Origin of the sequence: Lonsdalea quercina (assembly GCF_900107885.1) — a bacterium.
GTDB classification, from domain to species: domain Bacteria; phylum Pseudomonadota; class Gammaproteobacteria; order Enterobacterales; family Enterobacteriaceae; genus Lonsdalea; species Lonsdalea quercina.
This window is the reverse complement of the sequence record NZ_FNQS01000009.1, coordinates 1-57273: the sequence shown is the minus strand read 5'-3', so window position 1 is coordinate 57273 and position 57273 is coordinate 1. Positions and strand designations below refer to the sequence as shown.

Annotated in this window: 57 protein-coding genes, 5 tRNA genes and 1 pseudogene (1 of these 63 only partly in view); 43 read left to right on the top strand and 20 right to left on the bottom strand. The window is 55.1% G+C overall.

Annotated features, from left to right (window positions below):
- Positions 1 to 632, top strand: the 3' portion of a protein-coding gene (locus BLU64_RS12790; protein WP_026741904.1) for a sulfate/molybdate ABC transporter ATP-binding protein. Its footprint begins 361 nt before the window's first position; the window shows 632 of its 993 coding nt (coding positions 362-993); its start codon lies beyond the left edge, outside the window; its stop codon occupies positions 630 to 632.
- 1628 nt (positions 633 to 2260) lie between these two features.
- Here the strand turns inward: BLU64_RS12790 and BLU64_RS12785 are convergent.
- The 7 genes and pseudogenes from BLU64_RS12785 to BLU64_RS12755 all read right to left on the bottom strand — a co-directional run bounded on the left by BLU64_RS12785 (position 2261) and on the right by BLU64_RS12755 (position 7394).
- Positions 2261 to 2650: a Mor transcription activator family protein gene (locus BLU64_RS12785; protein ID WP_026741905.1), complete on the bottom strand. Its 390-nt coding sequence runs from the start codon at positions 2648 to 2650 to the stop codon at positions 2261 to 2263.
- Positions 2651 to 2746: 96 nt separating this feature from the next.
- Positions 2747 to 3040: a hypothetical protein gene (locus tag BLU64_RS12780; RefSeq protein WP_074728929.1), complete on the bottom strand. Its 294-nt coding sequence runs from the start codon at positions 3038 to 3040 to the stop codon at positions 2747 to 2749.
- A gap of 2 nt (positions 3041 to 3042) precedes the next feature.
- A pseudogene (locus tag BLU64_RS12775) lies at positions 3043 to 3945 on the bottom strand (ExeA family protein); the annotation flags it as partial.
- A 198-nt stretch (positions 3946 to 4143) separates the two neighbouring features.
- Positions 4144 to 5904, bottom strand: a complete 1761-nt coding sequence (locus BLU64_RS12770; protein WP_074728927.1) for a DDE-type integrase/transposase/recombinase — start codon at positions 5902 to 5904, stop codon at positions 4144 to 4146.
- Positions 5905 to 5913: 9 nt separating this feature from the next.
- Entirely contained in the window at positions 5914 to 6828 is a 915-nt protein-coding gene (locus tag BLU64_RS12765; RefSeq protein WP_074728925.1) for a DUF3102 domain-containing protein, read from the bottom strand.
- Between the two features lie 17 nt (positions 6829 to 6845).
- On the bottom strand, positions 6846 to 7151 hold the full coding sequence (locus BLU64_RS12760) for a helix-turn-helix domain-containing protein (RefSeq protein ID WP_074728924.1): 306 nt from the start codon (positions 7149 to 7151) through the stop codon (positions 6846 to 6848).
- Between the two features lie 54 nt (positions 7152 to 7205).
- Positions 7206 to 7394, bottom strand: coding sequence for a DNA-binding protein (locus BLU64_RS12755; protein WP_026741174.1), 189 nt, complete (start codon positions 7392 to 7394; stop codon positions 7206 to 7208).
- A gap of 86 nt (positions 7395 to 7480) precedes the next feature.
- Here BLU64_RS12755 and BLU64_RS17035 point away from each other — a divergent pair, with 86 nt between their 5' ends.
- From BLU64_RS17035 to BLU64_RS12640, 23 genes are all read left to right on the top strand, one after another.
- Positions 7481 to 7903 carry a helix-turn-helix domain-containing protein gene (locus tag BLU64_RS17035; RefSeq protein ID WP_164477202.1) on the top strand — a complete coding sequence of 141 codons (423 nt, stop codon included), beginning with the start codon at positions 7481 to 7483 and terminating at the stop codon, positions 7901 to 7903.
- Positions 7904 to 7921: 18 nt separating this feature from the next.
- The gene (locus BLU64_RS17265) at positions 7922 to 8452 is read left to right on the top strand and encodes a hypothetical protein (protein ID WP_139171509.1); all 531 of its coding nucleotides are present in this window, start codon (positions 7922 to 7924) and stop codon (positions 8450 to 8452) included.
- 1099 nt (positions 8453 to 9551) lie between these two features.
- Entirely contained in the window at positions 9552 to 9896 is a 345-nt protein-coding gene (locus tag BLU64_RS12740; protein ID WP_026741912.1) for a putative holin, read from the top strand.
- 2 nt (positions 9897 to 9898) lie between these two features.
- Positions 9899 to 10534 (top strand): transglycosylase SLT domain-containing protein, encoded by a 636-nt coding sequence (locus BLU64_RS12735; RefSeq protein WP_036152483.1) that lies wholly within the window; start codon positions 9899 to 9901, stop codon positions 10532 to 10534.
- Positions 10524 to 11159, top strand: coding sequence for a hypothetical protein (locus tag BLU64_RS12730; RefSeq protein ID WP_026741914.1), 636 nt, complete (start codon positions 10524 to 10526; stop codon positions 11157 to 11159). The genes BLU64_RS12735 and BLU64_RS12730 overlap by 11 nt, the downstream gene beginning before the upstream one ends.
- The gene (locus tag BLU64_RS12725) at positions 11156 to 11473 is read left to right on the top strand and encodes a hypothetical protein (RefSeq protein WP_026741915.1); all 318 of its coding nucleotides are present in this window, start codon (positions 11156 to 11158) and stop codon (positions 11471 to 11473) included. Before BLU64_RS12730 ends, BLU64_RS12725 begins: the two co-directional genes overlap by 4 nt.
- Before the next feature lie 2 nt (positions 11474 to 11475).
- Positions 11476 to 11784, top strand: a complete 309-nt coding sequence (locus tag BLU64_RS12720) for a hypothetical protein (RefSeq protein WP_026741916.1) — start codon at positions 11476 to 11478, stop codon at positions 11782 to 11784.
- 620 nt (positions 11785 to 12404) lie between these two features.
- On the top strand, positions 12405 to 12878 hold the full coding sequence (locus tag BLU64_RS12715; RefSeq protein WP_026741917.1) for a Gp37 family protein: 474 nt from the start codon (positions 12405 to 12407) through the stop codon (positions 12876 to 12878).
- Complete coding sequence (locus BLU64_RS12710; protein WP_036152488.1) at positions 12875 to 13072, top strand: hypothetical protein; 198 nt, start codon at positions 12875 to 12877, stop codon at positions 13070 to 13072. Before BLU64_RS12715 ends, BLU64_RS12710 begins: the two co-directional genes overlap by 4 nt.
- Positions 13062 to 14486 (top strand): phage tail sheath subtilisin-like domain-containing protein, encoded by a 1425-nt coding sequence (locus BLU64_RS12705; RefSeq protein ID WP_026741918.1) that lies wholly within the window; start codon positions 13062 to 13064, stop codon positions 14484 to 14486. The genes BLU64_RS12710 and BLU64_RS12705 overlap by 11 nt, the downstream gene beginning before the upstream one ends.
- A complete protein-coding gene (locus tag BLU64_RS12700; protein ID WP_026741162.1) occupies positions 14486 to 15007 on the top strand; it encodes a phage major tail tube protein in 522 nt (173 codons plus the stop codon). The genes BLU64_RS12705 and BLU64_RS12700 overlap by 1 nt, the downstream gene beginning before the upstream one ends.
- A gap of 290 nt (positions 15008 to 15297) precedes the next feature.
- A complete protein-coding gene (locus BLU64_RS12695; protein WP_342341536.1) occupies positions 15298 to 15696 on the top strand; it encodes a phage tail assembly protein in 399 nt (132 codons plus the stop codon).
- Complete coding sequence (locus BLU64_RS12690; protein ID WP_071999740.1) at positions 15647 to 15778, top strand: GpE family phage tail protein; 132 nt, start codon at positions 15647 to 15649, stop codon at positions 15776 to 15778. The genes BLU64_RS12695 and BLU64_RS12690 overlap by 50 nt, the downstream gene beginning before the upstream one ends.
- A gap of 220 nt (positions 15779 to 15998) precedes the next feature.
- Positions 15999 to 18647: a phage tail tape measure protein gene (locus BLU64_RS12685; RefSeq protein WP_074728922.1), complete on the top strand. Its 2649-nt coding sequence runs from the start codon at positions 15999 to 16001 to the stop codon at positions 18645 to 18647.
- Positions 18647 to 19540 (top strand): phage tail protein, encoded by an 894-nt coding sequence (locus BLU64_RS12680; RefSeq protein WP_026741921.1) that lies wholly within the window; start codon positions 18647 to 18649, stop codon positions 19538 to 19540. Before BLU64_RS12685 ends, BLU64_RS12680 begins: the two co-directional genes overlap by 1 nt.
- Positions 19540 to 19752, top strand: a complete 213-nt coding sequence (locus BLU64_RS12675; RefSeq protein WP_026741158.1) for a tail protein X — start codon at positions 19540 to 19542, stop codon at positions 19750 to 19752. Before BLU64_RS12680 ends, BLU64_RS12675 begins: the two co-directional genes overlap by 1 nt.
- Positions 19740 to 20882 (top strand): phage late control D family protein, encoded by a 1143-nt coding sequence (locus BLU64_RS12670; protein ID WP_074728920.1) that lies wholly within the window; start codon positions 19740 to 19742, stop codon positions 20880 to 20882. Before BLU64_RS12675 ends, BLU64_RS12670 begins: the two co-directional genes overlap by 13 nt.
- Positions 20883 to 21068: 186 nt before the next feature.
- Positions 21069 to 21644: a phage baseplate assembly protein V gene (locus tag BLU64_RS12665; protein ID WP_026741924.1), complete on the top strand. Its 576-nt coding sequence runs from the start codon at positions 21069 to 21071 to the stop codon at positions 21642 to 21644.
- 383 nt (positions 21645 to 22027) lie between these two features.
- Complete coding sequence (locus BLU64_RS12660) at positions 22028 to 22375, top strand: GPW/gp25 family protein (protein WP_026741155.1); 348 nt, start codon at positions 22028 to 22030, stop codon at positions 22373 to 22375.
- Positions 22366 to 23478 (top strand): baseplate assembly protein, encoded by a 1113-nt coding sequence (locus tag BLU64_RS12655; RefSeq protein WP_074728919.1) that lies wholly within the window; start codon positions 22366 to 22368, stop codon positions 23476 to 23478. Before BLU64_RS12660 ends, BLU64_RS12655 begins: the two co-directional genes overlap by 10 nt.
- The gene (locus tag BLU64_RS12650; RefSeq protein ID WP_026741926.1) at positions 23471 to 24046 is read left to right on the top strand and encodes a phage tail protein; all 576 of its coding nucleotides are present in this window, start codon (positions 23471 to 23473) and stop codon (positions 24044 to 24046) included. The genes BLU64_RS12655 and BLU64_RS12650 overlap by 8 nt, the downstream gene beginning before the upstream one ends.
- The gene (locus tag BLU64_RS17905; RefSeq protein ID WP_051625452.1) at positions 24046 to 25110 is read left to right on the top strand and encodes a gp53-like domain-containing protein; all 1065 of its coding nucleotides are present in this window, start codon (positions 24046 to 24048) and stop codon (positions 25108 to 25110) included. Before BLU64_RS12650 ends, BLU64_RS17905 begins: the two co-directional genes overlap by 1 nt.
- A complete protein-coding gene (locus BLU64_RS12640; RefSeq protein WP_026741927.1) occupies positions 25111 to 25524 on the top strand; it encodes a tail fiber assembly protein in 414 nt (137 codons plus the stop codon).
- A gap of 256 nt (positions 25525 to 25780) precedes the next feature.
- On the opposite strand, the gene BLU64_RS12635 is transcribed toward BLU64_RS12640, so the two are convergent.
- Positions 25781 to 26380, bottom strand: coding sequence for a tail fiber assembly protein (locus tag BLU64_RS12635; RefSeq protein ID WP_074728917.1), 600 nt, complete (start codon positions 26378 to 26380; stop codon positions 25781 to 25783).
- Positions 26380 to 26865, bottom strand: coding sequence for a phage tail protein (locus tag BLU64_RS12630; protein ID WP_026741929.1), 486 nt, complete (start codon positions 26863 to 26865; stop codon positions 26380 to 26382). The genes BLU64_RS12635 and BLU64_RS12630 overlap by 1 nt, the downstream gene beginning before the upstream one ends.
- A gap of 37 nt (positions 26866 to 26902) precedes the next feature.
- Here BLU64_RS12630 and BLU64_RS12625 point away from each other — a divergent pair, with 37 nt between their 5' ends.
- Positions 26903 to 27472, top strand: coding sequence for a recombinase family protein (locus tag BLU64_RS12625; RefSeq protein WP_026741930.1), 570 nt, complete (start codon positions 26903 to 26905; stop codon positions 27470 to 27472).
- 781 nt (positions 27473 to 28253) lie between these two features.
- Here the strand turns inward: BLU64_RS12625 and BLU64_RS12620 are convergent.
- The 3 genes from BLU64_RS12620 to BLU64_RS12610 all read right to left on the bottom strand — a co-directional run bounded on the left by BLU64_RS12620 (position 28254) and on the right by BLU64_RS12610 (position 28538).
- Positions 28254 to 28329: transfer RNA gene (locus BLU64_RS12620), tRNA-Lys, on the bottom strand.
- Positions 28330 to 28336: 7 nt separating this feature from the next.
- Positions 28337 to 28412: transfer RNA gene (locus tag BLU64_RS12615), tRNA-Val, on the bottom strand.
- 50 nt (positions 28413 to 28462) lie between these two features.
- Positions 28463 to 28538 (bottom strand) — tRNA-Val (locus BLU64_RS12610).
- Positions 28539 to 28805: 267 nt separating this feature from the next.
- Here BLU64_RS12610 and gltX point away from each other — a divergent pair.
- The 3 genes from gltX (at position 28806) to BLU64_RS12595 (ending at position 30729) form a co-directional block, all read left to right on the top strand.
- Complete coding sequence (gltX, locus tag BLU64_RS12605; RefSeq protein ID WP_074728915.1) at positions 28806 to 30221, top strand: glutamate--tRNA ligase; 1416 nt, start codon at positions 28806 to 28808, stop codon at positions 30219 to 30221.
- A gap of 316 nt (positions 30222 to 30537) precedes the next feature.
- Positions 30538 to 30613: transfer RNA gene (locus BLU64_RS12600), tRNA-Ala, on the top strand.
- 40 nt (positions 30614 to 30653) lie between these two features.
- Positions 30654 to 30729, top strand: a tRNA-Ala gene (locus BLU64_RS12595).
- 114 nt (positions 30730 to 30843) lie between these two features.
- Here BLU64_RS12595 and ung read toward each other — a convergent pair.
- Positions 30844 to 31530, bottom strand: a complete 687-nt coding sequence (gene ung, locus BLU64_RS12590) for a uracil-DNA glycosylase (protein ID WP_026741932.1) — start codon at positions 31528 to 31530, stop codon at positions 30844 to 30846.
- Between the two features lie 355 nt (positions 31531 to 31885).
- On the opposite strand from ung, the gene grcA reads away from it, so the two are divergent.
- Positions 31886 to 32269 carry an autonomous glycyl radical cofactor GrcA gene (gene grcA / locus BLU64_RS12585; protein ID WP_026741933.1) on the top strand — a complete coding sequence of 128 codons (384 nt, stop codon included), beginning with the start codon at positions 31886 to 31888 and terminating at the stop codon, positions 32267 to 32269.
- A 164-nt stretch (positions 32270 to 32433) separates the two neighbouring features.
- Here grcA and srmB read toward each other — a convergent pair whose 3' ends face one another.
- Entirely contained in the window at positions 32434 to 33765 is a 1332-nt protein-coding gene (srmB, locus tag BLU64_RS12580; RefSeq protein ID WP_026741934.1) for an ATP-dependent RNA helicase SrmB, read from the bottom strand.
- A gap of 132 nt (positions 33766 to 33897) precedes the next feature.
- Here srmB and trmN point away from each other — a divergent pair, with 132 nt between their 5' ends.
- From trmN to acpS, 11 genes are all read left to right on the top strand, one after another.
- Positions 33898 to 34641 (top strand): tRNA(1)(Val) (adenine(37)-N(6))-methyltransferase TrmN, encoded by a 744-nt coding sequence (trmN, locus tag BLU64_RS12575; protein WP_026741935.1) that lies wholly within the window; start codon positions 33898 to 33900, stop codon positions 34639 to 34641.
- Positions 34642 to 34913: 272 nt separating this feature from the next.
- The gene (gene rpoE / locus BLU64_RS12570; protein ID WP_074728913.1) at positions 34914 to 35489 is read left to right on the top strand and encodes an RNA polymerase sigma factor RpoE; all 576 of its coding nucleotides are present in this window, start codon (positions 34914 to 34916) and stop codon (positions 35487 to 35489) included.
- A 51-nt stretch (positions 35490 to 35540) separates the two neighbouring features.
- Entirely contained in the window at positions 35541 to 36197 is a 657-nt protein-coding gene (gene rseA / locus BLU64_RS12565) for an anti-sigma-E factor RseA (RefSeq protein WP_026741937.1), read from the top strand.
- Positions 36197 to 37147 carry a sigma-E factor regulatory protein RseB gene (gene rseB / locus BLU64_RS12560; RefSeq protein WP_074728912.1) on the top strand — a complete coding sequence of 317 codons (951 nt, stop codon included), beginning with the start codon at positions 36197 to 36199 and terminating at the stop codon, positions 37145 to 37147. The genes rseA and rseB overlap by 1 nt, the downstream gene beginning before the upstream one ends.
- Positions 37148 to 37537: 390 nt before the next feature.
- Complete coding sequence (lepA, locus tag BLU64_RS12555; RefSeq protein ID WP_074728910.1) at positions 37538 to 39337, top strand: translation elongation factor 4; 1800 nt, start codon at positions 37538 to 37540, stop codon at positions 39335 to 39337.
- A 16-nt stretch (positions 39338 to 39353) separates the two neighbouring features.
- Positions 39354 to 40322, top strand: coding sequence for a signal peptidase I (gene lepB, locus BLU64_RS12550; RefSeq protein ID WP_026741940.1), 969 nt, complete (start codon positions 39354 to 39356; stop codon positions 40320 to 40322).
- A 178-nt stretch (positions 40323 to 40500) separates the two neighbouring features.
- Complete coding sequence (rnc, locus tag BLU64_RS12545; protein ID WP_026741941.1) at positions 40501 to 41181, top strand: ribonuclease III; 681 nt, start codon at positions 40501 to 40503, stop codon at positions 41179 to 41181.
- On the top strand, positions 41178 to 42083 hold the full coding sequence (gene era / locus BLU64_RS12540) for a GTPase Era (RefSeq protein ID WP_026741942.1): 906 nt from the start codon (positions 41178 to 41180) through the stop codon (positions 42081 to 42083). Before rnc ends, era begins: the two co-directional genes overlap by 4 nt.
- A gap of 11 nt (positions 42084 to 42094) precedes the next feature.
- On the top strand, positions 42095 to 42826 hold the full coding sequence (gene recO, locus BLU64_RS12535; RefSeq protein ID WP_026741943.1) for a DNA repair protein RecO: 732 nt from the start codon (positions 42095 to 42097) through the stop codon (positions 42824 to 42826).
- Between the two features lie 74 nt (positions 42827 to 42900).
- Complete coding sequence (gene pdxJ / locus BLU64_RS12530) at positions 42901 to 43632, top strand: pyridoxine 5'-phosphate synthase (RefSeq protein WP_026741944.1); 732 nt, start codon at positions 42901 to 42903, stop codon at positions 43630 to 43632.
- On the top strand, positions 43632 to 44012 hold the full coding sequence (gene acpS, locus BLU64_RS12525; RefSeq protein WP_026741945.1) for a holo-ACP synthase: 381 nt from the start codon (positions 43632 to 43634) through the stop codon (positions 44010 to 44012). The genes pdxJ and acpS overlap by 1 nt, the downstream gene beginning before the upstream one ends.
- Positions 44013 to 44019: 7 nt before the next feature.
- Here the strand turns inward: acpS and BLU64_RS12520 are convergent, their stop codons facing one another.
- The 3 genes from BLU64_RS12520 to BLU64_RS12510 all read right to left on the bottom strand — a co-directional run bounded on the left by BLU64_RS12520 (position 44020) and on the right by BLU64_RS12510 (position 46147).
- Positions 44020 to 44280 (bottom strand): YfhL family 4Fe-4S dicluster ferredoxin, encoded by a 261-nt coding sequence (locus BLU64_RS12520; RefSeq protein WP_026741946.1) that lies wholly within the window; start codon positions 44278 to 44280, stop codon positions 44020 to 44022.
- Positions 44281 to 44814: 534 nt separating this feature from the next.
- Positions 44815 to 45885, bottom strand: a complete 1071-nt coding sequence (locus tag BLU64_RS17900; protein WP_071999741.1) for an acyltransferase family protein — start codon at positions 45883 to 45885, stop codon at positions 44815 to 44817.
- Positions 45875 to 46147, bottom strand: a complete 273-nt coding sequence (locus tag BLU64_RS12510) for a transcriptional regulator (protein ID WP_071999742.1) — start codon at positions 46145 to 46147, stop codon at positions 45875 to 45877. The genes BLU64_RS17900 and BLU64_RS12510 overlap by 11 nt, the downstream gene beginning before the upstream one ends.
- 963 nt (positions 46148 to 47110) lie before the next feature.
- Here BLU64_RS12510 and pdeH point away from each other — a divergent pair.
- Positions 47111 to 47887 (top strand): cyclic-guanylate-specific phosphodiesterase, encoded by a 777-nt coding sequence (pdeH, locus tag BLU64_RS12505; protein ID WP_026741947.1) that lies wholly within the window; start codon positions 47111 to 47113, stop codon positions 47885 to 47887.
- A gap of 770 nt (positions 47888 to 48657) precedes the next feature.
- Complete coding sequence (locus tag BLU64_RS12500; protein ID WP_026741948.1) at positions 48658 to 50172, top strand: sensor domain-containing protein; 1515 nt, start codon at positions 48658 to 48660, stop codon at positions 50170 to 50172.
- A 314-nt stretch (positions 50173 to 50486) separates the two neighbouring features.
- Here the strand turns inward: BLU64_RS12500 and BLU64_RS12495 are convergent, their stop codons facing one another.
- The 3 genes from BLU64_RS12495 to BLU64_RS12485 all read right to left on the bottom strand — a co-directional run bounded on the left by BLU64_RS12495 (position 50487) and on the right by BLU64_RS12485 (position 55445).
- Positions 50487 to 51776 carry an HlyD family type I secretion periplasmic adaptor subunit gene (locus BLU64_RS12495; RefSeq protein WP_394296473.1) on the bottom strand — a complete coding sequence of 430 codons (1290 nt, stop codon included), beginning with the start codon at positions 51774 to 51776 and terminating at the stop codon, positions 50487 to 50489.
- 61 nt (positions 51777 to 51837) lie between these two features.
- A complete protein-coding gene (locus BLU64_RS12490) occupies positions 51838 to 54024 on the bottom strand; it encodes a type I secretion system permease/ATPase (RefSeq protein WP_026741950.1) in 2187 nt (728 codons plus the stop codon).
- 68 nt (positions 54025 to 54092) lie between these two features.
- Positions 54093 to 55445, bottom strand: coding sequence for a TolC family outer membrane protein (locus BLU64_RS12485; protein ID WP_026741951.1), 1353 nt, complete (start codon positions 55443 to 55445; stop codon positions 54093 to 54095).
- Positions 55446 to 55816: 371 nt separating this feature from the next.
- On the opposite strand from BLU64_RS12485, the gene BLU64_RS12480 reads away from it, so the two are divergent.
- Positions 55817 to 57273: retention module-containing protein (locus tag BLU64_RS12480; RefSeq protein WP_139171508.1), on the top strand; the 1457-nt coding region annotated here is incomplete at its 3' end.

Below are 57273 nucleotides of genomic sequence, written 5' to 3'. Positions count from 1 at the left end.
TGAACATGGTGCAATTGGACTGGCTGGCGGATCGTTATCCAGAGCAGCTTTCCGGCGGCCAGCGCCAGCGTATTGCTCTTGCCCGAGCGCTGATTGTCGAGCCGCGCATCCTCCTGCTGGATGAACCTTTCGGGGCGCTGGATGCGAAAGTGCGTAAAGAGCTGCGTCGCTGGTTGTCTCGCCTGCACGAGAATATTAACTTGACGTCGGTGTTCGTGACTCACGATCAGGAAGAGGCGATGGAAGTGGCCGATCGAATTGTGTTGATGAACAAAGGGGTGATTGAACAGATTGGGACGCCGCATGAGGTCTACAACCATCCCGCCAGCGAATTTGTGTACCATTTCCTCGGCGACAGCAACCGCCTGACGTTGTCTGAATCCGACCAATCTATCTTGTTCCGTCCGCACGAAGTAGTGTTGTCGAAAGATCCGCAGCCGGACTACCAGCCTGTTGCCGTCAAAGATATCCGACCTTTGGGGGCGTTAACGCGTTTAACATTGCAGATTGAGGGGAATCCCGAGCTGATTGAAGCAGAAGTTGCGCACGACGACACTACGCTGGCCGGACTACATCGGGGCGACATTATTCAATTTAAACCCAAAACCTACAACCACGACTGGGAAATTTAAACTCCTTCGAATGACCCGGCGTCGATAAGCAAAGCCGGGTCATGACATTCCACAGACGCAGTCCAGTAGTAACCCAATAAATTATTACCTCCCTATTCAATTAACCTATTTATCAATCGCATTGAACCTCGCTGTTATTCTTTATCGCTGGCTTTTTGCTCTGGAGATATTTTTTATCTTTAACGAGCCTCGAAAAAATAATGTCTCAGCAATGTCCATTTTCTGTTCTTACACTATTTATTTTCTGCATGATATTTAGAGATATATCCTATTGATCCCCCCCAATATAATCCCCGTCCAAAGAGAGAGATAATGAGAGTTGAGAATGCGGGGGCAAGAATGGGAAACTCGGATGAGTGAAAAATATTTTGCTATGTGGAAAAAGAAATAAATTTGAATAATTATCCGCCCGAAAATGGAAAGATGAATTTTTTATTATTATTGATCGCTGGTCGATAATACGGACAGGCGAAAAATAACTCGGCTTTATTTTCTCTTTTTTTGACTAACTATTTCGTTAGCATTTTGTCGTTTTTTTGATAAAAGCGCGTTGCCAGTCTATTTTTGGGGTTCTTTATTTTTTTGTTGATTGGTTATTCAGCGTCGCCGAGGGAACTGGTCCTATCAGTATTTTTATTTTTTGTTCGCTGAGCGCCGGAGCAGGCTTAGTGCAAATAGAGAATAGCCATAAAGGGTGTGCGATCGAAGTGGGCGACCTTTATTCAGCGAATAGCCGTGAAGCAAAGCGCCGGATTATCCGGGAAATAAAGACTCGCGATGAATTGCAACAGGTCAGAGGACCGCGGAGTAGACTATCCGGCGGCAAGACTCCCGTGACGAACGGCCGGTGAGAGATCGGCAACCGCCGTCGTTTTTTGAGCGCGGTTTTGAGCGCCTCTGTCTGGGCGCCTCTGCTTTTTCAACCTTGTATTCTCCCTCTATTGCCGGGCCGCGGCGGCCTTTTGGGAATCCACCGCCGGTAAGCCTGTCAATCCGTGGCGTCTCCGCCTCATCTCCTCACGTTTTATCGTCCTGCGTTCTTCATGCAAATGTTCCTCCGGCCAGCGCCTCGGCGGGCCTTCGGCGCGGGAGTGTTGCCCTGGATCGCCTGCGATTTACCGTGATCAGCCGAGCCAGCGCAGTCGGGCCGGTTTAGACCTATCGCCAGCGTAGAGAAACGTGAGGGAAGTGGTTGGAAGCGGCCGCCATCCCCACGGGAACGCGCGCTTTCCGCTGACGCTGTGCGGCGGTTCCGCGTCCAATACCGACGCTTGGCCTTCAGTGCCGCTATGCGCTCAGTACACCCGCTTTGATGATCCCCATAGGCAGACTCCGGGGGGAGCGCTTGCCCCGTCAACGGGAGTTTCGTCTGCGATCAGACCAGACGCAGTGGCTGGCGGCGTTATCGTCTCACCTTTGCCTCAGACCTGGGGGATTTAGTGCGCCCCAACGGTGGTGAGATCGGTGGGCGTATTGACGTCACGCCGTTGCGGTGTGAAAGGGGGCGCGGAGTTGTGCAGCGGAGGCGGCGAGTGATACGTGAGGATATTTTGACGCGATTCAGGCGAGGCGTCTTGAGGGGACAAACCCCGCCCGGACGGCGGAGGCGTGCGGTCCGGGCGGGGAAATCAGTCGTCTTCGGTGCTGTCTCTGGCGGCGCCGCCTTCAAACAGCGAGCCTTGTATGCGCGCCTGTTCCTCTTTGCGGACGCGTTTGACGACGCTGTAGATCCACTGCAACGAAACGCCGTATTTACGGGCCAACTCGTGGTGGTTTTTGCCGTTGAAGTCGTTGAAGATCTCCTGGTCGCGCTGGCTGACTCTCCAGGCCATCCCCATCGGGAAGTAGACGTTTTGTCCGCCCCAGACCTGCATCATCCGGCTGGCGACGGCTTCGCCTATCTGGTCGGCGGTGCGGATGTCGATGTCCACGGCCTCGTGCAGAATGTTGGACGTGTGCTGAGCCAGCTCGACCAGCAGCTCTGGGCCTTTACTGCGAAAACTGTTGTTATTTGTCATGATGCATTCCTCTTCTTAATGTGAACGTTATTGATATCACTACGATTTTCCCCGTTAGCGGAGCGATGGCGACCGGCGCGGACGCCGGTCAATGTCTTATGGGCGGGCGCCTCCCGCGTCGTTCGACGCCGCGGCGGTATCGTCGTCCAGCGGCGTGACGGTCGCCTCCGCCACCCGCACCCCCTGGTCTTCCAGCAGCATGACCAACTGGTCGTTGGCGGACTCGATCAGGTCCGGCAGCCCGGCGCCCAGCAGTTGAGTCATCAGCAGCGTCACCTGCTCTTCGTGGTCCTCCAGCTCCGCCGTGACGGCGCAAGACAGGTCCACCGCGCTCAGTCCGCGCGCCGCTGTTTCTTTTTTATGCGTGATGTTGATGATGATTTTGGCCATGATTAGAGTCCTTTAATGACGTCTGAATTGATGAGGGGGATGCCGATGCTGGCTGCCAGATTCATGGCGGCGATCATCAGGTTGCCGATAGCAAGGGGGTAAAGCAGGCTGACCGTCTGACGGCCGCCCGTGTGAAAGCTGAGTCGGGCGCGGAGCGCGTCCAGCGCGCCGTCATCAAGCACCTCGTCGAGCGTTTTGCCGACGCGGCCCAGCTTGAAGCTGAGAAAGTCCGCCAGCGTTCCGTCCAGCGGCTCAAGTTCGACCACTTCGCAGCGCTGCACCACTTCGCGCACCTCGGGGTTGCGTTCGCTGAGCTTCGACGCCAGCTCCGGCTGGCCGATCAGCACGATGGAGAGCAGTTTTTTGAAGCCGCTCTCCAGTTCGAAAAAGCGCTTGAGATGCTTGAGCGTGGGGATCGGCAGGCTGTGCGCTTCTTCGATGATCAGCACATGGCTGTAGCCGCTGCGGCGGCTATCGCGCAGCAACCGGTGCATCTGGCGGAAGCGAGCATCTTGCGTACGTTTGATGCGTTCGAGCGGCGCCAGCGTGCTGATCACCGCCTCGGCGATGCCCGCGGCCTTCAGCGTTTTGCCTTTGACGTCGTTGTCTTCCATCGCCAGCGTGTACGGCTCGATGACGACGACCGGGGCGCGCTCGCGCTCCAGACGGTCAATCAGGTCGCGGCGCAGCGTGGACTTGCCCGCGCCGGACTCGCCGATCACCGCCAGAAAGCCGCCGTAGCATGCGGTCTGATGCAGCGCTTCGCGCACATATCGGATGTCGGGCGTGATGAACACGTCCTCGGGGCCTTGCAGTGCGTCTTCCGCAAACGGATCGCGGAACAGTCCGAACGCTTTGCGGGTCTCAGGGTGCAGCACCTGTTTTTTCAATAACATCCTTGCCTCCATAACGTGTGGCGATCGTGTCCTGACGGCGTGCCGTCGGGGCGACTTGCCGTCTCGCGTTGTCTCTGCGACGTGCCGTCACGCCGAAAAAAAGTTGAGCGTCCCCTGGGCGGCGCGATGTCGCGTCGCTCTGGGTCGGCGGGGAAGGCCGCTTAGGGAGTCGGCCCGGTCAGGTTGCGGCGCGGTTGCGCCGAGGGATCAAGGCCCGTTGACGAGGCGTGCGGGCGGCGTAAGCAGCTCGCCGGCCAGCGGCTCCAAGGCCTCGATGGGCACGCCGTCGGGAAAGCGGTTGGCAAGTTGGCGATAGTGCGCCGAGGTCCAGCTCTGCCCGTGGGCCAGGAAGCGCTCGCGCAGCATACGGGCGGCCTCGACGTGGCTCAGCGGTCGCTGCTCCACGCGCGGGGCGCGAACGGGAGACGGCTGGCCGCGCCGGGGCAGGTAGCTCGGCAATACGGCGTCGTCGATCTGCTTGTAAGGGTCGAGCCGTCCGCCGAACGGCAAGGCGTGGCGTCGGCGGGCATCGGCGGCGTCCGTCGCGTTGTCCGTCCCGGTGATGCGCCGCTCCAGCTCGGCTTTGGCCGTCTGCGCGGGCGTGGCGGCCTGCGCGCGGAAACGCTCGCCGATGACGGGCGCGGAGGCGGCGAAGCCGTAGGCGTCTTTCTCGACCTCTTCGACCTGCCAGTAGTGCTCGTAGCCGTCCTCGCCCATCATCACCACCTGCGCGCAGCGGCTGCGCCACGGGTTGCGGGTGATGCGCAGCGTCTGGCCGACCATGACGTCCGGCACCGACGACACGTCGTACTCCACGCCGCGGAACGAGACGCGCAGTTTCGGCGTCACTTTGCGGGTCTCCGGCGAGGAGACCGCCAGCTCGCGGCATACCTCGCGCGACGGCGCTTTCACCAGCTCGCTGTCGCTGATGTTCAGCCACGCGGCGGTGCGGGTCATTCCGGTGCGGCTGTGGACGGCGGTGGCGTTGAAGTGGCTGCGCCATTTGGCGGCCAGCGCGTTTAACTCCTCCAGGCTGTGGACCGGCTGGAACTTGAGGCCCGGCTCCAGCTTGCGTTCGATGATGTCGCGCGCTTTCTCGACCTGACCGGTGGCGCGGGCCGAGTGCGCTTTGTGGGCGATCAGCTCGATGCCGAGCGACTGGCATAGGTTGCGGGTCATGCTGGCGGTGTTGGCGGAGCCGGGGTCGAGGTAGAGGATTTTCGGCACGCCGTGCAGAACGTCGGCGCCGCCGCGCGCCTGCATTGCGTTGATCAGCACCGAGCACAGATTCTCGCCGGACTCCGCGCCCATCACGTATTCCACGTAGATCCAGCCGGTGGCGTGGTCGGTGATTTCGTAGCTCCATACCCGGTCGCTGGCGATGCGCGCCAGGTTGGCGGGCTTGTTTTTATAGAAGCGCGCGCTGTCCATCACCTGTAACCCTTTGCGGCCGTTGCTGAGGTAGTAGAGCGTGCACAGCGACGCGTCGATTTCCCAGACGTGGTTGGGGTGACGGCTCGCCAGTTCGGTGACCGGCGCGGGGGCGCTGAGCTGGTCAGGATGCAGGCCGTAGTTGCGCAGCGCGCGGCTCAGCGTGGAGGGGGACAGCGGGATGCACTCGCCGGTGGCCGGGTCCATGCGGCTGGCGTCGATCAGGCCGTTGGCGCGCAGGGTGTCCGCGGCGTCCGCAATCGCGTACAGGCGTTTGCCGTTTTTCCGCGTGGCTTCCATCAGCGTGGCGGCCAGCATGGCGGCTTCTTCGCGGGTCAGGGCGCTGTGGCCGGCGTCGCTGCGCTGCTTGCGAGGGCGGCGGGGCATCGCCACGGTCTTCAGCTTGCGCAGCAATGTTCCGCGGGACATCCCCAGTTCGGCGCACGCGGCGTCGTAGATCGGACCGCGGCGGCCATGTCCGGCTTCGCGCGCGGCGCGGGCGACGGCGACCAGTTTTTCCGTCAGGGCGGCGTTCATCATCACTCCTCAGACCGTCTCGGTGTGGGGCAGTCGAGGTTCGGGAGCGTCGAGCCAGGCCGGTTTCAGGCTGGCGTTCGGCGCCTCGTCCAGGAAGAAGCGCTCGCGCAGCTGGTGGATGGCGCGCTCCAGCTGGCACAGCAGGCCGTTCATGAATTCGGTCGGCGGCGACTCCAGGGCGTCGTTGCTGTTGAGCAGCTCGCTGAAACCGGCCTGTAGTTTGCCGAGCAGATGCGCTTCGGCGTCGAAGGCGATGGCGCTGACTTCGGCCCGTAGTTGGGCGCTCTGCGGGTCCGGTTCGGGAGTGGCGATGCGAGACTTTTTCTCCAGCTGAGTGGCCAGCTCGTCGATTTTGCTGTTTTTGTCCGCCAGCACCCGCTGCTGAGCGGCGCTGTTCTCGCGGGATTCGCGCAGGGCGGCCTTCAGTTCGCGGCTGGTCATGCGGTCGATCTCGTCGAGCGTCGCGCCCGCCACCGTGCCGCCTTCCGCCAGCTGGTCCAGTTCGTCGTCATCCAGCACCATCAGTTCATACAATTTGGTTTTGCCCAGAACGCGCAGCGATGAGCGCTTTGGCTGCGAGCCGTCGCCGTAGCCCAGAAACTTGACGCTGGCCTGCATCATGCGGCGCGCCACCTGCGGCGCCAGTCCCAGTTCGTTTTCGACGATGGTCGTAAAGGTGCCGTGCGGCTCGTTTTCTTTGAGGATCACCAATCGTTTACCGGCTTCCAGCATCGCTTCCGCGCTCTGCGCCATGTAAAAGCGGGCTTCGTGAATGATGCGGTCGCGCTCGTAGGGCAGGCCTTCGCCGTATTGCTGCATGATGCGCGTCTGGTGCTGCGACAGCGCGTTCAGGTTTTCATCCAGATCGCGGGCCAACGCGGCATCCGCAACTAATTCAAGCGGGGGAGTTTTTATTCTTGCCATGTGTGTGTGTCCTTCTACTACCGGCTGCCGGCCAGCAAGCGCTGGTTCATTTCGTTGATGCGGTCTTGTGCGAGTGCGATTTCGTTGGCATGAGCCTGAGCGATTTGCAGGGTCTGCATGCTCAGCGCGAAACGCCCGTTGTCTAACCGTTGCGCCAATCCTTCTTCGATCAAGGTGTGCAGCGCGCGGTGGATGTTGGCGGGCGATTCATCCAGCGCCGCCGCCAGTTCACCGTTCGCAACGCCGCCCAGGGTATGACCGCGCAGTGCTTTGAGAACGCGCAGAATACGAACGCCTGCGCTGGATACGTTTGCCTTGCTCATGCCACATTCTCCTTTTTTTAATATGTGATAATCTGTTACGGAGGTTGATAACCATCAAACGGGTTGGGGCGTTTTTAGGCCGAGTTTCACAGCAATTTCATGGCCTTTTCCGTATTTCGCCTTCGTGAGTCCGTTCAATACGCGGTAGACGTCTGAGGGGCGGTAGCCGTTTTCCTCGGCCCACCGGTTGAAGGTCCAACCGTTTTGCCGGAACAGCTGCTTAACCTGCTCGGGGGTTTTCATCGAGATGGCTCCTTTTTCTACGAAGAAAGTATCTATTTGTGCAATAGATTTTGTGAACTTTAGTTCTCATTGTCAACGGAGTTTTTGTGAACTTTGATTCTCTTTGTGCTCAGCGTCTAAAATCTGAGCGAAGTCGGCTAGCGTTAAAACAGGACGAAGCCGCGGCCAGATGTGGCGTTTCTCGTGAAATGTGGAGCAAATACGAACGTGGCGTTGCGGTGCCAGGAGGCGATGTGTTCGCTGCGTTCGCGCAGTCGGGCGCTAACGTGCAATTCATTTTGACCGGCGAGCAGGGCGCGTCCTCAGGGACGCGAGCTGACGCATTGGATGCGGAGCTGCTCGCAAATATTGTCCTAAAATTGGAAATGCTGGCTAAACAAGCGGGACGACGCTGGACGTCAGCGGAACTCGTATTACAATCAGCAAAAATATATAACTTCCTAATCAAAGAACCTGCTATCGATAATGATAGGATTGATAGCGTGCTGAAGTTGGTTATAAATCATTGATAATATAAAGGACTAATCATGGACAGAAGAGATAATGAATTACAGGAGCTTGCAGATCAGGTCGCGGGCAGTTTAAAAATGCTGCCTCAAGAGAACCTGGAGCGACAAATAACGATAAGCGTCGGGGGGGATAATCCGGGGTCCATACATGTCGGGTCCGTCGTGAATATAAATCCCGCGCCGGTGAGACCCCCAGAGTTACACGAGATGGATAACCGCACTTTACTGAATATGAAAAAAGCACTGATATCAAACCGTAATGAATCCTCGCGCCGCTGTTATTTCAATATCCCGTGCATCCTCTTATTCGGATTGATTTCTGGCGCGTTTATTTTTGTTCTGTGGAATATTTTTCTTATACTCCACCAAAAACCCACCTTGTTAGATTTAGACGAAAAGAAACTGATTATTTATGCCAGCTGGGTATGTTTGGTCACGGTGGCGGGTAAACATCTGGAGAAAATTCGTAAAATCGAATCTCAGATAGCCACGGAAAACCAGACCATTATTGATACTATCGATGTCATCTTGTTTCGCCGAGGCATGTAAGAGAAACACCTGACGCCTTGCGGAGTCCCCAGAAGCCATATCGCGCGGTGGGAGCGGTTTTATCCCTGATTTCCGTGCCGAGCATAGACATTCATCATCTTTGCCGAAGTCATTTCATGGCGCCGTAACGTACTCGCGATCCGGCGATGTGCGAAAATAAGCTTGTGCGGCCGGACCATAAAATAAGCGAAGGCGAAAAAAAGACTGTGGATAGTCCCTATCAACAATAACCGCAGGCTGATGTATTTATTGGATTCATTGTTATTTCCCTGAAATAGACCAATAAAGTTCCGCGTGGGAGCGTGGGCGGCAACGGCACCCTCCCGTGCGGAACATGGCCCCTCTTATGATGTCATTTTTCATGTTATTCGAATACGGACCGCCACCCGATATTGTTGCTGCGTGCGGCGGTAAGAGCGATGTCATCATGATGCTTCGCCGCTCGCCGCATGACCCGCCTTAGCACGCGTTCCGGCGTTGGTGGTTCCCCGAGGTCACACGGACGACAGCCGCGAGCGAATCAAGCGAGCCATTGTCTTGCTCTCCTTTGGCGGATGGCAGTGCCCGACGCGCCTGCGTCGGCAGATCGCGATGCCCAAGATACGCGCAACAGGTAAGCGGCGCGGCGAAGCGGGGCGTGACCGCCGTTGCATAAATTAGAAAATGACGGACAAAGCAGGTGGCGGATTTTTATCCGTGCGTCTACCCTTGGCCGTTGTATGAAAACTGGCCGGACGGTGGGTGGTGCTCAGCCTGTCGCTTTTTTGATACAAGCGAATTGCGCCGGTGTCGCGAGTGTCGCCGTGTTGATACAGACCGGCTGCGCGAGTGTCGCCGTGTTGATACAGGTTGATTACACCGCTCGTGGCCTACCGTAAATGCTCGCTTTCAAGGCGCTTTAGCATCGTGGGATTTTCACATCCACCGCGCATTTTCGCCCCCTCAGAGTAAAACTTCTGCTGATTTTTTCTTCGCCCAAATGAGCGGAAACCCTTGAGCCACGCGGCTTGCAAGGCGGTGGACGCTATAACCTCGTTTACAATCACGCCCCGATCGTCTCCGTAATGCTGTGTGCATTTCACTTCTCAAGGAGACTGTTATGCAAAGTAAAAAACGCCGCATCATGCGGCTGGAACGATTGTTGGGCTGGCAACTGACGGCGGTATTGCTGCTGGTGCTCATCGCGCTGGTGTCGCCGCAGCAGCTGCCGGTGGTGGTCTATAAGATCTCGCTGATTACGCTGGCGGCGGTGCTGGGCTACTGGCTGGATCGTTCGTTGTTCCCGAAAGCCTCGCTGGGGCAGTATCTGGAGCACGATCCGGAGCAGATGGCGCACGGGCATTATCCGGTGCGGGCAGGCTGTGAATTGATCTTTGCCGCCGTACAGCTGCGACGCGCGATGATCGTCGCGGCCGTGTGTGTGTCTGTGGCGACGGGGTTGTAATCATGCTATCGCCACAAACCGTGGGCCTGCTGTTGTCCGCGCTGCTGCTGGCGTCGTGGAGCGGCGTGCCGCGTTTCGTTCATGCCGACGATCAAACGCCCGCCGCCGCGCAGCGCTATCGCAGCGAGCTAATCCGCAGCGCCCGGCTGGAGTGGGGGCTGTCAGCGCCGGTGGCCGACTTCGCCGCCCAGCTGCATCAGGAGAGCGGCTGGAATCCGCAGGCCGTGTCGCCCGTCGGCGCGCAGGGGCTGGCGCAGTTTATGCCCGCCACCGCCGAATGGTTCAGCGGCATCATGCCGGAACTCGATAAAAATCAACCCTTTAATCCCGGATGGGCCATTCGCGCGCTCACGCAGTACGACCACTGGCTGTGGGAGCGTCTGCGCGGCGTTAACCCTTGTGAGCGGATGGCGATGACGTTGTCGGCCTACAACGGAGGACTCGGTTGGGTGCAGCGTGACCGGCGTCTGGCGGAGAAGCAAGGGTTGAACGGTCAGCGCTGGTTCTCCCACGTCGAAAACGTCAACGCGGGCCGCAGCGCCGCCAACTTCCGCGAAAATCGCCACTATCCGCAGCGCATCTTGAAGGAGCTGGCGCCGCGCTATCTGACATGGGGAGACGCCAGCTGTGTTCACTAATCTGATCCCCTGGCGCTGGCTGGGCGCTCTCACGCTGGTCATGCTGCTGGCCTGGGGCCTGTATCACAACGGCTATACGCGCGGACAGGCTCAGGCCGCCCGCGACGGCGAGCTGGCGCTGAGCGAGCTGCGAAACCGCCACGAGCAGGCGCTGCTGGCGCAGGCCGAAGAGGATAACGAGGCCCTGACGGCTTGGCAGCAGCGCTATCAACAACAGGTTGTTTCAGCGGCGGAGGCGGAAAAACGTTATCTCGCCACCCTGTCCGACCTGCGTCGTACCCATCAACAGCTACAGAGGAAAATTGATGATGTTACCCATCGTTGGCAAGATGAACGCGGCCAGAGTCACGCTATCGAGTGCGTGTTTACTGCTGGCTTCGTGCAGCAGTACAACGCCGCCTTCGGCCTGTCTTCCCTCACCGCCGATGCGGGAAACGCCGCCGCCGCCGCCCGCCGCGCTGGCGGCGCGTCCGGAGCCGGTGCCGCCGTTGATCCCCGGCTACGCGATTCCGGCGTCGCCCAGCGCGATCTCCTCGCTCACGCCACTGAAGTCGGCGCCGCCTATCAACGGCTCGCCGCCCAGGTGAATGGGCTACTGGACTATATCGCGGGGCTGGAAAGATGAAGGTCGAGATTGAATTCTGGACGCTGGTCGGTCTGCTTCTCTCCTTCATGGGCTTTGTTTTCGCGGTCGCGAAGATGTTTTTTGCCCAAATGGAGAAGCGTCAGGCCGAGCAATTCCTGGCGCTGGACACCAGCTTCAGAACCAGTATGGGCGACCTTAACAGTCTGGAGCGCGAGTTTATGGCGTTCAAGGCCGATTTGCCGCTGAACTATGTGCGCCGCGAGGATTACATTCGCGGACAGACGGTGATTGAAGCCAAGCTTGATGCGCTCTACAACAAGTTGGAGCTGGTGCAACAACATGGGAGAACTTAGCGGTGGAAATATCTCGATTGCGTCAGGAGTCCATGCGCTGGCATGTCCTGGTGACGCTAAGCCGTGCGCGGCCGTATCCCGTCAGCCTGTTTTTTTTGCTGGAGGTGATTCGCGGGATATATCCCGATGTCACGGCGCCCGAATTGCGTAGGGCGCTGGACTATCTGACTGAAAGCCATACGCTTTCGGTCAATCCGGAGCCGTACGGCAGCGGGACCGTGAGCCTGACCCGCCTTGGCGCGGATCTGGTCGACTACACGGTCGACAGCCTGCCCGGCATCGCCCACCCCACCAAATATTGGCACGACTAAACCCAAGCGTCTTCGCACGTCCTCTTCATTGCGGAGACGTTTTTATGATGCGACGACGCCCCTCCTTCTCTCCCCCAACGTCAACACTCCGCGACGGCTCGATCTCGATGTCGCTTTTTGCTTAGAGCATTGTCGCCTGTACCCGACGGCTCGATCTCGATGTCGCTTTTTGCTTAGAGCGTTGTCGCCTGTACCCGACATCTCAAATTCTACTGTCTCCATTTTTCATTCGTCACTTTTCCCCTCTCCGAACTGTTCATTCCCAGCGTCCGACGCCGAACTCCCCATTTCCGAACCTCCAACCTCAACGTCATTCCACGCATTATCGTCTTTCTGGCTGGCTCTGCGGCGCGCGCACTCCGCGACGGACCGCTACTCGGCGAAAAAATTGCAACTTGTTGATGTTCAATGTGTTTCTAAATAGGGTTAAAAGCCCAATCCCCCATTTCCCGCGATACTGACCTCAGTTTACGAAAACAGGACGGTGTCATGCAGTCGATTCAATTTGTTCAGTTCATCACCCGTACCGCGCGGCGCGGCGACGCGCTTCCGGCATGTGGGCGCCGCGACGCTCAGACGACGAACGGCCTTTGCCGCCGTGCCGCGCGGGGGAACGCGTAATGGACGTCTCACCGATGATTGATGCCGTGGTTGCCCGGATTGCCGAGGCCTTTCCCGGCTTGCAGGTGGAATCTTTCCCCGGAAAACCGGCTGAGTACGTCCTCAGCCATCCTGACGGCGCGATTCTGGTGCGCTACGCCGGCTCTGCGTTTCGCAAGCCGGAGGAGTGCGGGATCGTGCTGCAAACGCAGCTTGTCAAGCTGCGCGCCACCGTCGTGTGCCGCGAATCCAGCGGACAAAACGGGGCCGTGACCGTGCTGGATGCGCTGCGGCGCGTGCTGTGCGGACTCCGGCTTCCGAATTGCAACCGCAAAATCCGGCTGAAGAAAGAGACGGTCGTCGGCAAGGGCAGTAGCGATGGACTGTGGCGTTACACGCTTCGGTTCACCGCGGAAACCCTGCAAACCGAGGACGCGTCGCTGCCCGACGGGCCATTACTCACACAAGTCACTTACAAGGAAAGCGAAATATGAAATACCGCTACACCGGCCCGACCAGCGGCGTCACGCTGGCTGACGGCACCGAAGTGCTGCTGTTTCCCCAGCATGAGGTGGAACTGCCCGCCGAGCATGATTACGTGAAAACGTTGGTCGCTCTGGGCTTTCTGCAATCGTTGGAAAACGGCGCTTCTATCACTACTAACGATGAGGTAAACCATGGCAGCTAACTATCTGCATGGGGTCGAAACCGTTGAGGTCGAAACCGGCGCTCGCCCGATTAAGACCGTTAAATCCGCGGTCATCGGCCTGATCGGCACCGCGCCCATGGGGCCGGTCAACGACGTCACGCTGTGCGTGTCGGAAACCAACGCGGCCCAGTTCGGCTCTCAGGTCAGCGGATTCACCATCCCGCAGGCGCTGGACGCCATTTACGACCACGGCGCCGGTACGGTGCTGGTGATCAACGTGCTCGACCCGGCCAAACACAAGACCTCGGTCAGCAATGCCTCGGTCACGTTCGACAGCACGGGCGTCGCCCAGCTGGTCAACCCGGTGGTCTCCAACCTGGTGCTGCGTAAGAGCGACGACGCTCAGCCGTACGTGGAAGGTCAGGACTACACGCTGGATGCGCAGACCGGGAAAATCACCCGCGTCGGCACCAACATCGACAGCGGCAGCACCGTGATCGCCAGCTACGACTTCGCCGACCCGACGAAAGTCACCGCGGCCGACATCATCGGCAGCGTGAACGAAGCGGGCAACCGCACCGGCATGAAGCTGCTGAACGACACCTACAACGCCTTCGGTTTCTTCGCGAAGATCCTGATTGCGCCGGTGTACTGCACGCAGACCAGCATCGTCACCGAATTGGTGTCCCTGGCCGACAAACTGGGCGCCGTCGCCTACGTCGATGCGCCGATCGGCACCACGTTCCAGCAGGCCATCAGCGGCCGCGGACCGACAGGCACCATCAACTTCAACACCAGCTCTGACCGCGTGAAGCTCTGCTACCCGCACGTCAAAGTCTACGACGCGAACACCAACAGCGAACGTCTGGAGCCGCTGTCTCAGCGCGCCGCCGGCCTGCGCGCCAAGGTGGACAACGAGAAAGGCTACTGGTGGAGCAGCTCCAACCAGGAGATCTCCGGCATCACCGGCGTAGAGCGCCAGCTGTCAGCCATGATCGACGACCCGAACTGCGAAGTGAACCTGCTGAATGAACAGGGCATCACCACGGTGTTCAACAGCTACGGCAGCGGCCTGCGTCTGTGGGGCAACCGGCAGGCGGCCTGGCCGTCCGTGACCCACATGCGCAACTTCGAAAACGTGCGCCGTACCGCCGATGTGATCAACGAATCCATCCGCTACTTCAGCACCCAGTTCATCGACCAGCCGATTAGCCAGGCGCTGATCGACGCGCTGACCGAATCCGTCAACGCCTATGGCCGTACGCTGATCGGCAACGGCGCGCTGTTGGGCTTCAAGTGCTGGTACGACGCCGCGCGCAACGAAGAAACCGAGCTGGCCGCAGGCCACGTGCTGCTGAGCTACAAGTTCACGCCGCCGCCGCCGCTGGAACGTCTGTCTTATGAATCCGAGATCACCTCCGAATATCTGGTGACGCTGAAGGGGAATAGCTAATGGCTAAAATCGAAGTCAATCGCATCACCAATGCGAATATTTATCTGAGCGGAGCGAATCTGCTGGGCCGTGCGGAAGAAATCAAACTGCCGGACATCAGCATGACCATGCAGGAGCACAAAGCGCTCGGCATGGTGGGCAAAATCGAACTGCCTTCCGGGTTCGACAAGCTGGAAGGGGAGATCAAATGGAACTCCTTCTACCGCGAAGCGATGCTGGCCACCGCCAACCCGTACAGCGCGTTGTCTTTGCAGTGCCGCTCCAGCGTGGAGCGCTACACCGCGCAGGGCCGCGTCGATGAAGTGCCGATGATCACCTACCTGACCGTGATGTTTAAGAAGAACCCGCTGGGCACCTTCAAACCGCACGAGAACGCGGAGTTCAGCTCCAGCTTCAACTGCACCTACGTCAAGCAGGTGATGGATGGCGAAGACATCCTTGAGCTGGATTATCTGGCCAACATCTTCATGGTCAACGGCGTCGATCAGCTGAGCGACTACCGCACCAATATCGGCGGCTAATGCCGCGTCGCCTGGGGACGACAGCGAATTTTCGAACGTCGTCATCAGGCGACACCCACGGTCGCGGCGGGCCTTCACGGCGGCCCGACCGTCCCAAGCAAACATGTGCCGCACGGCTTTGGCCGGGCAAGCACCCCGGCTCTTACGAGAACCGACCTGTTTTGGCGAGCAGCACGATTGCGCCGACCGACGAAAGCGCGACAGAACGCGCCGTTCGGCTCGGTCGCCCACGGGCGAAGGCAAACGGCGCGCGCGGGCCGTCTAAGGCAGATAAATGAACGCGAACGTCGGTGAAACGCCGACCTTTTATCACGAATATCGGCCATCCGCCGTTGCGGCTGGCCCCCAATCACACTCTGGAGCACACGATGTCCGATAGCGAAAAGTACCTGTTGCAGTTTCCTTACTCCACGCCGGCCGGCGAGCGCCTGACGGAACTCACGCTGCGACGCCTGAAGGCCAAAGACCTGAAAGCGGTCATGAAACTGACCGACAACGCCTCCGACTGGGACAGCTTGCTGCTGGCTCGCGCCAGCAATATGGTGCCGGAAGATCTGGATGAGATGGATCTGGCCGACTTCATGGAGCTGTCCAAACGATTTCAAAAACTGTCTGGCGTGGTTAAGTCCGAAGGGACTGATGGAAGCACAGGCGCTGCTGGCGAGGTGGTTTCGGTTTCAGCCGAGTGAGTTGAATAACCTAACGATCGACGAGTTGGAAGACTGGCTGGAGATGGCCAGGGACCAGATTAAACGTGAGCACGGCGACTGAAGGAGGGAATACCAAAACACGCTCCGCGCGGCGTCGGACGAGACGGATAAATTGACGGGCAGACCCTGCCGACCGCCGTCCGACCCTCGCATCAGCCGCCGTCGCGCGGGCCGTTCGCCGTCCGCGGCCAACGTCGGTCGTTTTCCCTTCCTGCCCGGCCGGGCACACCCGAATCCCTCTCGCGATCCCTTTTTTTCATTGGCTTAAGGATAGAACGATCATGGCCAACTTCGATGAATCCTCTAGCGGGGCCGCCGCGTTTCGGCAGTCGCTGCTGGAATATAGCCGTTCGATGGCGTCCTTCAACCAGGCGTATCAACGCATGATGACGTCGCAGGTGCGGATGATGGAGTCGATGGCGCGGGCCGCGAGTCAGAGCGGCCGCCATTTACCGCGGTTGAACGACGACCTGCAAGACGTCAGCCGCATTCAGGACACCCTCACTTCGCAGCAGATCCGGCTGCTTGAACTCAGCGAGAAGTACACCGCGCTGTCCGAGCAGCGGGAAGCGCTGCGTGCGGACTTGTCCGAGTCCGTCGACAACGTCAAAGAGACGGCGTCCCCCATCGTGGACTGGGTCAAGGCTTATGCGGAACAGCAGGCCAGCCTGCGCAATATCACCGTCAGCAGCGGGTTGTCCGGCACACAGGAACAACAGATTGCCGACGCGCTGCGGGAGTACTCGCTGCAAAGCAGTCAGCGGCAGTCGGCCCTGACAAGCGGGCTTGAGACGCTGATCGAGGGCGGTGTCGACCCGATGAAGGGCAAAGACTTGCTGGGGGTCGTCGGCACGGCCGCTGCGGCCACGCAGGCGGACATCAAGCAGATGGCGCAACTGGGCGCGGCCTTCAATACCCTGAAATTTGACGGTAAACAAGCCGTCACCGGTGCGTTCGACCACATGCTGTCCGGCGCCAAAGCGGGCGATCTCGACGTAGCCTCGCTGTCGTCATCGCTGCCGGAACTGGCGGGCAGCTTCGAACAGAACGGCATCACCGGCGACGCGGCGCTGAGCCAGATTGTCTCCAGTTTGGCGGTCGGCAAAGCGGCGTCGGGCAGCGACGACACCGCTGTCGCCAATCTCAAAGGATGGCTGGAGAGCGTTAATAGCAACGACATCGGCGAGCGCTATGCGTCGGCGGGCGTGAATTATCAGGCGTCGATGGCGGACTACATCAAGCAGGGATTCTCCACCTACGAAGCCTCGCTGATGATCGGCCAACGGCTTATCGACGACAAAGGCGAGAAGTTCAAGTCGGAATGGCAAGCCGCCGTGGCGAAAGGCGATATGGCGACGCAGGAGCGCCTGATGGCGAAGTCCGGTCTGTCCAAGGTCTTCGACAACAACCAGGCGGTGTCGCATCTGCTCAATATGCGTCAGAACTGGGACGACTATCAGCAGAATAAGCAGGCGATGCTCAGCCCGGAGGCGGAAGGGACGATGGCGCGGGATGCGTCGGCGCAGAACAACACGCTGAAAGGGCAGTGGCAGCATATGCAGGTGGCGGGCGACACCATGAGTCTCAGCGTGGGCGAAGCGCTCGCGCCGGCGCTGATGGCGGTCGGCGACGCCGTGATGCCGGTGTTGGATGGCTTTGCCCGTTGGCTTCAGCTGCATCCCGGCCTGATTCAGGCTGTCGTCGTGGCCCAACAGGCGTTCTCCGTCTTCAAGGCCGTGTTCAGCGGGGTGCGTTATGCGTTGAACCTGTTGCATTCCGGCCTGACGCTGGCGCAGTCCGTCTTCACCCGTTTCGGCGGCGCGCTGAGGCAGGGTGTGCTGGCCGTCGGCCGGGTGGTGATGGGCGGTATGCGTGTGGTTTCAGGGCTAGTGCGATCCGGCCTGAGCCTGGCGCAGTCCGGCATTATGCGCTTTGGCGGCGCGCTGGGACGCGGACTGTTGATCGCCGGTCGGGCGGTAATGGTGTTCGGCCGCGCGCTGTTGATGAACCCCATCGGCTTGCTGATTACCGGCATTGCGGTCGGCGCCTACCTGATTTACCGCTACTGGGAGCCCATCAGCAACTGGTTCAGCGCGCGTTGGGAAGACGTCAAAAAAGCCTTCCGAGGCGGTATCGGCAGCGTGAGCAAACTGCTGCTCAACTGGTCGCCAATCGGCATCATTTACAAACTTTTCGCCGCCGTACTGAGCTACTTCAACATCAAACTGCCCAGTAATCTGAGCAACGCGGGCGGCAAAATGATCGGCGCGTTGTCGGCGGCCATCAGCCGAAAATGGGGGAGCGTCAAAGCCGTGTTCAGCGGTTTCGGCAGCTCGCTCAGTCAGTGGGCCTCCGAGCTGTGGGAAGGGCTGAAAACCAATTTCAGCGGCGGTATTGGCCGCCTGACCCAAATCCTTGTGGATTGGTCGCCCATCGGCATTTTCCACAAGCTGTTCGAGGGGGTTCTGAGCTATTTCGGCGTGGATCTGCCGGCCAGCTTCAGTGAGTTTGGCAGCAATCTGATCGGCTCGTTGATCTCAGGCATCACGGATAAATGGGAGAAGTTGAAAAGCGTCGTCTCGAATCTGGGCAGCAGCATCAGCGGCTGGTTTAACGATGAGCCGAAGGACGACGACAAGAGCTCGAACAAAACGATCACCCAACGTGAACACCCCGTGGTGACGCCGCCGCCGGCCCGCAAGACTGCGGCTGACGTCCCGCAGATGCCTGCGACGACCGGGGCCAACGCCAACGCGAAGGCCGGCGCGGGCGAGGGGCTGAAGCTGTCGTTTTCGCCGACCATCCATGTCAACGGCCAGCCTGCGACGGCGACGCCGGAAATTAAAAATGCGCTCAATCTGAGCCTGCATGAACTGGAAAAAATGATGCAGAAGGTGATGGAACAGCAGCAACGTCGGGGGTACGCATAATGTTTGCCGTATTGGGAGATATTGAATTCGAGCTGATCGCCTATTGGGACGGCTTCGAAGCGCAGTTCGGCGCGGATTACGCCGAACACGCCCGCATCGAAGGCAAGCCGGGCCTACAGTTCATCGGCGAAAAGCTGGATGAGATCAGCATCAGCCTGGTGTTCAACCAGATGTTCTGTACGCCGGACGTCGAGCTGGCGCGGCTGCGCAATCTGCTGCGATCGCATCAGGCGCAGGCGTTGGTCTTCGGCAACGGCGACTATCGCGGCTGGTTTGTGTTGACCCAGGTGCGCGCCACCAGTGAGCAGACCGACAAGTCCGGTAACGTGCTGGCGCTGACGGCGGAAGTGACGCTACGCGAGTATGTCGGCGACCCGAAAAATCCGCTGGCGGCGCCCGCCGTCAACACCGGCGTGCCGAACAGCCAGACGGTAGCGACGGCGACGGCCGCCGCATCCGGCATCGCCAGCGCGATCCGCACGGCGGTGGGCTACGTTCGCACGGCGCAGTCGGTGGTGAAAAACGTCTCAGCGGTAGTGCAGACGGTGCAGAAGATAAAGAACAATCCATCGCAGGCGCTGGGCCAGGTGCCGACGCTGCTGACCCAGATCGGCACCGCCGTTGAACCGTTGCAGAAAGCGGTGCCGGCGCTGGCGGCGGTCACCGCGACCTTCCCGGAAGTCAGCCGGGTGGCCAAGGCGGCGGATCAGGCCATCACCTTTGTGAAGAGCGCCCACACGGCGTTGTCGGGAATTAGCGTCAGTAACATCGACGACCTGTCGCCTGCGCTGGACGTGGTCGCCACCCAGCTCAGCGCCGCCGGTGACACGCTGGAGAAAGTCGCGCCGGTCGTGAGTTCGCTGACCGCCGCCATCACGACGAGGAGGATTTGATGTTTATCGAGCACATCACCACACAGGGCGAGCGCTGGGACGCGCTGGCCTACCGTTACTACGGCGATCCGCTGGGCTATGACCGCATTATCGCCGCCAATCCGCACGTGGCCGTCACGCCGGTGCTGGACTCCGGCATCATGCTGTCGATCCCGGTGATTGAACAGGCTGATGTCGTGCTGACGGAGGAGACGCCGCCGTGGCTACGCTGATCGCTCAACAGGCCGCATCGACGGCCAATCGGGAAGTGCCGCAGCCGATTTTCACGCTGTGGTATTTGCAAAAAGATATCACCAACGATATCGCGCCCTACGTCACGCGGCTGTCTTATACCGACAGCATCAAAAATGAGTCAGACACGCTGGAAGTGGAGCTGGACGACACCGATGGCCGCTGGATTGACGCCTGGTATCCGGGAAAAGGCGACACCCTGTCGCTAAAACTGGGCTATCGCGGCGACGCCCTGCGGGACTGCGGCACCTTCAGCATCGACGAGATCGACGTGCGCTCGCCGCCCTCGACCGTCTCGATGCGCGGGGTGGCGACCTCGGTCAAAACCGCGCTGCGCACCAAGTCCAGCCGGGGGTTTGAAGGCACCACGCTGGCGGCCATCGCCAACCGCATCGCCAAGAAACATAAGCTGACGCTGGTGGGCAGCATCGCGCCGATCCGCTTTGACCGCATCACGCAGTACGCGGAGACCGATGTCGCTTTTTTGCGACGGTTGGCCAGCGAGTACGGCTACGCGGTGAAGGTGACCAACACCCAGCTGATTTTCTCGCATCTCGGCGCGCTGCGCAGCCAGGAGCCGGTGAAGACGCTGACCCGCAACGACGTCGCCAGCTTTTCGGTGCGCGACACCATCAATCAGGTCTATGAGGGGGCGAAGATTAAGCATCAGAACCCCGCGAAAAAGCAGCTGGTGACTTACAAGGCCGACGGGACGCAGTCCACCGACGACAGCGAGACCAGCGCGGACACGCTCAACGTCAACAGCCGCACGACCGACAAGGACACGGCGGAGGCGAAGGCCAACGCGGCGCTGGACCAGCACAACGAACAGCAGGAAAGCGGCCAACTGACCGTGATGGGCGCGACGTCTCTGGTCGCCGGCAACAAAATTTCACTGAGCGGTTTCGGCCGCTTTTCCGGCAACTGGCTGCTGAATCAGGTACGACATTCGCTCACGCGCGACGGCGGTTATGTTAGCGAGCTGGAGATTGTCCGCGGCCCGGTCACCAAGGGCGCACGCACGGCGACGACCGGGCAATCCAACACGCTGTCCGTCTATCACCCTGATGGCAGTACCACGCAGACCACGAAAAAAGAGGGCGCATCATGATAAGAACGAACCATGAAGCCGTTCGCAGCGCGGTAACCCAAGGCGCTCGCAGGGCGTCGGCCGTTTATCAGCCTGACATCCGTACCACGTCCATCACAAAAAAAGAGGTCTGAGCATGATGAAAAAAGCGAACCACGCGAGCATTTACGCCGTGCGAGCACGGGCCAATCGTCAGGAGGGTGACCGATGACTTCGTTACGTGTCGGCACCGTGAGTGCCGTGGATGCCGCGGGCGTACGCGCCCGGGTGCGGCTGCCGGAGTGCGATAACCTGCGCACCGCCTGGCTGGAGGTGTTGCAGCGCAACACGCAAAATAACAAGGACTACTGGTTGCCGGACGTCGGCGAACAGGTGCGGGTGCTGCTGGACGATAACGGGGAAGACGGCGTGATCCTCGGCGCCATCTACTCCAGCGTCGACACGCCGCCGGTCGACAACGCGCAGGCCCGCGGTTGTACCTACTCGGACGGCGCGGCGTTCTATTATGATCGCGCCACGCACACGCTGACGGTCAACGGCGGTATTCAGCACATCATCATCGAAACGCAGGCGGACGTGGTGATTAAAACGCCGCGAGCTACCGTTGACGCGCCCGACACCACCTTCACCGGCAACGTGCTGGTTCAGGGGCAGCTCACCTATCAGGGCGGCATGGTCGGTACGACGGCGAGCATTCAGGGCAACGTCACCGTCAACGGCAACGTCAGCGCCTCCGGTTCCGTCATGGACGCGGGCGGCAACTCCAACCACCACTCCCACTAACGGTATGCGGAGAAGGGCGGGCAGAAACGGCCCTTCTCCGACACCCACATTCCACTCTCTCATCTCTCACCACCGAGACTCCACACGTTGTGCCATAACTCGACCTCCCCCTTGATCGTGTCCCCATCCCAGCACGAGGGGCGGCGGGAGAACAGCCTGTCGCCGGGCATCCTTTTTTGTCGTTTGAGGCGCGTTCTCCACTCCCGGTTTACGCCATTTTTCGACGCGTTCTTGCTCCCTTTTTGACCGTTTTGAGGCCGTGCTTCGCTCAGGCGATCCCTGGCTGGGCAAGGGCGGCCAACGCGTAATTTCCCGCTACGTCCCTCGTGCGCCTTTAACTGTGTTTACAAGCACTGGCGCGGGCTGGCGGGGATACTGAGCACATGAAAACGAACTCAATCTTCTGGCAACCGGCACTGCAACACCCCGGCGATTTAGTCGAGGGCGCCGCCGATATTGCTCAATCCATTTTCATTATTCTGCGCACCCCGCGCGGCAGCGACCCGCATCGTCCGGAGTTCGGCAGCGATTTGCATCGCTACCTCGACTACCCGATCGACCGGGCTATTCCGCACGTGGTGCGGGAGTCGGTTGAGGCCATCAAGCGCTGGGAGCCGCGCTGCAAACTGCTGGGCGTGAAACCCACGGTGGACGGCGAACATCTGACGCTGCGGGTGCAGTGGCGCACGGTCGCAGGCGTGGAACAACAAACGGAGCTGGTATGGCGTTAACAACAGAGCCTGTGTTTATCGAACGTGATGCAGAGGCGATCACGGCTGAAATGATTGCCCGCTATGAGGCGGACAGCGGCAAAACCCTCTATCCGGCGCAGGCGGAGCGCTTGCTGATCGACCTGATCGCCTATCGCGAAATGCTATTGCGCAGCGCCATTCAGGATGCGGCGAAACAGAATCTGGTGCGCTACGCGCGTGCGCCGATGCTGGATTATCTCGGCGAGCTGGTGGGCGTTTATCGCCTGGCCGCGCAGTCCGCGCAGACGACGCTGGCGTTTAGCGTCGACGCCGCGCCGCTGACCGACGTGCTGATCCCGGCCGGGCTGCGGGTCAGCGCCTCCGACAGCGTCATTTTCGCGACCGACACGGACGCCGTGCTGAAAGCCGGCGAGACGAGCGTCAGCACCACGGCGACCTGCACCGACGCGGGCACCGTCGGCAATGGCTGGCAACCCGCGCAGATCAGTACCTTGCTGGACGATGTGAGCGACCTCCTCGACCTGCAGGTCAGCAACCTGACGGCCACCAGCGGCGGTTCCGAGCAGGAAGATGACGAGAAGCTGCGCGAACGCATCATGCTGGCCCCTGAAGCCTTCAGCACCGCCGGTTCCCGGCTGGCGTACCGCTACCACGCGCTGAGCGCGCACCCGGACATCGTCGATGTCGCGGTGGTGTCGCCGACGCCGGGGACGGTCGAGCTGTACCCGCTGATGTCCGACGGGCTGCCGGATGAGGCGGTGCTCACCGCCGTCGAGAGCCTGTGCTCGGCCGAGAAGGTGCGTCCGCTGACCGATACGGTCACCGTCAGCGCGCCGGAACGGGTGGATTATGCCATTCATGCGCAGCTGGTCATCAAGCGCGGCGAGTCCTCCGAGTCCGTGAAAGCCGCGGCGGAAACCGCAGCCGCCGCGTGGGTTCAGGCGCGGGCGGCGACGCTCGGCAAAGACATCGTGCTCAGCCAGATCCTGGCGGCGCTGTCGGTGAGCGGCGTCTACGACGTCTCGCTGACGTCGCCCACGCAGTCGCTGACGGTGGAAGAGCATCAGTGGGCGCACTGCACCGGTATCGACATTGTGGCGACGGGGGTGTCGGATGAGTGATCTGCCGCTTCCTCCCCCGCTGGCGGGGGACGCCAGCCTGACCGCGCTGGCGAATCTGGCCGAGCGCTGGGATGAGCTGGATCTGTCGGCGCTGATGGTTTACCTCGTCGACATCGTCGACAGCAGCGCCCTGGACGCGCTGGCCGAACAGTTTTCGCTGAAGGAAGACGGCTGGGTGCTGGCGGAGTCGGAAGACGCGCGCCGGGCGATGATCAAAACCGCCATCGAAATGCATCGCTACAAGGGTACTCCCTGGGCGATCCGTGCGGTGATCCGCAGCCTGGGCTTCGGCGAGGTCGAGCTGATCGAGCATATCGGACGCCTCAATTACGACGGCGAACGCCGTTACAACAACCTGTTCGTGTACGGCGACGACAGCAAATGGGCGGTTTACCGCGTGCTGTTGCAACAGCCGATCACCAACGATCAGGCGCAGATGCTGCGCCGCACGCTAGAGGCCATCGCCCCCGCGCGTTGCCATCTGGCCAGCATCGAATATACCGCCGTGCCGATTCGCTACAACCGCACGGCAATCTATGACAATAGTTACAACTACGGGAGTGCCTAATGGCAGAGTTAACAGAAAAAGCCGAGTGGACCGACGGGATATACCAGTTGGAAACCTCGGACCCGGTGGTGGGCGGCCCCGGCGGCATATCCAACCGTCAGGCGCAGGAACTGGCCTACCGCACGCGTTACCTGAAAGACAATTTGGACGCGACCAGCGCCGGTCTGGCGCAGCATGAGGCCGCGGCCGACCCGCATACCCAGTACGCGCCGAAGCTGAACCCGACCTTCAGCGGCATGCCGAAAGCGCCCACGCCCGCGAGCGACAGCAACAGCGATCAGCTGGCGACGACGGCGTTTGTGAAAAGCGTGGTGGCCGCGCTGGTCGACGGCTCTCCGGCGGCGCTGGATACGTTGAAAGAGTTGTCCGTCGCGCTGGGCAACGACCCGCACTTTGCGACGACGATAACCAACAGCATCGCGCAAAAAGCTCCGCTAAACAGCCCAGCGCTGAGCGGTATTCCGACCGCGCCGACCGCCGAACAAAGCGTGAACACCACGCAGATTGCGACGACGGCCTTCGTGAAATCGGCTATCAATGCGCTGGTTGACGGTTCGCCGGCCGCCCTGGACACGCTGAAGGAACTTTCCGCCGCGCTGGGCAACGATGCCAACTTCGCCGCCACGGTGACGAACTCGCTGTCCGGAAAAATGGAAAAAAGCCAAAACGGCGCGGATATCCCGGATAAAACGCGTTTTCTCGAAAACCTTGGTTTGGGGGATTTGTCCAAAGCGGGGGTTGCCACAGGATTATTAGCGACGCCCGGCTACGCGATTTTACCTTTGATGATTAGTGGCGTGAGAAAGAATCTCATTGTGCAGTGGGGATCTTTGAGAATGTCTTCGATAGTGGTGAACTCATTTAATAGGCAAAAATTTACATTTCCGATCACGTTTCCAACAGCGATAGTGGCGTTATCCAATTCAATCAGTACTGGGATTGCTCCTGCTTTGTTTACAAGCTCGTCAATTGAAGCCGCAACTCAAACCGGAGCTGAATGGATATATTCAACCGCTCAGGAAGGTTTGGTACCAGTGGTCAGTTACATTGCGGTGGGGTACTAAATGAAGATCTATTACAGCGCTCACGAAAATGGATTTTACATCGATACGATAAACTACGAGATTCCTGCGGACGTGATAGAAATCCCTGAATCAACATGGAATGAATTACTGACGGCGCAGGCCGCAGGTAAAATCATCATGGCTGACAATGGTGGATTGCCGATTGCGACTGAACGGCCAGCCCCCTCTGCTGAGGAATTAATCGTCGAAGCTGAAGCGAAAAAGTCGGTACTACGTGCCACTGCAGATTCGGCTATTGCGCCACTTCAAGATGCAGTGGACCTTGGGATAGCGTCCGAGGGTGAGTCAGCGATGCTTAACGCATGGCGTAAGTATCGAGTTTTATTGAATCGATTAGATACAAACTCGGCGGCTGAGAGTGAAATTGAGTGGCCTGAGTCACCATCTAAATAAACGAATCCATCAAATAAGAGTCATCGTTATTTTGACCACTACGGGAAGGTTTACCTTCCCGCTTTTATATTGCGCCGCCGGGGCCATCAAGTAAGTAGTAAGTGCCAAGTCAGGGCTATCAGAGTCCCCGTCAACGTAATGAAAATAAGAGAATTATGCTTATTCTTAATTTTCCCCAGAGGGCAATATCACTATCCAAAGAAACAAAAGGCCAGCCTGTTTCCAGACTGGCCCCTGTAGAGCGCTGATGGAGAAATTACTCTTCTGGTTGCGCAGGCCAGCTCACGTCAGGGGCCGTTGATACATCGACGGCTTTGACCGCGGATTTATAGGCCATCCACGCCGACAGTTTGGTTTTGTCGCTGTCGCTGATATCGCCGAGCATCAGCGCGATCCGCCAGTCCGACGTCACGGTATCTGCCTCAGTCAGCAGCGTTTGCCGGCGTTGTTCTGCTTGCGCGATCTCGCCTTCATGCTTTGCAGCAACGTCCAACACCCAGTTTGTCCCGTCCCAAACATCGTATTCCGTCGCGGGCGCAAGCAGCGTGGTATTTTCCGGATACGCTCCCAGCGTCGTCAGCGTGATGGGTTGCCGGGTTTGCGTGTTGTAAACCGTTTCGCCGCGATGGTCGCTGATATATTCCCATGCGGAACGCTCGGCGTTTCTACAAATGGCGTATCCCTCTTTAGGCACCAGCGGCGCATCGAAACAGGAATGCGCGGGCAGGCCGACGCCCACCGGCAGATATTGTGTAGTCGGGAAATGATATTCACCGGTTAACTCATTAAAATGGTAGACGGTGATATCCCCGGCCACCACGGCGATCAGGTCATGATTCAATTCGGCTGTCGACATTATGCGGCCCTCACGATGTAGTTAAATGCGATGTTGCGGGGTCTTGTTTCATTTCCTCCGGTATTTCCCAACCAGACGTAAGTCCACGCTCGACTCCCTTCTCTAAGTCCGCCATCTACGCCTTCATTGTTTTGATCAGTGAAAGCAATGAACCTTGTTGTGGCTGTTCCATATTCATTAATGAAACCATGGTTGTGCGATTTGAGCTCATCGCCTTGAGCAGCGAGTAATGCCCGCCCGCCATCGACCCCGCGCCCACTATCCCAACCACGGATAAACTCGCCGCGCAGGTCCGGTAATTTGAGTTCCGGATACACCTGCGCCAGCTTCGGGTATTGGGCGGCGGTAAAGCTCGAACCGTTGCACTGGAGCCATCCCGCAGGGACCGTCGCGGACGGCCAGGGAATCGGGGTCCCCACCGGTAGCGCAGAGCCTTCCCCCAAACCAAGGTTTTCGAGAATGCTTATAGCGACATGATTTGCCACAATCCCCCGTCATCACAGCCGTTGATCGGGAGGGAAAATGGCAAAAATCGGCTATATGAGGGTGTCAACAATTGACCAATCCAACCATTTACAGCGCGATGCGTTAATTAGCGCAGGTTGTGACCAGATTTTCGAAGACCGAATGAGCGGCAAGGTCGAAAACCGACCAGGGCTGAAACGTGCGCTGAAGTGCATGGAAAAGGGCGATTCGCTTATCGTATGGAAGCTGGACCGATTGGGGCGCAGCGTGAAGAATCTTATCGCGCTGATCTCTGAGCTGCACGATCGCGGGATACATTTCCGTTCCCTGACCGACAGTATCGATACCGGCACGGCGATGGGCCGCTTTTTCTTTCATGTCATGAGCGCGCTGGCGGAGATGGAACGAGAGCTGATCGTCGAGCGCACACTGGCGGGCATGGCCGCCGCTCGCGCGCAGGGGCGGATAGGAGGAAGGCCGAGGGCATTGTCTCCGACGGACCGCGAGATGATCGGCCGTCTATTGGCTAATGGTTATAATCGACAACAGATTTCGATTACATACGGCATCGGTCGATCCACGCTCTATCGCTATTTCCCTGCCGGGAAAAAGACAGACGGTGCCTGAAGCGCAGTCCATCATCGTTGGCGAATGTTTGTGGTTTCCGCAGTCAATAATCAATGGGTTATCGAAAGAGGCGATGAGGTTCGGCCGGTTGTGACGCTTATGATTCGTGAAATCGACGTGGCCGTCCGCATGAATATGATGCCCGCTTCCCAAAGGTCATAACGCTGAAACTCGTCATCGCTCACTGTGCTCTTGGACGGGGAGCTACCGTAATGATGTCTCGGACACCCTATACTCCGTGACTTCTCCCAGGATTCATCCCACCCAAACGAACCGACGCAGACAATTGTCACGCGTTGAAAGGTTATATTGAAGTCGAGGTAGAGGAGGGCGAGCGTAACGTTGGAGGCACCAGAGTCGAAAATCCGCGGCACATGAGTGACGGCTTTTTCCTCTCTCCACAATTGTCCGGCTAAAAAACCGCCGAAAATCCGTTGCAACCACGGAAAAACCGTCTACCTACAGTTATCACACACCTTCCTCGAGAATTATTGTGGCTGGGATCAGGTGATAGAAGAGGCTAAGTTCTGAGCAAAAAGGGAATGGAGTATGGCTGCCATGAAGAGTCCAAAGTTTTAATTCAGTGCTGATGGTGGAAGATTTTGAACACAGGGACATAAATATATACTGAATATATATCAATATAATCAATTGATTGTGTTGATAGGTAGGGGGCTGTCTCGCTTCGCTCGGCTCGAATCTGAACGCAGATTCTCACCCGCACGATGCGTGCGATATGTGAGACGGAGGTGCTTATTGAGATTTGAAAACAAACTTGGGATGGTGGGTCGTGCAGGATTCGAACCTGCGACCAATTGATTAAAAGTCAACTGCTCTACCAACTGAGCTAACGACCCGCAGAAGTGGTGGGTGATGACGGGATCGAACCGCCGACCCCCTCCTTGTAAGGGAGGTGCTCTCCCAGCTGAGCTAATCACCCACTTATCACACTTAATCTCTTCACAGCGGAGCTCTTTACTAAGTAAAGAGTGGTGGGTGATGACGGGATCGAACCGCCGACCCCCTCCTTGTAAGGGAGGTGCTCTCCCAGCTGAGCTAATCACCCGCGCTGTGTGGAGTGGCATTATAGGGATAGTTCATAGTGAGTCAACGCTTTTTAAAACTTAAATGGTTGTTCGTCGTAAAATTAGTCAGAGAGCCGTATTTGTGTGCATTGGCGTTGAAATCGTAAGCATTTTGGCGGGACAGTGCCGGGGCAGGCGATGTTATTGCGTTGAGGAATCGAAGTTGAGTGATAGAATATTGCCCACTTTTAATATGAGCTTACGTCGGTATTCACTGACAGCCGTTGAGTAATAAGGCCGTAATCCCAATGAAAATCAAAACCCGTTTCGCGCCCAGTCCTACTGGCTATCTTCACGTCGGCGGCGCTCGTACCGCACTCTATTCATGGCTGTTCGCCCGTCATCAGGATGGCGAATTCGTATTACGTATAGAAGATACCGATCTGGAGCGTTCAACCCAACAGGCGATCGATGCCATCATGGATGGTATGAACTGGCTGGGTCTGGACTGGGATGAAGGCCCGTATTACCAGACTAAACGTTTCGATCGCTACAATGCGGTTGTTGATGAAATGCTGGAAAACGGAACTGCTTATAAATGTTATTGCTCCAAGGAGCGTCTCGAGGCGCTGCGCGAGCAACAAATGGCTAATGGTGAAAAGCCCCGTTATGACGGGTGCTGCCGTGATTCCCACGAACACCATGCCGACGACGAGCCGCACGTTGTGCGTTTTCGTAATCCGCAGGAAGGTTCCGTCATCTTTGATGATAACATCCGTGGCCCCATCGAATTCAGTAACCAAGAGCTGGATGATTTGATTATCCGCCGCACAGACGGTTCGCCAACCTATAACTTCTGCGTTGTGATCGACGACTGGGATATGGAAATCACCCACGTCATACGTGGGGAAGATCACATCAACAATACGCCTCGTCAGATTAATATTCTGAAAGCGCTGGGCGCGCCAGTCCCGGAATATGCACATGTCTCCATGATTTTAGGCGATGACGGTAAAAAGCTGTCTAAACGTCATGGCGCTGTAGGCGTGATGCAATATCGCGACGACGGCTTCCTGCCGGAAGCATTGTTAAACTATCTGGTCCGTCTGGGTTGGGCTCATGGCGATCAGGAAGTTTTCTCTATAGACGAAATGAAACAGTTGTTCACTCTGGACGCCGTCAGCAAGTCGGCTAGTGCGTTCAATACGGAAAAGCTGCTGTGGCTGAATCACCATTACATTAATAGTTTGCCGGCCGAGTATGTAGCGACGCAGCTGTCCTGGCATATTGAGCAAGCGGGCATTGATACGAGCAATGGTCCCCAGCTGAGTGAATTGGTCAAACTGTTGGGTGAGCGTTGCAAAACGCTGAAAGAAATGGCGGCATCCTGCCGTTATTTCTATGAAGAGTTCGACGCATTCGATGCCGACGCTGCGAAAAAGCATCTGCGCCCGGTCGCTCGTCAGCCGTTGGAACTGGTTCGCGCCAAGCTGGCTGCCATTACAGAGTGGACGCCCGAAAATATTCATCATGCTATCCAAAGCACGGCCGATGAGCTACAGCAAGGGATGGGCAAAGTGGGTATGCCGCTGCGTGTCGCGGTCACGGGCGCAGGTCAGTCGCCGGGTGTTGATGTCACCGTTCATGGCGTAGGTCAAAAACGCGCGTTGGCTCGCATCGAACGCGCGCTATCATTTATTGCTGAACGCGAAGCTCAGCAGTAAATCAACGATAGAAAACCTGCCATCATCGGACCCCGCGGGCCTATGCTGCGCGGGGTTTTTTTATGGGCTTGATGACATTGCCGGCGAGTTTACGCCTCGGTGATGCCGTCATTCTGAGGTGGTTTCGTCCCGACATGGGCCTCATTGCTCAACGTCTATCTCGCCGGTAACAGTCCGATGCAAGGGGATGTGATGGCTGCGTTCTGCTCACCTTGACGGCTTTTTCAGCGGTCGACGTAGTAAATAGATTTAGCCGTTGACACTACCAGTAGCGTTGCATATCATGCGCCCGTTCACACAGATATCGTGTCAGGACGGGGCTATAGCTCAGCTGGGAGAGCGCTTGCATGGCATGCAAGAGGTCAGCGGTTCGATCCCGCTTAGCTCCACCAAACTTCATGTTTGGGAGTAACTGAAATTTATCTATCGTGTGGGGCTATAGCTCAGCTGGGAGAGCGCTTGCATGGCATGCAAGAGGTCAGCGGTTCGATCCCGCTTAGCTCCACCAATATTCCTCCCCGTTTTTCCTCTGTCAGACTTTCTTTAACGCATCTTATCTTTCAATTCGGCAAGTTTTATAACGAAATGCCCCCGTTCGAATGAACGAAGGCCATCGTTACAATCAGTTTTCCTCAGGCAGATGCGGCATCCAATCGATAGGTGGTAGCCCTTGCTGTTCGAGCAGATGATTGGCCTGCGAGAAATGGCGACATCCCATAAATCCGCGGTGCGCTGAAAGCGGGGAGGGGTGGGGCGCTTTCAGTACGTGGTGGCGCTGCTGGTCGATAATGTTGCCTTTTTTCTGCGCGTGAGATCCCCACAGCAAAAAAACGATCCCTTCCCGATGTGAATTCAGCGCTGATATCACTTTATCCGTAAACGTCTCCCACCCCAGATTGGCATGTGAGTGCGCTTTTCCAGCTTCCACCGTCAGTACCGTGTTAAGCAGTAGAACGCCTTGCTTAGCCCAGCTCTGCAGAAAACCGTGTCGTGGAATTTCAAAGCTGGGAATGTCGCTGGCCAGTTCCTTGTAAATGTTGGCGAGAGACGGCGGCGCGGGAATCCCAGGCCGAACCGAAAAAGAGAGGCCGTGCGCCTGATTCGGACCGTGATAAGGATCCTGACCGAGAATAACGACTTTTACATCGTGAAATTCGGTATAGCGAAACGCGTTGAACACATCTTGTTGAGGGGGGTAGATCACTTTTCCCGCTTCTCGTTCCTGGTGAACGAACTTCAGCGTGTCAATAAAGTAAGGTTGTTGTTTCTCCTGGGACAGTACGTCGTGCCAGGTCAGGGTAGTTGCCATCAATGCGCCCTTGTCCATTCGATCAATCGGGCTAGCTTACCGCTCTATCCTGAAGAGGTAAAACCATAACCTGACTATTCGCGGCGTAAGCGTCGTTTTAACAAAAAAATTGAAAAAATATCGAATTTTTTGCAGTGAAGGGGAAATGCTAAAATTGATATAAAACAAAAGATTGATTTCAGGTGTGAAATCTATAAATGGCGTAAATTGATTTACATCAATGATTGTGCCGTGCTTGGCTGGTATACAGGTTAGCAGATTCAGTCGGGTTTACCCTGATGTTAAACAACAGGCAGATTTGTTACTGGATACGAGATCAACTTTAAGACTTACACGCCGTGCTACGGAGGCAATCATGATTACAGGTATTCAAATCACCAAAGCAAACAACAGCGCATTAGTTAATTCTTTCTGGTTACTGGACGATGAGAAATCAGAAGCGCGTTGCGTATGTTCAAAAGCGGATTACAACGAAGACCAAGTTGTGCCGGTTAGCGATCTGGGACAGTTCGAATATCGTGAAATTCCTTTGGAGCTGAAACCGGAAGTTCGCGTTGAAGGTGGTCAGCATTTGAACGTGAACGTGCTACGCCGTGAAACGCTGGAAGATGCCGTTCAGAATCCGGAAAAATACCCGCAGCTGACCATTCGTGTTTCTGGCTATGCCGTACGTTTTAACTCGCTGACGCCGGAACAGCAGCGCGACGTGATTACTCGTACTTTCACAGAAAGCCTCTAATCGCCAGCAACACGATTCAAGACAGATGAATTGTATAGAAAAGGGAGCCATCGGCTCCCTTTTTTGTTATTTGCGAACATGTCAGATACGAGAAGGCCTACTGATGTTCATCGGGCGCAGTAGGATCTACCTTTGAGCTAAGCCTCTTCGTTAATAAATGACTGTCACTTATTTTTTTCAGCCGGCTTTTCTGTGCTATTGCTGGGCTTGCGACGTTTACCGATATTCTTGCTATCGCGGTGACGCACTTTAGCCTTGGTCTTTGGCTTCTCTTTCTGCTTTTTCTCTTCGCGCTTGGCCAACACTTTTTTCGACGGCTTACCGGTTATTTTCGCACTCGGAGCACGCGTTGAAGGTCGTAGCTCATCGACCACCCTGGCTTTCATCTGCTCGTTTAAATAACGGCTAATTTTTCCCAGTAGCAAATGATCGTGCGCTTCGACCAGCGAGATGGCGCAACCTTTACGTCCGGCACGCCCGGTACGGCCAATGCGGTGCAGATAGGTATCTGCGGTACGTGGCAGGTCGAAGTTGAATACATGGCTGACATCATTAATGTCCAGCCCGCGGGCGGCGATGTCGGTTGCCACCAGCACATTGACTCGGCCGTCGCTAAGACGTTTAATCGCCTCGTTGCGTTTAGCCTGCACCATCTCGCCTTCCAGATAGCAGGTCTCAATACCGGCTTCACGCAGCCAGGCGACCATTTCATGAACACGCTCACGTTTACGAACAAAGACGATGGAGCGAGTCACCTCCGGCTGTTTCAGCAGATGACACAACAACGCGGTTTTATGCTGGAGATCGTCGGCACGGTAGTACCATTGCTGGATTTTTTTACGCTCGCGACGAGAGGGATCGGCCTCGACCTCTACTGGTTCTTTCAACAGGCGTTCAGCAAAATCCTTAATCGCATCGCCTTCTAACGTCGCAGAAAACAACAATGTCTGTTTACGCCAGCGAGTCTCCCCTGCGATATGTTCGATATCCTGCGCGAATCCCATGTCGAGCATGCGATCGGCTTCATCCAGGATCAGCGTTTCCACCGCGCGGCAGTCGAAGTTTTCTTCTTTAATGTATTGCAGCAAGCGACCGGTCGTTGCGACGACGATATCCTGATTCTCGCTGAAGACTTCGGCATGATTCATATAGGCAACGCCACCCGTAATGGTAGCGATATCCAGATGCGTCTGGGCGGCCAGGATTTTTGCCTGTTCGGCGACTTGCATTGCCAATTCCCGCGTAGGCGTCAGAATCAGTATGCGCGGCGGCCCGGATTTTTTACGTGGGAAGTCGAGCAGATGCTGCAATGCCGGTAGCAGATAGGCGGCCGTTTTCCCGGTTCCTGTTGGTGCAGAGCCTAGAACGTCCCGTCCGTCCATCGCTGGAGGAATGGCGGCAGCCTGAATTGCCGTTGGGCGGGAGAACCCCATATCCTGCAGGGCGTTAAGCAGGCTTTCATCAAGATCAAACTCGGAAAAATTGGTCGCTGTCATTATCTACCTCTATTTGGGGCGCCGATTATAGACTCATTGGCCCGGTTGTTCATCTCTTTAAGCGATGCAGATGACTTTTACTGCGTCAGCGTTTCTCCTATGCTACCGCGGTTTAACAGGAAAAGACGTAAAATGACTCAGCCTTTATCGACGCCGGCGATACGTTCCGGCGGATTCACCTTTAAACAATTTTTCGTGGCGCACGATCGCTGCGCGATGAAAGTCGGGACGGACGGGATTCTGCTTGGCGCATGGGCGCCGCTGCCGAAAGAGGGACGTCTATTGGATATCGGCTGCGGTTCAGGATTGATTACGCTGATGTTAGCGCAGCGCACAGAAGGCCAGCTGGCGGTGGATGGTGTGGAGCTGGACGCCGCCGCAGGACAACAGGCGAGGGAGAACGCAGTGGCTTCTCCTTGGCGCGAGCAGGTGACCATTCACACAACTGATATCGCCGACTTCGTAGGACGAACCCGCGAACGCTACGCATTGATTGTTAGCAATCCCCCCTATTTTGCTCCGGGAGTCAGCTGTCGTTCGGAGTCACGCGCTCAGGCCCGCTATACTACCTCTTTGACTCATCAAGAGTTATTGCGTTGCGCCAAAGCGAAGCTGACGGCTGAGGGGCTTTTTTGTGTGGTGTTGCCCTGCGATGTCGCGGAGGGGGTTGTGCCACTGGCTGAAAAACAAGGATGGCACCTGTCACTTCGGACGGATGTGCGGGAGTATGCGTCACGTCCCGCACATCGCACGCTGATTGCGCTCTCACTGCAGCCGGGCACCCCCCGACGGTCTTCGCTGATTATTCGAGATGATGATGGTCAATATTCCACTGACTATCAGGCGCTGACTCGCGCCTTTTATCTGTCGATGTAACGCGTGGAAAGACGGTGTTACATATGCATAGACCCCGGAATAGCGGGATTCGGCGCACGTGAGGGGGGGAAGTGTGGTACAACTAGCCGCAAGAGTTGAGGCGGGGCTGGTACTGAAAACTACACTAGCGATCACACAAACTAGAAAAGACTTTTAAAACGGAACTTAATGATGTGTATGGACTCCAAGCGAGTGCTTGCTCAAAGATTTAGAACGTGGCTGGCATTACGTAACCTAGGCGTGGAGACAAATTTGAGGAGATCTTACCTCGGATGAGCGAGCAGTTGACAGATCAGGTTCTGGTTGAACGGGTCCAGAAAGGCGATCGGAAATCGTTCAATTTACTGGTTGTTCGTTACCAGCATAAAGTAGCGAGCCTGGTGTCTCGGTACGTCCCCCCGGGCGACGTTCCGGACGTGGTCCAGGAATCATTTATTAAAGCCTATCGCGCGCTCGCGTCTTTTCGCGGCGATAGTGCGTTTTATACGTGGCTGTATCGCATTGCTGTGAACACGGCGAAAAACTATCTGGTTGCGCAGGGACGGCGCCCTCCGTCGAGTGACGTAGACGCCAGCGACGCTGAAAATTATGAAAATGCCAGCGCGTTGAAAGAAATATCGAACCCTGAGAATTTAATGCTGTCTGATGAGTTGCGTAGGATAGTGTTCCGCACGATTGAGTCATTGCCGGAAGATTTAAGACTGGCAATCACGCTGCGAGAACTGGATGGGCTGAGCTACGAAGAGATAGCCGACATCATGAATTGTCCGGTGGGCACTGTACGATCGCGTATTTTCCGTGCACGCGAAGCTATTGATAATAAGGTACAACCGCTTATTCAGCGTTAACTTGTTGTGAACGTTCATCATGACCGATTTGACAAGGTAAGGGTGTAAGGTATGCAGAAAGAAAAACTTTCCGCTTTAATGGATGGTGAGGCCGTCGACAACGAATTGCTGAGCGCTTTGTCGAAAGACGAAACACTGCAAGAAAGCTGGCAGCGTTACCATGTAATACGCGACACAATGCGCAATGATGTCAGTGAACACATGTTGCACGTAGATGTCGCAGCCCGCGTCGCGGCCGCATTAGAGCAGGAACCTGTTCTCTTCAACCCGCAGGCGGCGCCCGAATCCCAGCCACATCCTCGGACCTGGCAAAACCTGTCCTTCTGGAATAAGGTGCGTCCATTGGCGGCGAACCTGACGCAAATTGGTGTCGCCGCCTGCGTTTCTTTGGCGGTCATCGTTGGCGTGCAGCACTATCAGCAAGGCGGCGTCGCGACGGACGGGGCGGTTGAAGCTCCGGCGTTCAGCACGCTTCCTGCTTTAGGCTCCGCATCGCCGGTCAGTCTGAGCATACCGGCTGAAAACAGCGTCAATAGGGTTGGACAGCGTCAGCAACAGGCTGAGCATGAGCGCATCAATGCGCTGCTGCAGGACTATGAACTGCAGCGCCGAGTCCATTCTGACCAACTGCGTTTCGACCAACATGAAGAACAACAGGCTGCCGTTCAGGTGCCTGGAAATCAATCATTAGGAATGCAGCCGCAGTAATGAAGCGCTTTTTGTTTATTACCGCGCTGCTTTTCGGCGGCGCAGGCTACTCCAACATCGCCCCGGCTCAGGACAACTCCGGGGCGATGTTGCAACAAATGAGCCGAGCCAGTCAGTCTCTGAGCTACGAAATCTATTTTATCAATGTGTCCCGCCAGGGGATCGAGTCCTTCCGCTATCGTCACATGTTAGCGGGAAAAGAGACGTTGGCTCAGCTGCTTCATCTTGACGGCCCTCGTCGGGAAGTGGTTCAACGTGCTCGTAATATCAGCTACTTTGAAGCTAATCTCGACCCTTTCACGCTCTCCGGCGATCACATGGTCGATGCGCTGCCTGCATTGATCTATGCCAATTTTCCCCGGCTGTCTGCTTATTACGACTTTATTCCCACCGGGCGTATTCGCCTTGCCGATCGTCAGAGCGACGTCGTTCGCATCGTCTCCCGGGACGGCACGCGCTTTAGCTATGTGATTTGCCTGGATGCGACCACAAGGCTGCCGCTGCGCGTCGATTTGCTGGATCAGAATGGCGAACTGCTGGAGCAGTATCGCGTCCTTTCCATGACGGTGGACGGCTCTGTTCAGTCAGAGATGAAAAGCCTTGAGCGCATGAGCCTTCCCCCGCTCCTTAGCGTACCCACGGCGGCATCGGCCGATTTCGCGTGGTCGACGCAGTGGCTGCCGAACGGCGTTGAAGAGATCTCTCGCAGCCAGCGACCGCTTCCCAGCGGGGGTGTGCCGGTAGAATCTCGGCTCTACAGCGACGGTTTATTCAGCTTTTCGGTGAACGTTAGCCCGGTTGGCGACACGCACCCGGACCAGAACGCGTTGCTCGGACGGCGGATGATCCACTCCGTTGTGCGAGAAAAACACGAAATTACCGTGATTGGCGAACTGCCGTTGGCAACGGCCAAGCGCATTGCGGACAGTGTGTCCTTCACGGCGCCCTGATCGATCATCGGAAAGGGGACGCAATATCGGATGAGCTGTGCCGTGCATCAGGTTGAATACATTGCCGACGAGCCGACCAGGCTTCCTGTGCGATAAGATTCGCTTCCTTGTTTCCTGGCCAGAATGGCCTGATGGCGGCAAGGTGACCCGTCTTTTTCAGCCATCAACTCTCGGATTTCATATCGCGTAGCGACCGGTCTTCTTCCGCAACGTGAATAGGTGTAGTTACGTGATGATAAACAGTCTTAATAGACGGCCCATGACTAGGTTTTCCCCCGTATGGCATGTAGAATGCTGCGATTCGGGCCTATGACAACGGTCAGCGTTGTCGGCTAATGCGCATGCCGATCGGCAAGATTTCAGAAATACCAAGGTAGAAAAACTTTAATAATGAAGCATATAAGAAATTTTTCCATCATTGCCCACATCGACCACGGTAAGTCGACGCTCTCTGACCGCATTATTCAAATTTGTGGTGGTTTAACCGAGCGTGAAATGGCGGCGCAGGTTCTGGACTCTATGGAACTCGAGCGCGAACGCGGGATCACGATCAAAGCGCAAAGCGTAACGCTGGATTATAAAGCCCCCGACGGCGAAACCTACCAGCTGAACTTCATTGATACCCCGGGACACGTTGACTTCTCTTATGAAGTATCCCGTTCGTTGGCTGCTTGCGAAGGCGCGTTGCTGGTGGTGGATGCGGGACAGGGCGTTGAGGCGCAGACGCTGGCTAACTGTTATACGGCGATCGAAATGGATCTGGAAGTGGTGCCGGTCCTTAACAAAATTGACCTTCCTGCTGCCGATCCGGATCGGGTCGCGGAAGAAATTGAAGACATTGTCGGGATCGATGCGACGGATGCCGTGCGTTGCTCCGCGAAAACCGGCGTCGGCGTTCCTGACATCCTCGAACGTCTGGTGCGGGATATCCCACCGCCGGTAGGCGACCCGGAAGCGCCATTACAGGCGTTGATCATCGACTCCTGGTTCGATAACTATCTGGGCGTAGTATCTCTGATCCGTATTAAAAATGGCTCCCTGCGCAAGGGCGATAAAATCAAGGTCATGAGCACCGGACAAGTTTACAACGCCGAGCGTCTGGGCATCTTTACGCCAAAACGAGTGGATCGCGATACGCTTAACTGCGGCGAGGTAGGTTGGTTAGTCTGTGCCATCAAAGACATTCTGGGCGCGCCGGTCGGTGACACCCTGACGCTGGCGCGTAAACCGGCGGAAAACGCGCTGCCTGGCTTTAAAAAAGTCAAACCTCAGGTTTATGCAGGCCTGTTCCCCGTCAGCTCCGACGACTATGAGTCATTCCGCGACGCGTTGGGCAAACTCAGCCTGAACGATGCTTCTTTATTCTACGAGCCGGAAAGCTCGACGGCGCTGGGCTTTGGATTCCGCTGCGGCTTCCTGGGCTTGCTGCATATGGAGATCATTCAGGAGCGTCTGGAGCGTGAATACGATCTGGACCTGATCACCACCGCTCCGACGGTGGTGTACGAAGTGGAAACCACAGCAGGTGAAGTCATCTACGTAGACAGCCCGTCCAAGTTGCCGGCGATTAACAATATCGCAGAGCTGCGCGAGCCTATCGCAGAGTGTCACATGCTGATGCCGCAGGAGTTTCTGGGCAACGTCATTACGCTGTGCGTGGAAAAGCGCGGCGTGCAGACCAACATGGTGTATCACGGTAACCAGGTGGCGTTGACGTACGATATTCCGATGGCCGAAGTGGTGCTGGACTTCTTTGACCGCCTGAAATCCACATCACGCGGTTATGCGTCGCTAGATTATAATTTCAAACGATTCCAAGCTTCCAACATGGTACGCGTCGACGTTTTGATCAACGGCGAGCGTGTCGATGCGCTGGCGTTGATCACACACCACGACAATGCGCCGTATCGCGGTCGCGACTTGGTGGAAAAAATGAAAGAGCTTATCCCGCGTCAGCAGTTCGATATTGCGATTCAGGCGGCGATCGGCAACCACATTATCGCGCGTTCCACCGTCAAGCAGCTGCGTAAAAACGTGCTGGCCAAATGTTATGGCGGCGATGTGAGCCGTAAGAAAAAACTGCTGCAGAAACAGAAAGACGGTAAGAAACGAATGAAACAGGTCGGCAACGTTGAGCTGCCGCAGGAAGCGTTTTTGGCCATTCTGCACGTGGGCAAGGACAGTAAATAATCTCAGAGGAGTTGGCATGGCCAATATGTTTGCCTTGATTCTGACGCTCGCGACGCTGGTCACCGGCGTGGTGTGGTGTCTGGACCGTTTTAAATGGGCGCCGGCTCGACGCGCTAGACTGGCTCATTCAAGCCAGCAGTCGGACGGTACGGCCGGAGAGCAAACGCTTTCCAGCAGCATCAAACAGCCAGGCTGGATTGAAACCTGCGCTTCGGTGTTCCCCGTTCTGGCGGTAGTGCTGGTAGTGCGTTCGTTTATCTACGAACCGTTTCAGATCCCGTCAGGTTCGATGATGCCTACGCTGTTGATCGGCGATTTTATTCTGGTGGAAAAGTTTGCCTATGGCATCAAAGATCCGATTACCCAGACAACGCTGATTGAAACCGGCCATCCAAGCCGGGGTGATATCGCGGTCTTCAAATACCCGGAAAACCCGAGCCTGGACTACATCAAACGCGTTGTGGGCTTGCCGGGCGATCGCGTGAGTTACGATCCAGTCGCCAAGCAGGTGACGATCCAGCCGGCGTGTTCACCTTCCTCCGAGTGCGATAAAACGCTCGCCGTAACCTATAGCAACGTGCAGCAAAGCGACTTTGTCCAGACTTTCAATGGAATGGGCGGCGAAAGCAGCAACGGTTTTTATCAGGTTCCGACGGGCGGGCAGGCGAATGGTATTCGTCTGATGACGCGTAAAGAAACCTTGGGCGATGTCACGCACGACATTCTTACCGTGCCGATCGCGCAGGATCAGCTGAGCCTGTACTATCACCAGCCTCATCAGCCGTTGAGCTCGTGGGTCGTACCGGCAGGCAGCTATTTCATGATGGGCGATAACCGTGACAACAGCGCTGACAGCCGTTACTGGGGCTTTGTGCCGGAGAGAAATCTGGTGGGTAAAGCCACGGCAATCTGGATGAGCTTTGAAAAACAGGAAGGCCAATGGCCTACTGGCGTACGCCTGAGCCGGATTGGCGGTATTCACTAATACAACGTAATAAACGCGCGATATCTTTGCGCCTTCCGTTGTAGAATATTTTCGACATAAATAAACGCAGGCTCCCTACCGGGAGCCAGTGCAAACGAAACAGTTTTGGCACGAATCAAGAGTTCAGCAGGGCTGTTCCGTATGCTGTGGTCAAAAGCACGATTGATATTGGTAACACATGAACCCCATTCTCATAAATCGTTTACAAAAAAAACTGGGCTATACTTTCCGACAATATGATCTTCTATTGCAGGCGCTTACGCATCGAAGCGCCAGCAGTAAACACAATGAGCGGCTGGAATTCCTTGGGGACTCCATTCTGAGCTTTGTGATCGCCAATGCGCTCTATCACCGTTTTCCTCGCGTTGATGAAGGGGATATGAGCCGAATGCGCGCCACGCTGGTACGCGGCAATACATTGGCGGAGATTGCGCGCGAGTTCGAGCTGGGCGAGTGCCTGCGTCTGGGGCCGGGAGAGTTGAAAAGCGGCGGTTTCCGCCGTGAGTCCATTCTGGCGGACACGGTCGAAGCGCTGATCGGCGGCATCTTTCTGGACAGCGATATCCAAATGGTAGAGAAGCTGATCCTCGAGTGGTATCAGAGCCGACTGAACGAAATTAGCCCAGGCGACAAGCAGAAAGATCCCAAAACCCGTTTGCAGGAGTTCCTGCAAGGACGGCATTTACCGCTGCCTACCTATCTGGTGGTGCAGGTGCGTGGTGAAGCGCACGATCAAGAGTTCACCATACACTGTCTGGTCAGCGGGTTTAACGAACCGGTGGTTGGCACGGGGTCGAGCCGTCGTAAAGCCGAGCAGGCTGCGGCAGAACAAGCGTTAATACAGCTGGAGCTTGAATGAGCGAAGAACAGAATTACTGCGGCTTTGTCGCGATTGTAGGCCGACCTAACGTCGGTAAATCCACATTGCTGAACCAGCTGCTGGGTCAGAAGGTTTCAATTACCTCCCGTAAACCGCAGACGACGCGCCACCGTATTATGGGTATTCACACCGAAGGGCCTTATCAGGCGATCTACGTGGATACCCCGGGGCTGCATATCGAAGAAAAACGGGCGATCAACCGGTTAATGAACCGCGCCGCCAGCAGTTCCATCGGCGACGTAGAACTGGTTATTTTTGTTGTTGAAGGGACGCACTGGACCGAAGACGACGAAATGGTGGTCAACAAACTTCGCGATCAGAAACATCCCGTGCTGCTGGCTATCAATAAAGTCGATAACGTGACGGACAAAAGCAAACTGCTGCCGCACATTCAGATGATTAGCCAGAAGATGAAGTTTTTGGATGTCGTGCCGATGAGCGCCGAGAAAGGCATGAATGTCGACACTATCGCCAGCATCGTCCGTAAGCACCTGACGCAGGCGGAACACCACTTCCCGGAAGACTACATCACCGATCGTTCTCAGCGCTTCATGGCTTCCGAGATTATCCGTGAAAAGCTGATGCGTTTTCTGGGGGAAGAGCTGCCATATTCGGTGACTGTGGAAATCGAGCGTTTTGTGACGAATGAACGCGGGGGATATGATATCAACGGTCTGATTCTGGTCGAGCGTGAAGGCCAGAAAAAAATGGTAATCGGTAACAAAGGCTCCAAGATCAAAACCATCGGCATTGAAGCCCGTCAGGATATGGAACAGATGTTCGAGGCAAAAGTGCATCTGGAACTGTGGGTTAAAGTGAAATCCGGCTGGGCGGACGACGAACGTGCGCTACGCAGTCTGGGTTACAACGACGACCTCTAAGGGGTCGGCCTATGGAAGGCTGGCAGCGCGCATTTGTCTTGCATGGGCGCCCCTATAGCGAAACCAGCCTGCTGCTGGATCTGTTCACGGAAAATCAGGGGCGTGTCCGGATGTTGGCGAAAGGCGCTCGGGCACGGCGTTCCAGCCTGAAAGGGTGCCTTCAGCCGTTCACGCCGCTGCTGGTGCGCTGGAGCGGCCGGGGCGATGTCAAAACGCTTCGTAACGCCGAGCCGGTTTCGCTGGCTCTTCCCATCAGCGGCAGCACCCTTTACAGCGGTTTGTATGTCAATGAATTGCTGACTCGGGTTCTCGAGTTCGAAACCAACTTCTCCGCGCTCTTCTTCGATTATCTGCACTGCCTACAACAGTTGGCCGCGCTCGACGGTTCGCCTGAACCTGCGCTGCGCCGCTTTGAGCTGGCCTTGCTGGGGCATCTTGGCTATGGCGTCGACTTTCTTCACTGCGCAGGCAGCGGCGAGAGTGTCGCGGACGGCATGACCTATCGCTATCGGGAAGAGAAAGGGTTTATTGCCAGTCTGGTGGTGGACCGCCTCAGTTTTACCGGACGCGAACTACGTTCGCTGGCGGCTCGGGAGTTTCCTGATACGGACACGCTGCGCGCAGCCAAACGGTTTACCCGCATGGCGCTCAAGCCCTACCTTGGTGGTAAACCCCTCAAAAGCCGAGAGCTGTTCCGGCAGTTTGTGATCAAACCCCCTAAGCCTGCGCCGCCTGAAGAATAGGCGTGGGAGTACCCAACAGGATCGGCGGCGGTGTAAACTGACGTCATTGATGAGACAGAGAGTAAGGATGGATCATGGCTGAGCTGTTGTTAGGTGTAAATATCGATCATATCGCGACCTTGCGTAACGCTCGGGGTACAGCGTATCCCGACCCGGTTCAGGCCGCTTTTATCGCTGAACAAGCGGGGGCGGACGGCATTACCGTGCATCTGCGTGAAGACCGTCGCCACATCACAGATCGCGATGTGAGCCTCCTGCGCCAGACTATTCAGACGCGTATGAACCTGGAAATGGCGGTCACGGATGAGATGGTGGCTATCGCCTGTGAGCTACAGCCACACTTCTGCTGCCTGGTGCCGGAAAAACGGCAGGAAGTGACGACGGAAGGCGGTCTGGACGTCGCCGGACAGCTAAACAAGATGCAGGATGCCGTGAAGAGGTTGAAGGCTGCCGGGATTAACGTTTCTTTGTTTATCGATCCCGCTCGCACCCAAATTGATGCCGCCGTCGCCTGTGCCGCCCCCTACATCGAACTGCATACCGGCGCTTACGCGGATGCCGACGGTGATGAGGCGCGCCAACATGAATTCGAGCGCATCCGTGATGCCGCGACCTATGCAGCAGCAAAAGGGCTCCTCGTCAATGCCGGTCACGGTCTGACCTATCATAACGTTCAGCCCATTGCCGCTCTGCCGGAAATGCATGAGCTGAATATTGGTCACTCGATCATCGGACGCGCCGTCATGAGCGGCTTGACGGCCGCCGTCGCCGAAATGAAATCCTTAATGCGGGAAGCGCGTCGTTAATGGCGATCTTGGGTCTGGGCACCGACATCGTAGAAATCGCCCGCATTGAAGCGACAGTTGAACGCTCCGGCGATCGTCTCGCGCGGCGCATTCTGAGCGACGCCGAATGGGGGATTTACCGGGAGCATCAACAGCCGATTCGTTTTTTGGCAAAACGTTTTGCAGTAAAGGAAGCGGCGTCGAAAGCGTTTGGTACGGGGATTCGTCAGGGGCTGGCGTTCGCCCAATTCGAGGTGTTCAATAACGATTTGGGCAAGCCATGCCTGCGTTTTCTGGGGAGAGCGGCTGAGTTTGCGCAAGCGCTTGGCGTGCGGCATGTGCATGTATCACTGGCGGATGAGCGGCGCTACGCGTGCGCCACCGTCATTGTGGAAAGCTGATTCAGTTTTAGAGCTGGTCGGCGTGGTGTAGCTGAACGTATTTTTCCCACAGCCGCTCCTGACTTTCCACGTGCGCCGGATCGATGATGATGGTGTTATCGATCGGGCACACTTTCTGGCAGGTTGGGGTCTCGTAGTGACCGACGCACTCTGTGCAGCGCTCGGAATCGATTTCGTACGTCTCAATCCCCATTGATATAGCCTGATTCGGGCACTCTGGCTCGCACATATCGCAGTTGATGCATCGTTTGGTAATTAACAGCGCCATTTAGAGGTCTTTCCCATTTCTTGCCGCTATTCAGCGGCCTGTCCGCAACCATCGCACCCGATGAAGTCATCTTCGCCTTAGCCACCACTTTCGACGCGGTCTCCGCATCAGTCGGTAGACAGGGGAGGCTGCGCGCTTTATTAAAAGAGGCATCGGCGGCGGCGCGCACTTTAGCACAGAACCCCGAAAAGCCCAACGATGAGAGTTATTGAACGCTGGCGGGGTATCCCTTCTGAACTTGCCGAACAATTTGTGGGTTGCCAGAATATGCAGCGAACCTGAAACCGGTGAATTCCGATTATGACTGGATCAGATGTGGACCATGGTCATCGACAACGACACCATACCCACATTTTTACCGACGAATATATCTAAAAATAGTGGTTGACCTCCAGCCAGATAAATTATGAAAATCGCTACGTCAGAAAGTTTTATAAAGATGCTTTTTATGATGAGTTGAAATAAAAAACTCTAACCGATTTTTATCTATTGATAAAATAGGGGCGTTTCATGGTTGAATAGTGACTTAACTGATTAACCCTGTCGCATTGTCATAGTGCGCCTTTCAATTGTTAAACATACTATCGATGATGTCATAAGAACAAAAGTAAAAGTTAACGCAAGAGATATGTAGAAATTAATACCTATATCTTCTAATATTCTAAGGATAGCGTATCCAATTACGGAATGTAATGCATAAAATGGATAACTTATTTTCGATAAGTATGAAATTACTCCTATCTTCTTGAACTTGTTTTTGATGATGTAGCATGCTAAGAATAACAATATAGAATAAGAGTAATTGCAAAACAAAACAAAAAATAACTTAATCGGATGGTTTGCATATATAAAATATGAGAATGATGTAAAACATATTAATGCTGTAGCTGCTGCGCTGAACTTGCTAGCTTTTCCAGATAAAGCGAGATAGAAACATAACCCTATAAACATGTATGATATAAAAGAAAATTCATGTGATAATTCAACGAGCCACGAAGGAAACCTGACCTCACGCGCCAAAAATGAAAGCAAAGAAGATAGCACTGAAAATAGAAAAGCAGAGGTAAGGCCTCTTGTTATTATGAAGTGTCTAAAGATTGCGCAAATTATATAGAATTTAACTTCTATTGCTAGTGTCCAGTTTACTGCATCTATAGACGGTACCCCAATAAGATTGTTAATCAAAAACGCATTTGAAAGGATATTACCAAAACCTAGAGAGGGTATTACATTCCAATAAAAATATGAAGTTGAATAAAGGACTGCCAACATTACGATAAGACATATAATGTATGTGGGGTAGATCCTCATTAATCTCGCGGTCAAAAATTTTTTAGAATCGCGATTTTTTAACGAAAATGAGACAACGAAACCGCTAATAAGAAAAAATATAGAGACACCAAATGGCCCGTAATTAAATTCAGGCAGTGGTAATGTTATGGCTCTATAAATATATCCAAAGTCACTCTCAGATACTGGAGAAAATGTCAAACGAGACACTGTGTCTTTATGTATTGAATATACACCAATCCAATGAACAATAACTACACTCAAAAAAGCGAGAGATCTTAGTTGGTCGGCAAATATTATCTTCTCAGTTCGCACTATTTATCTCCGCACCCATTTCTCGCATTTTATTAACAACTATATTTATTTGTTGATCGGATAATGATAACTGAGCTGCTATGTAAAATAAAATGTGTAGGCTAAGTGTACGTGGGGACTCTCCACCAGTGTATTTTCTCCACTGACTGTTGCTTGCTACTCCGGCTAAATCGGCCATTTGATTACCTGTATGGCTTAACTGCTTCTTGAGACGGAGCAGATCATCAGTTGTTGGTGGTGAATACTCTTTAATTAGTCGCATCATTGCACCTGCAAAACCTCTTGTGTGATAAGGGAGGGTTGCAAATTATTTATTATGTTATTGATTCTAATGCTAGCCCCTTTGGTGCTATCTATCAAGGCTAATAGATTGGGATTCAGCTATCTTTCCTGACCAAATGCGTCATGACGTAGAGAAACAGCTGCGACGGCGATACCGAGCTGGGTCATCTGATCGATCATCTCCTGCGGCCCATAGTTTATGACGAAAACGACCGGAGGATGGTGCTCGGCAAGACTTTCCAGGTTGACCACTTTAGGTTTGCCGACTAACGGCGGGACAAGGTGCGCATAGTGATGGCCCCGCTGTCGTTCCCAATTGCGTAGAACACCAATAATTTTTTCGCTCGCGTTGAGTTTGACCAGTCGGTTGAGTGTTTGATGTTGTAAAACGACGACGCGCTTGACGTCGTCGGGAAGGGGAACGTTGCGATTGAGTTGATCAACAATTTGCAGTTAAGCATGGGTCGCTGCTGAGATTATCGCCATTAGCGCGCTTACCATAAGTGGGGTAATTGTTTTTATCATTATTATATACCGTTCAATTATGTGCTGTATTATACCGCGCACCAGGAGAGAGCGAACGATGCTAACTGACTGGTTGTATAGGAAATAATCAATAACCAGCCTTATTCGTGGGGCGGCATTTTACTGTGTAGAGCATCCGGTGGAGTACAGCGTAAAATCATCGCTTACTCTTTGGATTGAGGCCCTAGGCGGTATGTGAATTAGTCTTTATCATAAAGTGCTAAAAATTACGATTCCCACAGCCCATTGATAAACCGGTCAAATTCGCAACACAGCAATGTGTCCGTCACGTTTACAACGTAATGTAGCCCACATTACGTTAACTGCCCCGAATTCACTTTCATCGCGGTCAGGGCTGTTTTCAGGAGCTGTGGGATTATTTTAGTCATTCAGCGTATGTCTAACGGCGGAATATAGAGTGCAGCAAATCAGTCAGCTTAATCAGTTTGGGCCTATTCCACCCGATTGTGGGCCGGAGACAAAAGATGACGTTGATTTTTTGCTCAGTTGCCGCCGAAAGTACACTTTTCAGCCGATTTATCGAACATCCGGACGATTGCTGGGCATTGAGTTATTAACGGCCATTTCACATCCGACCATCCCTCATCAAGCGCTTTCCCCCGAAGTCTACTTTGCTCGCATTGATGTTGGCATGCGCCTGAAAATCGTCATCGAGCAGATGCAGTTGTTGCGTCGACTGAATGATCGTTTTGTTCGGGACAACCTGCTGGCCTCCGTCAATATTGATGGACCGGTGCTGATGGCATTGCAGAAAAATCTGCAGGCCAAAAAGCTGATTGCCAGTATGCCCTGGTTGCGTTTTGAGCTGGTGGAGTGTCATGAAGGTCTGTCTAAAGAGCTGCTAAACGCGTTGCCTGAAGCCAGCCGGCTATGGCTGGATGATTTCGGCTGCGGCGTAGCCAACTTTTCATCGCTGTTGATGGTGCGGCACGATTGCATCAAAGTCGCTCGAGAGCTGTTCGTCATGCTTCAGCAAACTGAAGAAGGACGCCAGATTTTTCATCTACTAATCACATTGATGACCCGTTACTGCAATTACATTGTCGTTGAAGGCGTGGAAACGGAAAAAGAATGGGGCATGGTTAAAGCATCCAGCGCGACGGCAGCACAAGGCTATTTCCTCTCTCGTCCTCAGTCATTTGAATATTTCGAGTCATTAAAACTCGAATTCTAACGGCGCCGATAGTCATTCCTATCTCTTTTTAACGTTACCCTTCCTTTTAATTCCACGCCTGGCAAGACAGTGTTCGGATAGCCTGAAATAGTGGGCTATTCGGATCAACATGACGTGAGAATGACAACGCTCAAAACAAAATATTTGATTAATAAATATTAATCTAATGAAGTTTAATTCTTTAGTTTTAATTAATAATAGTTAACTTTTTTAATTCTGCGGCTAATAATGCTGCGGTTTGATGATTTCCGCCATACGAAATGGTGCTTGTTGCCTGTGTCATCATTGGCCAAAGATTGATTTTTAACTTGCTGATTATAAACAATAAAAATCTTAATGTTTGCTTACAACGATCGATAATTTCTTTATGATAGGTTTTTATGATTAAAAGGGTATTAATTATTGGTATAATTGATTTGCTTCAGCGCAATTGATAGTCAAAATACAGCGCATGCTAAAGGCATAAAGATTAGCTTTAGATTATTAGTAAATCTTATGACAGTGTTAGTGATATATATAACAAATAAGCTGAATCTTTTTATTTGATTGTTTCTATCTTCACGCAGTGATATTTGGGGGGCTTTATGCTTACGTTTCTATGTTTCTGAACTCTCAGCCTGACCGGATATTTCTTCCATTTACCCCTTTTGCTCTCCGGAAATCTTCCAACGCTGAAAAACTGAATAGGGGGATGTTATTACCGGGTTCCTGCGTCTTTAGTAATGTGCTGTGTTCGTTCAGGACCCTGAGGCCCTGAGGAGAGTATAATTGTGTATGAAATTATAATAACTCTATTGATTATTCTCTTGGGTGTCTCTTCATTCCGGAACCGTAAACACCAGGAAAAGTTCAGTATCGAAAATAAAAAACTGGATTTTTTGAACATGGTTCTGTTTGCTGCGGAATATAGCCCTGCCGCGCTCCTGATTGCCAACGAAAATTGCGAAATCATCTATGTCAACAGACAGTTCGTCTCCATGTCCGGCTATGAAGCCGAAGAGGTGATTGGAAAAAATCCCCGTGTTCTTAGTTCGGGGATGACCAACGCCAGCGTTTATGAGGAGCTTTGGGATGCGCTCAATAAAGGCGAAATTTGGAGTGGGGAGTTTATTAACCGCAAAAAGAATGGTCAGTTATATTGGGAAAAAGCCAGCATAGTAAAAATATATAATAAGGCGAGTAACGCTATTCAGTATGTCGGCATTAAAATGGATATTACGGAGAGAAAGACAAAAGAGTATCACGATAATTCCTACAATCGCGCGCTGGAATTGTTGTCTAGCGGGGCGCCTCTTAAAGATATTCTTGATGCCATTATTTTCAGCGTAGAAGAAAAAAATCCAGGAAGGATTGTCTGCTCTGTCCTGCTTATTGATAAGGATAAGGAATGTTTAACCCTCGGTTCCGCCCCCAGTCTGCCGGGCTTTTATAAAAATGCCATTCATAATGTGAAGATTGCTGATGGGGCCGCATCGTTCGGAACGGCAGCATATACCGGTAAACGCGTTATCGCAGAAGATATCTCCACTGATCCAAGCTGGTCGCTTTATAAAGGTCTGGCACTATATGCCGGATTACGTTCTTGTTGGTCAGAACCTGTGTTCGGCCAGAATGATGAAGTATTAGCAGTGCTTAGTGTTTATCATCGCAAAGTCTACTCTCCGGCTGAAGATGAAATCGAATCCATCGAGAAGTCTGCTCAGTTGGTTTCCGTCGCCATTGAACGCTATCGCGCCATCGATATGCTGCGTCGTAGCGAGGAACACTACCGCCAGCTGGCGCATTACGACTCACTTACGTCTCTGGCCAACGGTCTGACTTTTGCCGAGCAAATGGAACAGGCGATTCAGCTTTCTAAACAGACGGGGCGCAAGATTGCTCTGATGTTCCTGGATTTGGACAAATTCAAACAGATCAATGACACCTTCGGGCATGCCGTGGGCGACCTGTTATTGAAGGAAGCGGCTGCTCGAATGCGCCTTGCCGTTCGCGATAGCGATACGGTGTATCGCCGCAGCGGCGACGAGTTTATCATCCTCCTTCAAGGCATTAAGGCGCAGGAGAACACGCTGTATGTGGCGGACAAGATCCACTATGCGCTGAATGAGCCTTTCGAAATTGAAGGTAAAACGTTGGATATATCCTGCAGTATTGGGATTGCGCTTTATCCGGAGCACGGCGCTGACGCGCTATCGCTGGCTATCAACGCAGACGCCGCCATGTATCAGGCCAAAACGTTGGGACGTAGCCAGACGATGATTTATCACGATGTCAATACTCACTAATTCCTGTCGTACTGCGCTACCGGCTGAGGGGCGTCGGCGCATTGAACGAAAGAAGAAAAGGGCAGGGGTGAATAACGGGCAACGCGACGGCGCTTGCTCGTTTTTGTGTCGCCAGACTTTAGCACGCATGCGATTCCAGCCGACTCTCGACGTGAATACATACTCACTTCAGCGCCCCTGTGTTCAGTAGAGGTGGCAGGCGCTCGAAACTAGCGGGGCTGCGAGCGATGCAAAAAAAACGGGCAACCCTCGCGAGGTTGCCCGTCTTACGTAGATATCCCAATCGACAATTACCGATTGTGAATAACAGGAAATTATCTTTCCCGTAGCGCTTCTGCCTTGGCTCGCAGGATAGGTTTGAGCAGGTAACGCAGAATGGTTTTCTTACCCGTCATGATATCGACGGTCGCGACCATACCGGGGATGACGATCAGCGGTTTGTCTTCGTTGCCCAGATGATTTTTCTCGGTGCGCAGGCGGATCACGTAGTAGCTGTGTCCTTCTTTATCCGTCACGGTATCCGGACTGATTTGCTCGAGATGTCCTTTTAACCCGCCATAAATTGTGTAGTCGTAGGCGGTGAATTTGATCACAGCCTGCTGACCGGGGTGCAAAAAGGCAATGTCCTGTGGTCGAATACGGGCTTCGATGAGCAGGTTGTCGTCTAACGGCACGATCTCGACCAGATCGTTACCCGGCTGGATAACGCCGCCAATGGTATTTACAAGAATTTGTTGCACGATGCCACGGACGGGCGACACCACCAACGTACGGTTGACCCGGTCTTCCAGCGCTTTGCCCGTCGCCGTGATCTTGTTGAGGTTGTTCTGTGCTTCATTTAATTGCGCCAAGGCTTCGCTTTTATAACGGCCATGAGTCTCTTCGATCTTATTATCGATCTCCTTCAATGCCGCCTCGGCGCGCGGGATTGACAGCGAAACAGAATCCATCTGACCGCGAGTTTCCACTTCCGAACGACGCAAACGAAGAATTTCGACCTTCGAAATAGCGCCTTCCTTGATCAACGGCTCGGACATTCTGATTTCCTGCTGGAGCAAATTCAGACTGTTACGGTACTGCTCTTGTCTGGAAACATAGTCGCGCAGCTCCTGGCGTCGTTGCACCAGCTGTTCTTTCAGGCCGGAGATTTCATTGTTGAACTGTCGCTTGCGGTTATTGTAGAGATCCCGTTCGCCCGAGGCGATGGTCGGGGCCTGCTTTTCTACTTCGGGGGGCAGCGTGAACGGCGTGTCGTTGATCTCCGCATTCAGGCGAGCGATGCGCGCCAGCAGAGACAACCGGTCAGCCTCGGTTTCACCGACGTTGGACGCAAAGCGAGTGTCGTCCAGACGCAACAACGGTTCGCCCGCCTTAACGATTTGCCCTTCATGGACGAAAATCTGGCTGACGATCCCCCCTTCAAGGTTCTGAATTTTTTGCAGCCGAGTCGAGGGAATGGCCTTTCCTTCTCCGTGTGTTACCTCGTCAATTTCGGCGAAGGCCGCCCACAGCAGGAAAAAACCGATGCACGCCAGAATCACCCACAGGGTGACGCGAATAATGCGGGGCGCATCTTCCACCATGGCCTGGCTGACTTCGGGCATGGTCTGCGCGTCGCTGTTTTTACGGGAGGCCTGAAAATAGGCCAGTATTTTTTTAGTCGTTTCAACGAGACGCATTGATCTGCCCCTTCTTTAATGCATCCATCACGATGGCTTTCGGACCGTCGGCAATAATGCGGCCTTTATCCATGATGATCAGGCGGTCAACCAGCGACAGCATGGACACACGGTGCGTCACCAGCAGCAGCGTCTTGTTGATCAATGTGGTTTGCAGTGCCTGCTTGAGGCGATCTTCGTTGCTGTTATCCATCGAGCTGGTAGGCTCATCCATCACCAGAATGGGCGGCTCTAGTAGCAGGGACCGTGCAATGGCCACCGCTTGGCGTTGGCCGCCCGAGAGCTGTTGACCGCGTTCGCCGACCTGCAGGTTGTAGCCGTCGGGATGAAGGCGGGCAAACTCACTGACGCCTGCGATTTCGGCGGCGCGCAACATGGCTTCGTCTTCCACATAGCGCGCGCCGCAAATCAGGTTATCGCGCAGCGAGCCGCTAAACAGCTGGATATCCTGCGGAACGTAACCGATGTTGTGGCGCAGATCGCTGACGTCCAGCTGCCGCGAGTCGACCCCATCGATCAGCAGATTGCCGCTGGTAGGCTGATACAGATTGACGAGCAATTTTTCCAGCGAGCTTTTGCCCGACCCGGTACGTCCGATGATGCCGACTTTCTCGCCTGGCTTGATGACCAGGTTGATGTTAGACAGCGAATGAATCTTCTGTTCCGGGTAATCAAAGGTGACATCGCGAAACTCAATACCGCCGACGATGCTTTCGCGTTTCAGAGGGCGTTCGTCCTCCTTGCGCTCCTGAGGCAGCTCCATCATTTGCTCGGTCGTCACCATCGTCAGTTTGGCCTGCTGATAGCGAGTGACCAGACCCGAAAGCTGCCCCATCGGAATCAAGGCGCGTCCGTTCAGCATGTAGCAGGCGATCAGCGCCCCCATACTCAGTTTGCCGTCAATCAACAAATAAACGCCGACGACGATCATGATGACGCCCGCCAACTGCTGGAACCACTGGGTCAGGTTGACCGCTAGTGCAGAGAGCGTTTTCGCCCGCATCTCCAAACGGCTCAGGCTCCCGATCGTCTGCTCCCACTGATGCTGTCGTTCGCTTTCCGCGTTATTGACCTTAATCGCATCAAGCCCAGTCAGCGTTTCAATCAACGTCGCCTGACGTTCACTCGCCAGATGCAGCGATTTTTCAATGGTTGAGGTGAGCGGTTTTTGCAGCGCCCAGCTCACCAGCAAGGCCAGCGGGAAGGCGAGGATAGGGATCCATACCAGCGGGCCGCCGATGATGCCAATGACCAGCAACAGCAGCAGGGTAAAGGGAAAGTCAATCAGCGTGGTCAATGTCAGCGAGGAGAGAAAGTCCCGCAGTAGCTGAAATTCATGAATATTCTGCGCGAAGCTGCCCACGCGGGCAGGACGCGCTTTCATCGCCATTCCTGTGATGCGTTCAAACAGCGTGGCGGAAAGAATAAGGTCGGTTTTTTTACCCGCAATATCCAGGCAGATGCTGCGCAGCGTGCGTAATATCAAATCGAACAAGAAAGCGCCGCTGACGCCGAGGGCCAGAACCCACAGCGTAGACGTCGCCTGATTGGGGACGACGCGATCGTAAACGTTCATCACGAACAGTGGGGTGGCGAGCGCGATGAGATTGATCAGGAGGCTGGCGAGGATCGCATCCATATACAGGAAGCGGGACAGCTTCAGCGTGTCCTTAAACCAGGATTTTGTCCGGGGGATCAACGAGGTTTGCTGCAGATCGAACGAATGTCGTGGCTGCGCGAACATCACTAGGCCCAGATAGTTTTGCTGCAACGTACTGTGATCGACGACGATCTCGCCGCCCTCGGTTTCACTGGGCATGATGCGGGCGCTGCCGTCATTGTTCCACCCCAGCAGGATGACGGAACGGCCTTCTCGCATCAGGAGCATGGCGGGTAGTGACATGCCGGAGATCGCATTCAGTGGTCGCTTAAGCACCCGAGCCTGCAGGCCTGCGCGCGCCGCGGCACGCGGCAACAGTTCAACCGTCAATCTTTGCTCTGCGAGAGGTAATCCGGCGGTCAACGTGGTTCGGCTGGCGGTTTTGCCTTGAAGTTTGCAGAGTATCAACAGGCTGTCGAGTAAAGGGTCGTCGTGACGATTGCGTGGATCGTGGTTTACGGAAGCGGCAGCGACGTCGGCGCTGCCTGGTGGTTGTTCATGCTGTGGCATCATGTAACCAAACATTCCTTAACTAAGAATGCCTTTCCCGCGGACGGAAAAGGCATAGGCTGACTAAAACATTATTGTAAGTCAGGCAAATCTACCTGCGTATTGACAGCGCTCAGGCTTTGACCTGCGGATGGCGCAGGAATAGACAGGCTGTTCAATAGGTCGCCCATGCGGGCTTTCAGTCGATATTCGCTATACAGAGACAGGAAGCGAATTTCCACCATTCGGCGCTGTGCCGTAAAGCGTTCGTTCTCACTGTCCAGCACGTCCAACAGGGTGCGTTCGCCCAGACTAAACTGCTTCTGGTAGGCGTCGCGCACGCGGCGGCTGCGTTCTGCATATTCTTGCGCGATAGGTAGCTGCTGGCGCGCATTATTCATCGCAGACCAGGAAAGACGCAACTCTTCGTTTAACTGACGGAGCGTATTGTTACGCACATCTTCCGCTTCCTTGACCTGGAAAGCTTTCGATTCCAGGGTCGCTTTGGTGCTGCCGCCCTCATACAGGTTATAGCGCATGCGTAGCATTGCCTGCCATTCGTTGTACTTACCACGCGTACCGTCGATATTTTCGTTTAACGTACGGGCAAGCTCAACGTTAAATTTAGGATAGAATCCTGATTTTTGCGCTTCATATTGTTTCCGGGTGGCTTCGATGTCCGATTCAGCAGACTTCAGAATCGGGCTATTTGCGACCATCACGCGTTTGGCATCGACCAACGTGGCGGGAACGTTCAACGACTCGTTGCTCGGGATCTGCAACCCCACCGGTTCTTTACCAACGACGCTGAAATAGTTGCTTTCCGCATCGGTCAGGTTGGTTTGTTCGGTCAGCACGTTGTTACGCGCTTGCGCAACACGTGCTTCTGCTTGCTCCAGGTCAGCCAGACGACCGACGCCCTGATCGGAACGCAGTTTGATTTGATCGTAAATGCGCTGGTTAGTACTTAGGTTCTCTTCAGCCAGACGCAGAAATTCATGACGCTGTAAGACGTCAAGATAGGCCTGGACCGCATCGAGCGCGCGAGCCTCGCTGGTATTCAGCATTTTGTAGGCTCTGGAATTGACGGTCGCTTTTTGCTGCGCAACGGTATTCGACGTCTCGAAACCATCAAAGACCCTCTGACTAAGGTTGATTGATGTTTCTCTACGCGTAAGAATGTCGTTGTTGCTGTTCTGCGCTCGGGTGGAAGGTGTGTCGAGGTTCTCTTTACCGATGCCGGCATTGAGAGAAATACTCGGAAGATAGCCCCCTTGGGCGGCACGCACATTTCTCTCCGCTGAATAGCGGCTGTTACTTGCCGCACTTATTTCTGGGTGAGTATTTAGCGTGTTTTCAATTGCATCCTTTAAAGTATCAGCAAATGAAATAGGGGAAACCGTGATTAATAAAAGTAAAGAAACAAATGGATTTTTACGCTTCATATAACGCTTTTTCCTGAATGCCATTAATAATGAGTTATTTCTTTTTCAATAATGACCTAAGGAAACAACACCCCGGTAAAAAAAGATAGCTGTCAATCCATTAGTCGCTTATCGAAAAAACTGGCGCATTACCGCAAATTCTTTGCTCTAATCGAGTAAAAATTTTGGTAAGAATGTTCCAAATTTTTTATTATATTAGGGGCTGAGTCAAGTCATTGACGTCAGCTAAATACTTTCAGGTGCAATAATAAAGTAATAACAAGAGATTGAAATCATCCTTTAAAGCCTGAGTTATGGAAAGGCTTTACATATAAATTTAATCGGTTTTTTCATTCGGTGGATTCCATCGGAAATATTGAGGAGATGCCATTGTGAGTAGCGTTATCGGTACCATCAAATTCGTCATTGGACAAGTATTTGTCATAGCGCAGGATGGTACTCAACGTCAGGTATCTGCTGGCGACCATATCTATCGCGGCGAGCAAGTGGCCACAGGCAATGCTGGCGCCGTTTCCATTTCACTGCCGGATGGACGGACTCTGGACTTGGGACGAGATAGCCAGTGGAGCGAGTCCCAGAGCATGGGGACGACAACAGAGCATCGTGCGTCAGAGTCACAGGATGTCGCTAGCGTTCAGGAGGCCATCGAGAAAGGTCTGGACCCGACGCAGTCACTGGAGGCAACCGCCGCCGGCGGCAATACCAGTACTGACATTGGTGAAGCCGGCGATGGCGGCGGTCACCGTGAAAACGTCGTATTGGACCTGACGGGCAACGTGGTGGATCCCACTTCTGGTTATGAGACCGGAACGCTGACTTCTGCATCAGATGTTTCTTCCGAAGACACTTCCGGCGGCACTCGTAGTTCAGCTGTGTCGACTGATACTTCTTCTGAAGCGGCTTCTGCCGATACTACGGCTCCGTCGCTTGTCATCTCCTTCGCTGAAGATGGAAAGGTCGAGTTCAAATTTTCGGAAACGCCGAATGGTTTTGACCTCACGGACATCGCAGTTGATCACGGCTCCATTACGAGCCTGACACAGGACCCTAATGATCCTACGCATTGGGTTGCGATTTTGACGCCGGATAGCGATTACGAAGGTTCGGTATCTGTTACTGTGCCTGACGGCAGCTATACGGATGACGCAGGCAACGCCGGTCAGGGCGCGGAAGGTACCGTGTCCGTTGATACCCTAGCGCCGGAAGCGACCATCACCATTGATCCGATTACTGCTGACGATCGCATCAACCTGGCCGAATCCGGCGAGACGCAAACTATTACAGGGCGTGTCGGTGGTGAGGTTAAGATCGGCGACACCGTGACGGTGACCATTGGTGGCAACACTTACAAAACCTCCGTTGTTGATGATGACGATGGCAACAACGTCTGGAGTGTGGATGTTGCGGGCAGCACGCTGGCCGATAACTCACAGATCCATGCGGAGGTCACCACCACCGATGACGCGGGCAATGCCACCACGGCATCGGTCGATCGCGGCTATACGGTGGACCTCGCCGCGCCGGAAGCCTCCATCACTATCGACGATGTGACCGGTGACAACACTGTCAATATCGCGGAAGCGGGACAGCCGCAGGCCATCACCGGTCGCGTCGGTAATGACGTGCAGGTGGGCGATACGGTCACCGTGACCATCGGCGATCAGGCTTACCAGACCACGGTGACCGCCTCCGATAGCGGCAACGTGTGGAGCGTCAGCGTGCCGGGCGATGTACTGGCCGGTAATTCGCAGATCCATGCCGAAGTCACTACCACCGATGCGGCGGGTAACCCAACGACTGCCACGGCCGACCACGGTTATTCCGTTGA

Coding starts and splice junctions, on each gene's coding strand:
- BLU64_RS12785 (WP_026741905.1), bottom strand. CDS start 2,650: ATGACAAATAACAACAGTTTTCGCAGTAAAGGCCCAGAGCTGCTGGTC.
- BLU64_RS12780 (WP_074728929.1), bottom strand. CDS start 3,040: ATGGCCAAAATCATCATCAACATCACGCATAAAAAAGAAACAGCGGCG.
- BLU64_RS12770 (WP_074728927.1), bottom strand. CDS start 5,904: ATGAACGCCGCCCTGACGGAAAAACTGGTCGCCGTCGCCCGCGCCGCG.
- BLU64_RS12765 (WP_074728925.1), bottom strand. CDS start 6,828: ATGGCAAGAATAAAAACTCCCCCGCTTGAATTAGTTGCGGATGCCGCG.
- BLU64_RS12760 (WP_074728924.1), bottom strand. CDS start 7,151: ATGAGCAAGGCAAACGTATCCAGCGCAGGCGTTCGTATTCTGCGCGTT.
- BLU64_RS12755 (WP_026741174.1), bottom strand. CDS start 7,394: ATGAAAACCCCCGAGCAGGTTAAGCAGCTGTTCCGGCAAAACGGTTGG.
- BLU64_RS17265 (WP_139171509.1), top strand. CDS start 7,922: ATGGACAGAAGAGATAATGAATTACAGGAGCTTGCAGATCAGGTCGCG.
- BLU64_RS12740 (WP_026741912.1), top strand. CDS start 9,552: ATGCAAAGTAAAAAACGCCGCATCATGCGGCTGGAACGATTGTTGGGC.
- BLU64_RS12735 (WP_036152483.1), top strand. CDS start 9,899: ATGCTATCGCCACAAACCGTGGGCCTGCTGTTGTCCGCGCTGCTGCTG.
- BLU64_RS12725 (WP_026741915.1), top strand. CDS start 11,156: ATGAAGGTCGAGATTGAATTCTGGACGCTGGTCGGTCTGCTTCTCTCC.
- BLU64_RS12715 (WP_026741917.1), top strand. CDS start 12,405: ATGGACGTCTCACCGATGATTGATGCCGTGGTTGCCCGGATTGCCGAG.
- BLU64_RS12710 (WP_036152488.1), top strand. CDS start 12,875: ATGAAATACCGCTACACCGGCCCGACCAGCGGCGTCACGCTGGCTGAC.
- BLU64_RS12705 (WP_026741918.1), top strand. CDS start 13,062: ATGGCAGCTAACTATCTGCATGGGGTCGAAACCGTTGAGGTCGAAACC.
- BLU64_RS12700 (WP_026741162.1), top strand. CDS start 14,486: ATGGCTAAAATCGAAGTCAATCGCATCACCAATGCGAATATTTATCTG.
- BLU64_RS12690 (WP_071999740.1), top strand. CDS start 15,647: ATGGAAGCACAGGCGCTGCTGGCGAGGTGGTTTCGGTTTCAGCCGAGT.
- BLU64_RS12685 (WP_074728922.1), top strand. CDS start 15,999: ATGGCCAACTTCGATGAATCCTCTAGCGGGGCCGCCGCGTTTCGGCAG.
- BLU64_RS12680 (WP_026741921.1), top strand. CDS start 18,647: ATGTTTGCCGTATTGGGAGATATTGAATTCGAGCTGATCGCCTATTGG.
- BLU64_RS12675 (WP_026741158.1), top strand. CDS start 19,540: ATGTTTATCGAGCACATCACCACACAGGGCGAGCGCTGGGACGCGCTG.
- BLU64_RS12665 (WP_026741924.1), top strand. CDS start 21,069: ATGACTTCGTTACGTGTCGGCACCGTGAGTGCCGTGGATGCCGCGGGC.
- BLU64_RS12660 (WP_026741155.1), top strand. CDS start 22,028: ATGAAAACGAACTCAATCTTCTGGCAACCGGCACTGCAACACCCCGGC.
- BLU64_RS12655 (WP_074728919.1), top strand. CDS start 22,366: ATGGCGTTAACAACAGAGCCTGTGTTTATCGAACGTGATGCAGAGGCG.
- BLU64_RS12650 (WP_026741926.1), top strand. CDS start 23,471: ATGAGTGATCTGCCGCTTCCTCCCCCGCTGGCGGGGGACGCCAGCCTG.
- BLU64_RS17905 (WP_051625452.1), top strand. CDS start 24,046: ATGGCAGAGTTAACAGAAAAAGCCGAGTGGACCGACGGGATATACCAG.
- BLU64_RS12640 (WP_026741927.1), top strand. CDS start 25,111: ATGAAGATCTATTACAGCGCTCACGAAAATGGATTTTACATCGATACG.
- BLU64_RS12635 (WP_074728917.1), bottom strand. CDS start 26,380: ATGTCGACAGCCGAATTGAATCATGACCTGATCGCCGTGGTGGCCGGG.
- BLU64_RS12625 (WP_026741930.1), top strand. CDS start 26,903: ATGGCAAAAATCGGCTATATGAGGGTGTCAACAATTGACCAATCCAAC.
- gltX (WP_074728915.1), top strand. CDS start 28,806: ATGAAAATCAAAACCCGTTTCGCGCCCAGTCCTACTGGCTATCTTCAC.
- ung (WP_026741932.1), bottom strand. CDS start 31,530: ATGGCAACTACCCTGACCTGGCACGACGTACTGTCCCAGGAGAAACAA.
- grcA (WP_026741933.1), top strand. CDS start 31,886: ATGATTACAGGTATTCAAATCACCAAAGCAAACAACAGCGCATTAGTT.
- srmB (WP_026741934.1), bottom strand. CDS start 33,765: ATGACAGCGACCAATTTTTCCGAGTTTGATCTTGATGAAAGCCTGCTT.
- trmN (WP_026741935.1), top strand. CDS start 33,898: ATGACTCAGCCTTTATCGACGCCGGCGATACGTTCCGGCGGATTCACC.
- rpoE (WP_074728913.1), top strand. CDS start 34,914: ATGAGCGAGCAGTTGACAGATCAGGTTCTGGTTGAACGGGTCCAGAAA.
- rseA (WP_026741937.1), top strand. CDS start 35,541: ATGCAGAAAGAAAAACTTTCCGCTTTAATGGATGGTGAGGCCGTCGAC.
- rseB (WP_074728912.1), top strand. CDS start 36,197: ATGAAGCGCTTTTTGTTTATTACCGCGCTGCTTTTCGGCGGCGCAGGC.
- lepA (WP_074728910.1), top strand. CDS start 37,538: ATGAAGCATATAAGAAATTTTTCCATCATTGCCCACATCGACCACGGT.
- lepB (WP_026741940.1), top strand. CDS start 39,354: ATGGCCAATATGTTTGCCTTGATTCTGACGCTCGCGACGCTGGTCACC.
- rnc (WP_026741941.1), top strand. CDS start 40,501: ATGAACCCCATTCTCATAAATCGTTTACAAAAAAAACTGGGCTATACT.
- era (WP_026741942.1), top strand. CDS start 41,178: ATGAGCGAAGAACAGAATTACTGCGGCTTTGTCGCGATTGTAGGCCGA.
- recO (WP_026741943.1), top strand. CDS start 42,095: ATGGAAGGCTGGCAGCGCGCATTTGTCTTGCATGGGCGCCCCTATAGC.
- pdxJ (WP_026741944.1), top strand. CDS start 42,901: ATGGCTGAGCTGTTGTTAGGTGTAAATATCGATCATATCGCGACCTTG.
- acpS (WP_026741945.1), top strand. CDS start 43,632: ATGGCGATCTTGGGTCTGGGCACCGACATCGTAGAAATCGCCCGCATT.
- BLU64_RS12520 (WP_026741946.1), bottom strand. CDS start 44,280: ATGGCGCTGTTAATTACCAAACGATGCATCAACTGCGATATGTGCGAG.
- BLU64_RS12510 (WP_071999742.1), bottom strand. CDS start 46,147: ATGCGACTAATTAAAGAGTATTCACCACCAACAACTGATGATCTGCTC.
- BLU64_RS12495 (WP_394296473.1), bottom strand. CDS start 51,776: ATGCCCGAAGTCAGCCAGGCCATGGTGGAAGATGCGCCCCGCATTATT.
- BLU64_RS12490 (WP_026741950.1), bottom strand. CDS start 54,024: ATGATGCCACAGCATGAACAACCACCAGGCAGCGCCGACGTCGCTGCC.
- BLU64_RS12485 (WP_026741951.1), bottom strand. CDS start 55,445: ATGAAGCGTAAAAATCCATTTGTTTCTTTACTTTTATTAATCACGGTT.